At 49.9% G+C, this 57,671-nt stretch carries 43 protein-coding genes, 1 tRNA gene, 1 rRNA gene and 1 riboswitch (1 of these 46 running past the window's edge); of the genes, 29 read left to right on the forward strand and 16 right to left on the reverse strand.

Going from position 1 to position 57,671, the window contains the following annotated elements; translation table 11 throughout:
* Positions 1–138 precede the first annotated feature (138 nt).
* From HQ41_RS09370 to HQ41_RS06475, 9 genes are all read right to left on the reverse strand, one after another.
* Entirely contained in the window at positions 139–1,785 is a 1,647-nt protein-coding gene (locus tag HQ41_RS09370) for a leucine-rich repeat domain-containing protein (protein ID WP_052405324.1), read from the reverse strand.
* A gap of 161 nt (positions 1,786–1,946) precedes the next feature.
* Positions 1,947–3,038 carry a GDP-L-fucose synthase gene (locus HQ41_RS06440; protein WP_044189493.1) on the reverse strand — a complete coding sequence of 364 codons (1,092 nt, stop codon included), beginning with the start codon at positions 3,036–3,038 and terminating at the stop codon, positions 1,947–1,949.
* Between the two features lie 4 nt (positions 3,039–3,042).
* On the reverse strand, positions 3,043–4,197 hold the full coding sequence (gene gmd, locus HQ41_RS06445; RefSeq protein WP_044189496.1) for a GDP-mannose 4,6-dehydratase: 1,155 nt from the start codon (positions 4,195–4,197) through the stop codon (positions 3,043–3,045).
* Positions 4,198–4,208: 11 nt separating this feature from the next.
* Positions 4,209–4,766, reverse strand: coding sequence for an FHA domain-containing protein (locus HQ41_RS06450; protein ID WP_044189499.1), 558 nt, complete (start codon positions 4,764–4,766; stop codon positions 4,209–4,211).
* A complete protein-coding gene (locus tag HQ41_RS06455) occupies positions 4,759–6,459 on the reverse strand; it encodes a S41 family peptidase (protein WP_044189502.1) in 1,701 nt (566 codons plus the stop codon). The genes HQ41_RS06450 and HQ41_RS06455 overlap by 8 nt, the downstream gene beginning before the upstream one ends.
* 42 nt (positions 6,460–6,501) lie before the next feature.
* On the reverse strand, positions 6,502–7,857 hold the full coding sequence (locus tag HQ41_RS06460) for a dihydroorotase (protein ID WP_044189504.1): 1,356 nt from the start codon (positions 7,855–7,857) through the stop codon (positions 6,502–6,504).
* Positions 7,854–8,603 (reverse strand): polyprenol monophosphomannose synthase, encoded by a 750-nt coding sequence (locus tag HQ41_RS06465; protein ID WP_044189505.1) that lies wholly within the window; start codon positions 8,601–8,603, stop codon positions 7,854–7,856. The genes HQ41_RS06460 and HQ41_RS06465 overlap by 4 nt, the downstream gene beginning before the upstream one ends.
* Before the next feature lie 189 nt (positions 8,604–8,792).
* Positions 8,793–9,773: an SPFH domain-containing protein gene (locus HQ41_RS06470; protein ID WP_044189507.1), complete on the reverse strand. Its 981-nt coding sequence runs from the start codon at positions 9,771–9,773 to the stop codon at positions 8,793–8,795.
* 37 nt (positions 9,774–9,810) lie between these two features.
* On the reverse strand, positions 9,811–10,278 hold the full coding sequence (locus HQ41_RS06475) for an NfeD family protein (protein WP_044189509.1): 468 nt from the start codon (positions 10,276–10,278) through the stop codon (positions 9,811–9,813).
* 299 nt (positions 10,279–10,577) lie between these two features.
* Here HQ41_RS06475 and HQ41_RS06480 point away from each other — a divergent pair, with 299 nt between their 5' ends.
* Positions 10,578–11,246: a YceI family protein gene (locus tag HQ41_RS06480; protein ID WP_235316923.1), complete on the forward strand. Its 669-nt coding sequence runs from the start codon at positions 10,578–10,580 to the stop codon at positions 11,244–11,246.
* A 796-nt stretch (positions 11,247–12,042) separates the two neighbouring features.
* On the opposite strand, the gene HQ41_RS09660 is transcribed toward HQ41_RS06480, so the two are convergent.
* Positions 12,043–12,243 (reverse strand): hypothetical protein, encoded by a 201-nt coding sequence (locus HQ41_RS09660; protein WP_152567359.1) that lies wholly within the window; start codon positions 12,241–12,243, stop codon positions 12,043–12,045.
* Here HQ41_RS09660 and HQ41_RS06485 point away from each other — a divergent pair.
* The 16 genes from HQ41_RS06485 to HQ41_RS06555 all read left to right on the forward strand — a co-directional run bounded on the left by HQ41_RS06485 (position 12,227) and on the right by HQ41_RS06555 (position 27,687).
* The gene (locus HQ41_RS06485) at positions 12,227–12,430 is read left to right on the forward strand and encodes a hypothetical protein (RefSeq protein ID WP_044189510.1); all 204 of its coding nucleotides are present in this window, start codon (positions 12,227–12,229) and stop codon (positions 12,428–12,430) included. The two genes, HQ41_RS09660 and HQ41_RS06485, sit on opposite strands and share 17 nt — an antisense overlap.
* 194 nt (positions 12,431–12,624) lie before the next feature.
* The gene (locus tag HQ41_RS06490; protein WP_044189594.1) at positions 12,625–13,173 is read left to right on the forward strand and encodes a DUF177 domain-containing protein; all 549 of its coding nucleotides are present in this window, start codon (positions 12,625–12,627) and stop codon (positions 13,171–13,173) included.
* 66 nt (positions 13,174–13,239) lie between these two features.
* On the forward strand, positions 13,240–13,425 hold the full coding sequence (gene rpmF / locus HQ41_RS09510; protein ID WP_081964789.1) for a 50S ribosomal protein L32: 186 nt from the start codon (positions 13,240–13,242) through the stop codon (positions 13,423–13,425).
* 97 nt (positions 13,426–13,522) lie between these two features.
* On the forward strand, positions 13,523–14,521 hold the full coding sequence (locus HQ41_RS06495) for a beta-ketoacyl-ACP synthase III (RefSeq protein WP_044189513.1): 999 nt from the start codon (positions 13,523–13,525) through the stop codon (positions 14,519–14,521).
* Between the two features lie 64 nt (positions 14,522–14,585).
* Complete coding sequence (locus tag HQ41_RS06500) at positions 14,586–16,505, forward strand: acyltransferase family protein (RefSeq protein WP_044189515.1); 1,920 nt, start codon at positions 14,586–14,588, stop codon at positions 16,503–16,505.
* A 117-nt stretch (positions 16,506–16,622) separates the two neighbouring features.
* Positions 16,623–17,198: a superoxide dismutase gene (locus HQ41_RS06505; RefSeq protein WP_044189517.1), complete on the forward strand. Its 576-nt coding sequence runs from the start codon at positions 16,623–16,625 to the stop codon at positions 17,196–17,198.
* A 118-nt stretch (positions 17,199–17,316) separates the two neighbouring features.
* On the forward strand, positions 17,317–18,297 hold the full coding sequence (locus HQ41_RS06510; protein ID WP_044189519.1) for a polyprenyl synthetase family protein: 981 nt from the start codon (positions 17,317–17,319) through the stop codon (positions 18,295–18,297).
* A 26-nt stretch (positions 18,298–18,323) separates the two neighbouring features.
* A complete protein-coding gene (locus HQ41_RS06515) occupies positions 18,324–18,509 on the forward strand; it encodes a hypothetical protein (protein ID WP_044189521.1) in 186 nt (61 codons plus the stop codon).
* Positions 18,510–19,402: 893 nt separating this feature from the next.
* Positions 19,403–20,458, forward strand: a complete 1,056-nt coding sequence (locus HQ41_RS06520; protein ID WP_044189523.1) for a DUF2589 domain-containing protein — start codon at positions 19,403–19,405, stop codon at positions 20,456–20,458.
* A gap of 104 nt (positions 20,459–20,562) precedes the next feature.
* Positions 20,563–21,444 (forward strand): DUF2589 domain-containing protein, encoded by an 882-nt coding sequence (locus HQ41_RS06525; RefSeq protein WP_044189525.1) that lies wholly within the window; start codon positions 20,563–20,565, stop codon positions 21,442–21,444.
* A gap of 28 nt (positions 21,445–21,472) precedes the next feature.
* Positions 21,473–22,624, forward strand: a complete 1,152-nt coding sequence (locus HQ41_RS06530; RefSeq protein ID WP_044189527.1) for a DUF2589 domain-containing protein — start codon at positions 21,473–21,475, stop codon at positions 22,622–22,624.
* Positions 22,625–22,655: 31 nt separating this feature from the next.
* Complete coding sequence (locus HQ41_RS06535; RefSeq protein ID WP_044189528.1) at positions 22,656–23,423, forward strand: hypothetical protein; 768 nt, start codon at positions 22,656–22,658, stop codon at positions 23,421–23,423.
* A 45-nt stretch (positions 23,424–23,468) separates the two neighbouring features.
* Positions 23,469–24,419, forward strand: coding sequence for a hypothetical protein (locus HQ41_RS06540; protein WP_152567360.1), 951 nt, complete (start codon positions 23,469–23,471; stop codon positions 24,417–24,419).
* Between the two features lie 24 nt (positions 24,420–24,443).
* Positions 24,444–24,662, forward strand: a complete 219-nt coding sequence (locus HQ41_RS06545; protein ID WP_044189532.1) for a hypothetical protein — start codon at positions 24,444–24,446, stop codon at positions 24,660–24,662.
* Between the two features lie 53 nt (positions 24,663–24,715).
* Positions 24,716–25,843 (forward strand): DUF2589 domain-containing protein, encoded by a 1,128-nt coding sequence (locus HQ41_RS06550; RefSeq protein ID WP_081964790.1) that lies wholly within the window; start codon positions 24,716–24,718, stop codon positions 25,841–25,843.
* Between the two features lie 5 nt (positions 25,844–25,848).
* The gene (locus HQ41_RS06555) at positions 25,849–27,687 is read left to right on the forward strand and encodes a DUF6734 family protein (protein ID WP_081964791.1); all 1,839 of its coding nucleotides are present in this window, start codon (positions 25,849–25,851) and stop codon (positions 27,685–27,687) included.
* Positions 27,688–27,993: 306 nt separating this feature from the next.
* On the opposite strand, the gene secDF is transcribed toward HQ41_RS06555, so the two are convergent.
* The 5 genes from secDF to HQ41_RS06580 form a co-directional block, all read right to left on the reverse strand.
* Positions 27,994–30,888, reverse strand: coding sequence for a protein translocase subunit SecDF (secDF, locus tag HQ41_RS06560; RefSeq protein WP_044189538.1), 2,895 nt, complete (start codon positions 30,886–30,888; stop codon positions 27,994–27,996).
* Positions 30,889–31,184: 296 nt separating this feature from the next.
* On the reverse strand, positions 31,185–32,822 hold the full coding sequence (locus tag HQ41_RS09375; RefSeq protein ID WP_052405325.1) for a leucine-rich repeat domain-containing protein: 1,638 nt from the start codon (positions 32,820–32,822) through the stop codon (positions 31,185–31,187).
* Between the two features lie 204 nt (positions 32,823–33,026).
* Positions 33,027–33,100: transfer RNA gene (locus tag HQ41_RS06570), tRNA-Asp, on the reverse strand.
* A gap of 462 nt (positions 33,101–33,562) precedes the next feature.
* A complete protein-coding gene (locus tag HQ41_RS06575; protein WP_044189540.1) occupies positions 33,563–35,023 on the reverse strand; it encodes an aminoacyl-histidine dipeptidase in 1,461 nt (486 codons plus the stop codon).
* 272 nt (positions 35,024–35,295) lie between these two features.
* Positions 35,296–36,297, reverse strand: coding sequence for a malate dehydrogenase (locus HQ41_RS06580; RefSeq protein ID WP_044189542.1), 1,002 nt, complete (start codon positions 36,295–36,297; stop codon positions 35,296–35,298).
* Positions 36,298–37,735: 1,438 nt separating this feature from the next.
* Here HQ41_RS06580 and HQ41_RS06590 point away from each other — a divergent pair.
* Genes HQ41_RS06590 through HQ41_RS06605 form a run of 4 tightly spaced genes read left to right on the forward strand, consistent with a single transcriptional unit; the run spans position 37,736 to position 45,124 of the window.
* Positions 37,736–41,038 carry a SusC/RagA family TonB-linked outer membrane protein gene (locus HQ41_RS06590; RefSeq protein WP_044189598.1) on the forward strand — a complete coding sequence of 1,101 codons (3,303 nt, stop codon included), beginning with the start codon at positions 37,736–37,738 and terminating at the stop codon, positions 41,036–41,038.
* A 28-nt stretch (positions 41,039–41,066) separates the two neighbouring features.
* The gene (locus tag HQ41_RS06595) at positions 41,067–42,614 is read left to right on the forward strand and encodes a RagB/SusD family nutrient uptake outer membrane protein (RefSeq protein ID WP_044189547.1); all 1,548 of its coding nucleotides are present in this window, start codon (positions 41,067–41,069) and stop codon (positions 42,612–42,614) included.
* Between the two features lie 20 nt (positions 42,615–42,634).
* Positions 42,635–43,756: a substrate import-associated zinc metallohydrolase lipoprotein gene (locus HQ41_RS06600; RefSeq protein ID WP_052405327.1), complete on the forward strand. Its 1,122-nt coding sequence runs from the start codon at positions 42,635–42,637 to the stop codon at positions 43,754–43,756.
* A gap of 15 nt (positions 43,757–43,771) precedes the next feature.
* Positions 43,772–45,124, forward strand: a complete 1,353-nt coding sequence (locus HQ41_RS06605) for a DUF4302 domain-containing protein (protein ID WP_044189549.1) — start codon at positions 43,772–43,774, stop codon at positions 45,122–45,124.
* A 287-nt stretch (positions 45,125–45,411) separates the two neighbouring features.
* A riboswitch (cobalamin riboswitch) is annotated at positions 45,412–45,615 on the forward strand.
* Between the two features lie 292 nt (positions 45,616–45,907).
* Here HQ41_RS06605 and HQ41_RS09735 read toward each other — a convergent pair.
* Positions 45,908–46,045, reverse strand: coding sequence for a hypothetical protein (locus HQ41_RS09735; protein ID WP_160225884.1), 138 nt, complete (start codon positions 46,043–46,045; stop codon positions 45,908–45,910).
* 876 nt (positions 46,046–46,921) lie between these two features.
* On the opposite strand from HQ41_RS09735, the gene gpmA reads away from it, so the two are divergent.
* From gpmA to HQ41_RS06650, 8 genes are all read left to right on the forward strand, one after another.
* Positions 46,922–47,668: a 2,3-diphosphoglycerate-dependent phosphoglycerate mutase gene (gpmA, locus tag HQ41_RS06610; protein WP_044189552.1), complete on the forward strand. Its 747-nt coding sequence runs from the start codon at positions 46,922–46,924 to the stop codon at positions 47,666–47,668.
* Between the two features lie 340 nt (positions 47,669–48,008).
* The gene (locus HQ41_RS06615; protein ID WP_044189555.1) at positions 48,009–48,722 is read left to right on the forward strand and encodes a fumarate reductase; all 714 of its coding nucleotides are present in this window, start codon (positions 48,009–48,011) and stop codon (positions 48,720–48,722) included.
* A gap of 37 nt (positions 48,723–48,759) precedes the next feature.
* Positions 48,760–50,703 carry a fumarate reductase/succinate dehydrogenase flavoprotein subunit gene (locus tag HQ41_RS06620; protein ID WP_044189558.1) on the forward strand — a complete coding sequence of 648 codons (1,944 nt, stop codon included), beginning with the start codon at positions 48,760–48,762 and terminating at the stop codon, positions 50,701–50,703.
* Between the two features lie 21 nt (positions 50,704–50,724).
* A complete protein-coding gene (locus tag HQ41_RS06625; RefSeq protein WP_044189561.1) occupies positions 50,725–51,480 on the forward strand; it encodes a succinate dehydrogenase/fumarate reductase iron-sulfur subunit in 756 nt (251 codons plus the stop codon).
* A 707-nt stretch (positions 51,481–52,187) separates the two neighbouring features.
* Positions 52,188–53,682: ribosomal RNA gene (locus HQ41_RS06630) — 16S ribosomal RNA — on the forward strand.
* Between the two features lie 421 nt (positions 53,683–54,103).
* Complete coding sequence (locus HQ41_RS06640; protein WP_161780588.1) at positions 54,104–55,888, forward strand: tetratricopeptide repeat protein; 1,785 nt, start codon at positions 54,104–54,106, stop codon at positions 55,886–55,888.
* 2 nt (positions 55,889–55,890) lie between these two features.
* On the forward strand, positions 55,891–56,781 hold the full coding sequence (locus tag HQ41_RS06645; RefSeq protein ID WP_161780589.1) for a DUF4292 domain-containing protein: 891 nt from the start codon (positions 55,891–55,893) through the stop codon (positions 56,779–56,781).
* Positions 56,782–56,800: 19 nt separating this feature from the next.
* On the forward strand, positions 56,801–57,671 hold the 5' portion of the coding sequence (locus HQ41_RS06650) for a murein hydrolase activator EnvC (protein ID WP_161780590.1). It continues 527 nt past the right edge of the window; the window shows 871 of its 1,398 coding nt (coding positions 1–871); it begins with the start codon at positions 56,801–56,803; its stop codon lies off the right edge, out of view.

The raw sequence follows: 57,671 nt of genomic DNA on the forward strand, positions 1-57,671 counted from the left end.
CTTGCAACGACCCACTACCCGTGGGTCTTCTACCTTAGAAAAATAATCTTGTACATCCATAACTCAAAGATAAGCCTATTTTGATGCGGGTGCCCTGCTCGTAGCTCAAGGTCTAGAGAGGATATCCCTCCGAGGCTACTACTCCCCTGAGATGATGACCTCCTTGGCAACCTCGCTGTAGATGTCTAGGATAGCATTCTTTTTGGGGGAGAATTCAGCCTGCTTTGGGTGTATGATTTGGCAGTCGCCTAGGATAATATCTTCGAGATCGAAGATGGCTCCTTCGTCTGCTCCTACTACTTTGAGAGTTCCCTGCTCGACGATGAGTTGCTCACGCATGGTCAGTGCCCAGCCGCATATCCCACCATAGCTGCTATCGATGTTGATCTCTGCGCCCGAGTCTATCGTGAGGGTAACGTCTTCACGGAGCTGTATACCATAGCGATCGTCGGCATAGATATCCAGAGTGCCATCGCCCGAGATCCGTGTGTTGCAGTAGAGCTCAATGCACGCCTCTAGGGGTAATACATCTTGGATCACATTGTGCCCACGTAGCTCGATAGTCATACCGATATTGCCCAAGTTCATGATTGGCGTGATCTCATCAATCTCGTTTTTGTTTCTGATGGTTACGTTCTCCAGAGTCAGGGTTCTGGTGTCGGGATCGTAGCTGATTTCCCCCGAGATACCGGGGATCGAACTGATACTATCGAAGTTCTCTGCCGTGATCGCTACTCCCGAGATACTGAAGCCATAGTCTGGGCCATCTGCAAATCCTCTAGAGGTTAGGACGCTGGCTCCGCCACGGCGATAGATGACTCGCCAGCCTCTCTCTTTAGCTATACGACTACTCGAGGCCCTTATCTCTGCAATGTTGTCGTCTTGGTAGCTGTAGGCGACTGTCATTGTCCCTTGTTCATTGCCACTGAGTTTTGGTAGCTGGGTATAGATCCGGTTGAGGCTGTAGGTCGAGAGTGGGTTGCGATAGCAGGTCAGCCACCGCAGATTGTCTAGTCCTTGGACGTCTAGATCATGTAGTTCATTGCCATGGCAGGCTAGTGTCCTAAGCTCTAGACAGTGGCGAATATCTAGATTTTTGAGATTATTCTTGCCGCATACTAGAGTATCGAGCATGCGGTTGGCCGAAACATCAAGCTCCGCTAGACCACACTGGAAGCAGTTGAGCTCGGTCAGTAGAGCATTGCAAGAAATATCAAGGTGCCCTAGATTGTTCCGGTCGCAATAGAGACTCTTGAGCCGACGTGTCTGCGTTATATCTAGGTGGGTAAGCTGATTAAATCCGCACGAGAGCCAACCGAAGGTATTGCTCTGGGGTAGATTGAGAGATCGAAGTTGATTGCGGTTGCAGTATAGCAGTCGGAGGTCGCCATTGGTCGAGGCATCGAGGCTCGTGAGCTTGTTGTCGCCACAGTATAGGGCCTCTAGCTCGTGGCTTGACGTCAGGTCAAGCTTTTCGAGCTCGTTTTCTCCGCAGAAGAGTACTCGTAGCTCTGGGTTTTGGCTTAGATCTAGGTGTGTTAGTTCGTTGCCACTGCAGTCCAGCTCTGTGATATTGCCGACCAAGACAACTTCTTGGCTCGTCAAGGTGTGGGAGCGTGACTCACTTCTAGCAGCTGATAGCGTAGGCTGCTCTACTCCCTCTAGACGAACGTCGCCCTTTGCGACTATACTTAGCTGGATTGTTTGGCCACTGGCTCGCCGAGTCTTGAGTGTGATTCTGGGCTGGGCCTGAGAATGTGGGTAATTGAGAGCTTCGGATTTCATAACGACTATTTTTTATTGATTGATCTGCTACACAGTTTTATCCTTTGTAGGGGCGATGCCGTAGCTTCACCATTACTAGATGTAGGGATACGGAGCTACTAGCCTCGTCTGTACAAAGATAAGACTATTAGCTCATGTTCAAGGCAATGCTTGAGAAGTCGTTACGATTCCGCTAGGTCGCCGCAGTACCACTCGTAGAGCAGAGGTATACCCTCTTGGAGCTCCACAGTATGGTGCCAGCCTAGGTTGTTTAGTTTGCTGGGGTCGGTTAGTTTACGCATCGTGCCATCGGGCTTAGTCGAGTCGAAGGCTATATGTCCCGTGTAGCCTACCGTCTGGGCAACTAGATGTGCTAGTTCGGCAATGCTGATCTCTCGACCTGTACCGATGTTGAGGTGGGTATTGCGTACTTGTGTCTGTCCGTACGTCAGATCGGAGAAGTCGATGTGTTCCATCACATGTACGCAAGCCTGTGCCATATCCTCACTCCATAGGAACTCGCGCATGGGGCGCCCGCTTCCCCATAGCTCTACTCTGTCGGCATAGATGCCATAGCGCTGCCCCAGAACGTCGCTGATCTCTCGCTCCGATGCGCTCTGTGCATCTGCAATCTGGGAGATGGGGCGGCGTGTGAGGTCACAGCGTATCATAGCCCAGTCACCATGCTCTAGGGCGTGGGCAAGGTGAAACTTGCGGACCATGGCAGGCAGTACGTGGCTGTGCTCTAGATGGAAGTTATCTCCCGGCCCGTAGAGGTTGGTGGGCATCACGGAGATGAAGTTGGTACCGTACTGTAGGTTGAAGCTCTCGCACATCTTTAGGCCTGCGATTTTGGCTATCGCGTACGGCTCGTTGGTGTACTCAAGCTCGGAGGTAAGTAGAGAGCTCTCAACCAATGGTTGAGGAGCATTGGCTGGATAGATGCAGGTGCTCCCGAGGAATAGGAGCTTTTTGACGCCGATGCGTTTACTCTCGCCGATGACGTGCTGCTGTATGGCAAGATTCTTGAAGATGAAGTCGCCTCGTAGCGTATTATTCGCCATGATCCCCCCCACGAAAGCCGCAGCTAGGAAGACATACTCGGGGCGTTCCGCCTCGAAGAAAGCACGTACAGCCGAGTAGTCCATCAGGTCTAGTTCTGCATGTGTTCGGCCTATCAGATTGGTGTAGCCCTTAGCCTCGAGCGCACGCCAAATAGCAGACCCTACAAGGCCACGATGCCCTGCTACGTATATTCTAGAGTTTTTGTTCATGAATTTATTCAAAGTAGTTGGGAGCAACGAATCCGCCTTCTTTGAGGTAGGTATCTCGCTTCGCCTCGAGGATATCACTGCCTATCATATCCGAGATAATGCCCGCAAGATCATACTCTGGCTTCCAACCAAGTTTTGTCTGTGCTTTGGTAGGGTCGCCAAGTAGAAGGTCTACTTCTGTGGGGCGGAAATAGGCAGGATCTACTGCTAGGAGCTCCTGACCAATGCGCACCTTGATCGCTGTGAGGTATTCGGTTCCCACAATCAGAGCAAAGCGCTCTTCGTTGATTTGTGTCAGCACACCCACTTCGTCTATCCCTGTGCCTCGGAACTCAATACGTAGCCCTAGCTCCTCGAAGGCCAAGCGAGCGAACTCTCGCACCTCGGTGGTGCGGCCAGTAGCCACGACATAGTCGTCGGGGGTATCTTGCTGTAGGATTAGGTGCATCGAGCGTACATAGTCCTTGGCGTGTCCCCAGTCGCGCTGGGCCGATAGATTGCCTAGATAGAGCTTGTCTTGTAGGCCTAGGGCTATGCGTGTAGCACTGCGGGTGATCTTGCGGGTCACGAAGGTTTCTCCTCTTAGAGGTGACTCGTGATTGAAAAGGATACCATTGCTGGCGTGCATTCCGTAGGCTTCTCGGTAGTTTACCGTGATCCAGTAGGCATAGAGCTTGGCGCAAGCGTATGGACTGCGGGGATAGAATGGCGTAGTCTCTCGTTGTGGCGTTTCCTGCACGAGGCCGTAGAGTTCACTCGTCGAGGCCTGATACATACGCGTCTTTTTCTCTAGCCCGAGTAGTCTGATCGCCTCGAGTATGCGTAGCGTCCCGATGGCATCGACATCGGCGGTATATTCGGGGCTCTCGAAGCTGACTTTGACGTGGCTCATAGCTCCGAGGTTGTATACTTCGTCGGGCTGTACTTCCTGTATGATGCGAGTAACATTCATGGAGTCCGAGAGGTCGCCGTAGTGTAGGTAGAAGTTGCGATTCGCTTCGTGCGGATCTTGATAAATATGCTCGATACGCTGCGTGTTGAATAGCGAGCTGCGTCTTTTGAGGCCGTGTACTTCGTAGCCTAGAGATAGGAGGTACTCCGAGAGGTATGCCCCGTCCTGCCCTGTTACACCTGTGATTAACGCTACTTTTTTCGTCATGACTTCGATATTTAGTTTTCTCCTTCAATGCTACCAAGTACCTCGTCTGACAGAGGCTCTTTGGAGAAGATAATGGTCGTTGCCCCTAGGGTAATGATATCGCCCTCGCTTAGGTTGTACCATTCTTTGGCTCCAAGTAGCTGCCCCGAAACGAATGTGCCGACACGGCTGTCGTCGTCGGCGATGGCGTGGAGCAGACGTCCCGATTTGGTTTGGGTAATCTTAATAATGGCATGGTGCCGATCCATGCTAGGGTCGCCCGTGATGATGGGGATATCCGTTTTGGTATCCTTGTTACGACGCCCGATGTGGTTGAGCCCTCGGTACAGCGGGAATAGCTGTCTGTAGCCGAAGACATTCTCAATGATCGTGATGTGGCCGCATTGCTGGTCTACCGTCTGCTCCGAGTCGCTAGAGCGCTTGGGCGGCTTGATGCGGATGCGTAGCTGATGCGTACAGCTAGGGCAGATGATCGACATACGTTCGTCTGCACGCTCTCTGAGCTCCTTGAGTTTGGCAGAGGAGAGAGCAATCTCTTCGTCACATTTGGGGCAAAAGATCTTACGCATCGGCTAGCTCCTTTTTCTTTTCGTCCTTTTTCTTTGGTCTTAGGATCGCCTGATAGCGTGCTTGATCTGCAAGTAAGCGATCGGCTTCGGCTACTATTTGGTCGCTTAGGAGCTCACGCTCAATCACGCCACGGCGATAATAGTAGCGGTTGATGATACTCGTATTGAGGAAGCGCATGATATGAGGACGAAGGCTCTCTAGGTCGTGCTTGAGGTCTGGTTTGAGAGCCTGTTCTAGGCTGTCGATCAGTGGAGCCACACGCTCTAGATAGCCTTCTAGCTTGGCAATCTCCTTGAGTGTTACGAGGCGCTTGGCGCTCTGACGGTCGTAATCGAATTTCTTCTCGATGAGCATACGGCCAAAGTCGTTATAGTCTGCATCGCTAACGGTGAACGACGCAGGCGGAGCGATCGTTTTGTGGCGCTGTGCGTAGGTTGTGATCCAGTCGAAAGCAGACTCGTTGTAGGTCAGGTAGTACAACATCGTAGGCAGAGAGTCTACTTCGGCCTTGACATCAGGTAGGATACCTCCAGCATCATGCACCTCTCGACCAGCAGCCGTGTGGAAGATCTTCGTCAGGCTGTCTGGTAGCTCTGCCTCACGGCCTGCACGAGCTTCCTTGTAGTTGATGCGCTGTATGCAGCGACCGCTCGGAATGTAATACTTGGCGGTCGTCAGTTTGAGGACACCTTGGTGTGGCAGCTGCATCGTTGTCTGGATTAACCCCTTGCCGAAAGACTGCTGCCCTACCACGACAGCCCGATCGACATCTTGCAGAGCGCCAGCCACGATCTCGGCCGACGACGCACTCTGTCCGTCAATCAGCACGACAAGTGGCAGATCTGGATAGATGGGTTTGGAGCGTGTACGGTACACGGCCTCTTGCTTGAGCTCTGCTCGAGCTTTGGTGCGCAGCACTTCCGTTCCTTCGGGGACGAAGAAGCTAACGATCTTCACGGCTTCTTCCATCAGCCCACCACCATTATCTCTTAGATCTAGGACGAGTCCGTTGATCTTCTGTGTCTTTTGCAGCTCCGTCATCGCACGGCGAACCTCGGTGGCGGCAGTATTGGGGAAGTTCGTCAGCTTGATGTAGCCATAGCCTGCTGGGGTCACTCCGTAGTAGGGGACTGGATTAACCATAATCTTGCGACGAGTGAACTCGACCTTGCGGGGCTTGCTCTCGCCGAGCCGCTGGATCAGTAGACTGATCTTGCTCCCGGGCTTGCCCTTGAGCGCTTTGCTCACGACATCGCTTGTCGCCTTGCGGAAGTTTTGTCCATCGACCTCGAGGATGCGGTCGCCAGCTTTGAGCCCTGCTTGTGCTGCGGGCATTCCCTCCATAGGGTCGTTGATAATAACCGTGCTGTCGGGGCGCTGTGAGATGATTGAGCCTATCCCTCCGTATTCGCCAGTGGTGATGAGCTTGAGCTGTTCATTATCCTCTTTGGAATAATACTCTGTATAGGGATCTAGGCTAGAGAGCATAGCGTCGATGCCACGACGGCTGATGCGCTCTAGGTCTACCGAATCGACAAAGTAGCGATCGAGTAGGGACATCGAGGCTCCTACGATATCTAGAGCCTTGGTGTAGCTCTCCTGATTACGTGTCTTGGCTGGTTTCTGAGCCAAAACAGAGCCGCCCAGACATAGGGTTAGGGCAACCCAAATGATATTTACGAATCGTTGCATACGATATAAGTTGTCAAGATAAAATGAATGAATAGCACCTCGCTAGCCGAAAGCCAAGCCGTAGACAGGGGGACGCTCGTCTGTGAGCTGGCCGTTCGAATATACAACGTGTCCATTGACGAAAGTCGTGTGTACACTATGGGCAAACGTTCGTCCCTCTAGGGGTGACCAGCCACAGTAGGTTAGGTTGTTCTCCGCCGTCACGATGTAGGGGCTCTTGGGGTCTACTAGTACGAGGTCTGCGAAGTACCCCGTGCGTATGAAGCCTCGCTTCTGAATGCCGAAAAGTATAGCCGGTAGATGTGCCATGCGCTCAACTACCAGCTCTTTGGTGAATATGCCTTGGTTGGCTAGATCGAGCATGATGGGGAGAGAGTGCTGTACCAGAGGCCCTCCGCTAGCAGCCGAGAGGCAGTCGCCCAGCTTCTCGCTCCAGAGGTGTGGGGCATGGTCTGTGGCTACGATATCAACTAGGCCGTTGCGTACGGCTGCACGCAGTGCTTCTCTGTCAGCAAGCGTCTTGACCGCAGGGTTCCATTTGATCTTGTTGCCCAGTGTGGCGTAGTCTGCGTCTGTAAATAGCAGATGATGCACACAGACCTCCGAGGTGATGCGCTTCTGCTCTATGGGTAGGTCGCTACGGAAGAGCGATAGCTCCCTCTCGGTAGATACGTGTAGGATATGCAGGCGGCTATTGAGTCGGGTCGCAAGCTCCACAGCTTCGGCAGAGCTTCGATAGCAAGCCTCGGCAGAGCGAATGAGGGGGTGGTAGCTGACGTCTAGATGATCTTTGCCCACGAGTGCTTTGTAGTGCTCTTTGTTGGCACGGATAATTCCCTCGCTCTCGCAGTGCGTGGCGATGATCATATCCGTCTCTGAGAAGATACGCTCGAGGGTCTGTTTGTCGTCCACGAGCATATTGCCCGTGGAGCTCCCGAGAAATAGCTTGATGCCCGGTAGGCGATGCTTATCTAGATGCTTGAGTTCGTCGGCGTTGTCGTTGGTACCACCGAAGAAGAACGCATAGTTGGCCCAGCTGGTTTCGGCCCCACGGCGCATCTTATCCTCCCATGCCTCCAGAGTTGTCGTGGGTGGATTGGTATTGGGCATATCCATAAAGCTCGTGACGCCACCAGCTACGGCTGCTTGGCTCTCCGTGGCGATACACGCCTTATGGGTGAGTCCCGGCTCACGAAAGTGGACTTGGTCGTCGATTACCCCGGGCATGAGCCACAGCCCCTCGCAGGCTACGACTTCATCTACCTCGCACTCTAGAGCCTCGGGGTAGGTATGCTCTCCCTCGTAGATGGCTTCTATCAGTTCGCCCTCGATGACTACCGAGGCCGTATAGCTTCGCCCCTCGTTGATGAGTAGGGCGTTTCTAAGCAGTTTCTTCATACTTTTCTTTTGCCTTTGGGGAATGTCCCTTTCATTTTATCTCGGCGCAGGTCTAGGACACCTAGGAACGCCTCTCCGAAGATAGAACTACTCATCTTGGACGAACCGAGTACACGATCCTCAAACGTGATGGGTACCTCCACGACCTTGAAGCCTAGGCAGTGAGCCGTGTACTTCATCTCGATCTGGAAGCCATAGCCTCTAAATCGTATTTGGTCAAGTTCCATGCTCTCTAGCACCTCCCGGCGGTAGCAGACAAAGCCCGCTGTCGTGTCCTTGACAGGTAGCCCTGTGATGACCCTAACGTATAGAGATGCCCCATAGCTCATGGCGATGCGTCCTAGAGGCCAGTTCTTCACTCGCCCTCCGCTGATGTATCTAGAGCCTACCGCTACATCAGCGCCACCCTTGTGGCAGGCCTCGTAGAGCTCCATGAGCTTGGTCGGAGGGTGGCTAAAGTCGCAGTCCATCTCATATATATATAGGTATGGACGCTCTAGGGCCCAGCGAAACCCAGCGATGTATGCCGTACCTAGACCTTGTTTGCCTGCACGTTCGAGTAGATGCAGGCGCTTTGGGTACTGGGCTATCTTCTCACGGACGATACTTGCCGTGCCGTCAGGCGAATTGTCATCGATAATCAGTAGGTCAAAAGCGTGAGGGAGTGCCATAACCGTGTCGATCATTTTGGCGATATTCTCCCGCTCATTGTATGTGGGGATAAGGACGATGCTGTCGCTATACATTTAGTCTGATTGATTGTACAAGTCTACGGACTTGCCTACCTTAAATTATTAATGTACAAAGATAATACAATCCCCTCATACGGCTTGCCTTGCTCTGTCCAGCTCTCCGTATGGCAAGGGGCGACGGGTCAAAACCTGCATTCTGACTCGCCGCCCCTTGTTGGGATTGCCTCCCGGCACCTCTGTGGGTTACTTGCTCAGTAGTTCCTTGATTCCTCCTAGGGAGCTGAGCACCCCAGTGGCTTCGTAGGGGAGGTAGACTGTCTTATTGTTCTGCCCGCTGGTCATCTCACGCAGTGTTTCCAGATAGCGTACGGCTATGAGGTACTGAGTGGGGTTGGCACCCGAGCCTGCTGCGGCATCGGCTATGAGGCGAATAGCCTCGGCTTCTGCCTGTGCCGTCAGGAGTTTAGCCTCGGCCTCGGCCTTGGCGTGTAGTACCTGAGCTTGTCGCTCACCCTCGGCATGGTTGATAGACTCCTGCATACGTCCTTCCGATCCACGGATAAGGGCTTCTTTTTGTCCCTCGGCGTTGAGGATCTGCGCACGCTTGTCACGCTCGGCTCGCATCTGCTTCTCCATGGCGTCACGAATGTCACGTGGCGGGTTGATGTCTTGCAGCTCTACACGATTGACCTTGACGCCCCACTTGTTGGTCGCATCGTCTAGGATCGTGCGTAGCTTGCTATTGATCGTGTCGCGGCTGGTAAGCGTTTCATCTAGATCCATTTCGCCGATTACGTTACGCAGGCTCGTCTGTGTGAGCTTCTCGATAGCATCTGGCAAGTTCTGGATCTCGTACATTGCACGTATGGGCTCGACGATCTGGAAGTAGAGGATCGCATTGATCTCTGTTACTACGTTGTCTTTGGTGATGACACTCTGGCGAGGGAAGTCGTAGACCGTCTCACGCAGGTCAATAGTCGTCACATCGGTAAAGCGTACGATGGTGTCGCCATTCCCCGCAGGGATTGTGTAGCGCCAGCGCATAGGTCTGGGGCGGTCAATAAAGGGAATAATGATATTCACCCCAGAGTTTAGGGTCGTGTAGTACTTACCTAGTCGCTCGATGATCATGGTTTGCGACTGCTGTACGATTTTGAGCCCCTTGGAGATGATGAAAATGACCAAGAGCGCAATGGCTCCGAAGATAATAAGTCCTGATGGCATAAGCTGGAAGATAAATTGGGTTTGAAACTTAATGAGTCTATGATGATATGTTTGTAGCTGAGATGCCACGCACGATGAGGACAAGGCCATCAATGCCAACGACCTCCACCAAGGTGCCCTCTGCGAGTGAAGTTCCGGACTCTGTGCGGGCTCGCCAGACATCACCGTCTATGGAGATCTCTCCGTAGTCAGCTGTGGCGGAGATGGGAGATTTGAGCCTAATCTGTCTGCCTATGAGTGCATCGATACCGGTTGGTACGCTACGTTGCTCCAAGCGTCGCATCATCACTGGCCGAAGCAAAAACAGTGAGAGTAGGCTGATGGTAGAGAACGCTCCTAGCTGCCAAGCCAAACCAAGCCCTAGTATTGCGACAATGGTAGCGCCTAGAGCACCTATACCGAAGCAGGCCAGTAGAAAGCCCACAGTCACAATTTCCAAGATAAGCAACCCTACGCCTATGATGAGCCAAAGCTGCCATGAGGAGAGGAGGGCAAATTCATTCATAATATTCCTGAGTGTTAATTCTTGAACTGCATAAGTCTGTCACACCCAAAGATAGGCAATTATTAAATATACCCTATTGGTTTCGACTAAATATTTGTGTGCTTGTTTAGTATTTTGTGTTTACAAAATTAAACTTTTTTCATCTTCCCTTGTTTTAACTCTGTTGTGTAGATAATTCCAAAATGTGCTACGTCCTAGACGAGTGGTGCTAGCGGAGTGCTGGGCTGGAGCCTTGGGGTTGCCTGTGCAGGTTGATAAATAAGATGATAATAGTTTTAATCTCATAAAAATAAAGTTGTATGATGAAAAAGATGATTCCCTCTTTGGGATTATTCACTATGCTTGCTGCCATAGCTTCCTGCTCAGGCAATAAATCGAATAACACTGTCAAGGCTGCAGACTCTGTAGCTGCTACACAGATCAATGTAGCGATGGCCTATGAGGTAGACTCGGCTGAGTCAGTGATGACATGGAAGGGATTTAAGCCCGGAGGCGAACGCTTTGGTAAACTGCCAATATCCTCGGGTAAGGTGTCGATCACAGATGGGCTACTGCTGGGAGGTCACGTTGAGATCAAGATGGATGGGATCGTAGTAGATGACCTAGAAGGTGAGATGGCTAATAAGCTCAAGGAGCACTTGCAGAACGAAGACTTTTTCGATGTGGAGCGCTATCCTGTGGCTCGCTTCGAGCTAACCGATATTCCCGAGGCTGGGTTACCTCTTGGTACGCTCGCCGAGCTCAAGGGTAATCTTACCCTCAAAGATGTGACTAAGAATGTGACTATCCCTATCGATCTTGTGAACTTCAACGCTAGTGATTCCTCATGGAGTATCCGGAGTAAGGTTTTCCGTATCAATCGTGCGGACTGGAATGTTAAGTACGCTTCCAAGAGCTTCTTCTCTAATCTGGGAGATAAGTTTATTGATGACGAGATGGAGCTGAGCTTCTGGCTCAAAACCCGATAGATTAGCAGTGCGATATTTGAGGGCGGTGTGTCGAAATTAGGTTTTGGCACACCGCGTTTGTATGTATATGTCCCTGTATCCCCAAAAGTATTAGGTGCTCGATCTTCTGCTTTTTGGTTAAGGAGTGTTAAGGAGTTGCTTAGAGATTTAGAGAAATAGGCCGCTGGTTTGTAAAGGGAGGTGAGTCTGATCTGCAAAATTGATGGGAAGACTTTTTTGGGTTGATCGACTAACTCGCTCAGATATGTCCATTAATCCGAGAAGATTAATGGGAAGAAATGAGTCAAAATGTGACACATGGAGCCGTGAGTGTGCTTGTGTTTAATGTATATAGCTAGTTGTTAGACGCTTGTGCTTAGCTTGTTTTAGAGGGTTATTTCCTCGTGGGTGAGGTAGGGTGCGCAAGCGAGGGAGAGTGCACTACAGAGCCTGCTAAGCGGCAAATACGAGGTTGCTCCGATGGTAATAGGCATAGAGCGTGGCGTTGATCATGCGCTCAAATATACTCTATAAGTGTAAATTTATGTAAGAACTTCGATGTGATGAGCGATACTCCCTTGATACTCTGAGGAAGAGAGAGGAAAGTGTTTTGACCTAGGTCGTTTGCTTTTTTTCTTGTAGGTATTTTCTTTTACCTTTGCCATGTCTGAGTGAGCTGCTCTTGCTTGGATTGTGAGCATTTATATAGTGCCTTGATGGGGCCTCTATTCTGCTCATTAGGCTTTTGGAGCGACTGCTCTCGTATCATACTTGTGATTATCATTAGGAACATCCATACACGAAGCATCATGATGAACTACCCTGCCTCACGGCGTAAGCCCATTAGCTGTCGCCATCTGCCGCCCTCTGCGACCTTTGCTATGTGGTAGGCTGGTATGTGTTTATTGGGCTTGTCAGTTTGGTTCTGGAGTGGTTGATGCGTTTGCTCCCAAGTAGACCCAAATGGCTTCTGCCTCTGCTCTTGATCCTTACTCTTCTCTATGCGCTGGGTTGTCACTATCCCAAGGTTGCAGGCTATTAAGGATCGTCGTATTATGACGGACGTCTTGCCCCATGCGATCATCGGGCTGCTGGGGGTAGATACTCCACTCTACAAGCCAGAGCTGGACTTCTGGGGTACGGCCTACGATGAGCAACGCCGACGTATCATCTATGTGGACGATGCTTCTCTAGCCATTGACTAGAGGCTTCTTGCAGGGCCAAGGCTTGGATCGTTGGTATAGAGTGTTATTCTAATGATTTATGGTTTAGAATGTTGGTATAGGGCTTGTCTTGTGCCTAGGCCAAAGTTCGCAAAAATAAAGACTAGAGAGCTAGTAAAGTATTGGGAGAATAGGCATTTTTGATTACCTTTGCGCAGATTTTACGGTAATTGGCAGTGACGAATACTGATCTATATAAGCTCAATCTCAAGTCGCTCTCTCAGGGGAAGCACAGCTTTTCGTATGAGCTAGACGATGCGTATTTCGCAGGCGTTGAGGCCGATGATATACATGGCGGAGACGTGAGCGTGGCTGTGAATCTTGAGAAAAATGGCGAGGTTCACAAGCTAGAGCTGTCCTACGATGGCTATGTTTTGGTCAGTTGCGATCGTTGCCTAGAACCCGTAGAGCTAGACGTCTGCGACACCTACGAGATGGTCGTGAAGTTTGGCCTAGAGTATAGTGAGGAGGATGACGTGCTTATCCTGCCAGAGCGTGAGGGTGTCCTCGACTTGCACTGGCATCTATACGAGGATATAGCTCTATCTCTCCCGATGCAGCGTATGCACGAGGAGGGCGAGTGCGATAGTTCTATGATGAATCTCTATGGCCAGTTGGCTACCGATGAGGTTAGAGAGGCGGGCGATGAGCCTAGCCAAGACGTAGATCGTGACGAAGATGGTATTGACCAGCGTTGGGCAGCACTCAAGAAGCTGAAGAAGTAGGATAATCGCCCAGTTGGGCGTCCTGCTCCAAGAGAAGAAGATTAATAAATTAAAATAAATAAGACAATGGCACATCCAAAAAGAAGACAGTCCAAGACAAGAACAGCCAAGCGTCGTACACACGACAAGGCCGTAGCGCCTACATTGGCTAAGTGCGCGAACTGCGGAGAGTGGCACATCTTCCACACTGTGTGTGGTGCGTGCGGTTACTACCGTGGTAAGCTAGCTATCGAAACAGATCTAGCTCTATAGCAGCAAGGTTAGTTTTATTCAAAAGTCCCGTAGCTCTGTCTGTGGGACTTTTTTTGTACCTTAGCGGGGCATTATCTCATCAAACTAAGACTTTATAATGAACGCAATTAATGCAGTTATTACGGCAGTCGGCGGTTACCTACCAGAGGATAAGCTGACTAATGCTGATATTGAGAAACTAGTAGATACCAACGACGAATGGATTATGACACGTGTTGGGATCAAGGAGCGTCGCATCCTCAAAGATCCCACTAAGGGAGCATCCTATCTGGCTATCCAAGCCGTGCTCGATATGTTTGAGCGCAATGGGATAGATCCTCTCACTGTCGATGGCGTGATTCTCGCAACTAATACTGCCGACTACCATTTTCCTACCACATCGTCTATTGTAGCGCACGAAACAGGCTGCTTTAACGCCTTTACTTTCGACCTGTCGTCCGCCTGTCCCGGCTTCATGTATGCCTTGGAGACAGGTGCCAACTATATCCGTTCGGGCCGATATAAGCGACTCGTAATCGTCGCAACAGAGAAGATGTCGGCTGCGGTGGACTATACCGACCGTGCTACTTGTCCCCTTTTCGGCGATGGAGCTGGTTGTGTGCTGCTCGAGCCTACGACCGAGGAGCTGGGCGTGCTAGATGCGCACTTCCGTACAGATGGTACGGGGCGTACGCATCTAATTATGAAGGCTGGAGGCTCTGCCAACCCTGCCTCTCACGAAACGGTAGAGCGTAGAGAGCACTATGTCTATCAGGAGGGCTCAGTGGTCTTTAAGCAAGCAGTCAAGGGTATGTCCTCTAGCTGCAAGCTCATTATGGATCGCAACAACCTCAAGTACGAAGACATCAACTGGGTAGTGCCTCACCAAGCAAATATGCGTATCATCGACGCCGTAGCTCGTATGATGGAGGCACCTATGGAGCGTGTGATGGTCAATATAGAGAAGTGTGCCAACACCAGCTCTGCGACTATCCCTATCTGCCTATGGGAGCGTGAGAAGGATTTGCGCAAGGGCGACATCCTAATCCTAACGAGCTTCGGTGCAGGCTTCACTTGGGGAGCGATCTACCTCAAATGGGGCTACGACCCAAAGTAAAGATACAGGTCTGACCACAGCGATACCTAGACGGTACTAAGAGTCGGCTCGAAGACGACAGCCAATGAGAAAGCTAGAGTACAGGGCTGATATCGATGGGCTCAGAGCGCTGGCCGTCTTAGCCGTCATTATATTTCACATCAATCCCGAGTGGATGCCCAATGGCTTCCTCGGGGTTGATGTCTTTTTTGTTATCTCGGGCTTCCTCATTACTCGTATTCTCTATGAGGCAGGGAGCCGTGGGATATGGTCTTTGTCCGATTTCTATGCCAAGAGAATACGCCGCATTTTGCCCGTGTTTTTTGTGGTCGTACTCCTCTCACTCGCCTTAGCCTACTGGTTGTTTTTGCCCAACGATGCCCTCGCCGTAGGTAAGTCTGCCATTGCGGCGATTTTTTTTGCTGCCAATTTCTATCACGCACGCCACAGCGATTATTTTGATGCAGGTGCAGAGGAGCAGCCTCTTCTACACTTATGGTCGCTCTCGATTGAGGAGCAGTTCTACTTTATCTTCCCTGCCTTGCTCCTCGGGTTGCTGGCTTTTGGGCGTAGATTTAGGCCTCGAGCTCAGCGAGGGTCACGCCCCTTCGTTCTAGGTGTACTCATCTCCCTTGCTGTCTTGTCCCTCGCATTGGCTTGGTTCCCTCTCGAGGCTCTAGGCATTAACTTAGATGCTTATTACCTTTCTCATACACGTTTTGGGGAGCTTTTGGTCGGGGCTGTCTTAGCCGTTTGGTCGTCGAGGGAGCGTAAGCCGCTAGGACCGCGGCAAGCGAGCCTCTTGGGAGGGATAGCTGTAGCCTTACTTCTGATCTCATTCTACTCTCAAGGGATATTTACTTCTCCTTGGTTCCCGGGGCTTCTTGCCTTGATACCTACTCTGGCCACGGCATTGCTGATCTATGCCAATGCCTCGGGCTCACCCTTTCGGCGCCTATTTGCTTTATCCCCAGTGGTCTGGCTTGGTAGACTCTCGTATTCGCTTTATCTGTGGCACTGGATGGTTTTGGCCTTCGTGCGTTACTTCTGGGGCGTGGGGGAGCTCCCGCTTTGGTTGATTGTCCTAGCTATGGGCGTAACGCTTGGGGCATCTGTCGGGACGTACTACCTCGTTGAGCAACCTATTCGCAGACGCCCTTATACACTGAAGCAGAGCCTCGGGCGGCTCTATCTACTGCCGGCCTGTGCCGTGGCCTTGCTTTTCTTTGCGATCAAACGGCTGGAGCCTGCGCAGGGCCCGTACTTTGCTTACATAGACGGGACGAACTGCTGCTTCGACACTCTAGAGGGCGACTGCTTGATGGGTGATCAGACACAGAGGCCCCAAGTACTCATCGCAGGTGACTCACACACGGGGCACCTAAGTCGCTTCTGGGACTATGTGGGGCGGAGAGAAGGCTGGAATGCGTTCGTATCTGCCTCTAGGTCTTGCCCATTCTTTTTCGGCTACGACTACTACGACACTTGGCAGATAGAGGGCTTCTGTGCATTGCGCAACGCATGGCTCAGACAGGAGTATCGCCATTATCCTACCATTGTCTTAGCCAGTTACTGGGGGTCGCCTCAATATGCGGCCGACCCGAAGTTCATGCCCGCCCTAAAGCATACGTTGAGCGAATTGCTCAAGCACGGCAAATCTGTCTACGTCGTCAATTCTTGCTACCAAGTCGGTGCCCCTCCTTCTAGGGCTTACTATGCCAATGGGCGTGGACTCTCGCTCCCCTTGCAGGAGTATGGCTGGCACCCGAGAGGTCGCTTGTATGCACAGACTCGTAGCTATGCCGAGCGCATAAAAAATATCGTACAGAGTGAGTTCCCGTCAGTGCGATGGGTTGATCTAGAGCCCTATCTGCCTCAGGACTTCGTTCATGATGGTCTGCCCATACTTGGCGATAATAGGCATCTGAATGCCTATGGAGCTGAGGTTCTGGCCAAGATCTTCTCTCAGAATGGACGACTAATTGAGCCCAAAGACCTCCAATAGCGAACTTTTTGTCCGATAGAGAGGTTTGAACCTAAGGAGGGGAATGAGTCAAGTAGCTCACCCCGACGGTTAAAAATTACAGAAATAAAACTCAAAAATTAAGATCACATCATTATTATGAAGCATGAACTAGTTAAGCTACCCTATGGTCCCAACGACCTAGAGCCAGCAATCAGCGCCGAGACCCTAGCATTCCACCACGGTAAGCATCTACAAGGCTATGTAGACAATCTAAACAAGCTCATCGAAGGAACTGAGTTTGCCGAAGCTAGCCTAGAAGATATCGTACGCAAGAGCGAGGGCGCTCTATTCAACAACGCTGGTCAGACGCTCAACCACAACCTATACTTCACTCAGTTTGCACCCAACGCTGGTGGCGCACCTACGGGTAAGCTACTTGCTGCTATTGAGAAGAAGTGGGGTAGCTTCGAGGCTTTTCAGGCTGAGTTCCTCACGGCTTGTACCACGCTATTTGGTTCGGGCTGGGCTTGGCTAGCTTCTGATGACAAGGGCGAGCTCTGCATCACCAAGGAGCCTAACGGTAGCAACCCGGTGGTGAGTGGTCTGAAGCCTCTCATGGGTATCGACGTTTGGGAGCATGCTTACTACCTAAGCTATCAGAACCGCCGTGCCGACCACATCAAAGATGTTTGGAATATCATCGACTGGAACGTAGTAGCCGAGCGCTACTAGTAGTCGACTTCGTTCGACGTATGGACTAACTGAGTGGGAGTGCTGTATCTATGCGATATAGCGCTCCCATTTTGCGTTTTATAGCTATATTTGTTTCTATTACTTCAATACTCTCTCAATGACAACGCTAGATGAGATTAAGGCGCCAGTGGCGAGCTATGTGGATCAGTTCCACCAGCAGTTTGAGCAAATCCTCTTATGCAAGAGCCAATGGCTGACCACGGCCGTGGAGCATTTGTCCCGATCGACGGGTAAGATGGTTCGCCCCATCATGACGAGCTTGATGGCTGGCCTGATTACTCCAGAGCTACCAAGCAAGACGATTGACTCCGCCATACTGCTCGAGCTAATCCATACTGCCACCCTCATTCACGACGATGTCATCGACGAGGCTAGCACACGCCGAGGCCGTCCAACGCTCAATGCTATATTCGACAATCGTGTGGCTGTCTTGATGGGCGACTTTGTCCTCTCCTCTGCGCTTATCGGTGCTATTGCGACCAAGGATCTACGCATCATCGGTGTCGTGTCGGCAATTGGCAGAGAGCTGACCGAGGGCGAGATACGTCAGTTCGAGACAGCCGACAACGTAGTGCTGAGCGAGGCCGTCTATATGGACGTTATCCGTCAAAAGACCGCTGTCCTCTTCCGCTCGTGTGCTGAGGTCGCCGCCATTACGACTGATGCCTCTGAGGAGGCTATACGTAGTCTTGGCGACTGTGGCGAATATCTAGGCATGGCTTTCCAGATAAGGGACGATATCTTCGACTATTACAGCGCCGACGTGGGTAAGCCTACTGGCAACGACATAAGAGAGGGCAAGGTAACACTCCCTCTATTGCACTGCCTCATTGAGGATCATGGCAAGAGCCCCGAGGGTGCTCGTGCTTTGCATATACTACGCAGCAAGGACTTTTCAGAGACCAATATCGACTACTTGCTCACTTTTGCCAAAGAGCGTGGGGGCATCGAGTATGCTCAGAGCCGTATGCTCCAATTCATCGAGCAAGCTAAGTCTATTCTCTATACTTATCCCGAGGGTAGCTACCGTACGGCTCTGCTTGCCCTTGCGGACTTTATCGCAGGGCGTAGCATCTAGCCTAACTTACGCTCCCCTAACTTCCTATGGCATACAAAAGACCGCTAACTCGTACGCAGAGCATCATCATCGCTGTGCTGTGGTTTGTTTTCGTCGGGCTCTACCTCTCCTACGGCAAACTTACGGCTGGTGGTCTGGTGATGCTCCTGATGTCTGCTTTCATAGTCTTCTATCCTATTGTCAAGAGCCTCAAACAGCGGCGAGGCTTGTAGGCTACGGACTGGGCGATGTGTTGTGGTGTATATCCCTGCATATCGCCTTTATTTTTGCGGGGTGGGGATAGTCACTGATGTATGTGCATATATCAGTGGCTTAGAAGTACGTCAAATTTATATTTTAGACCAAGTTGCACAAAATCTATGGGAAGACTGTGGATAAGCGGTGGATAATCTGTGTACACTTCGTATTTGGCCTCTAGCAGGCTCTCTGTGCGCTCCTCCCTCGTTTGCGCCCTTACCCTTGCTCCTATGAAAATATCTGCCTAGAATCGCATTTCTACAACTGTTTATTAGCTAGATGTATATGCCAGCTTATTGGGCGATTTTACCACTTATCGAGTCCATTTCTGATATTTCTTCCCATCAATCTAAGCGAATTGACGGATACATTTTGGCTAGCTAGTCCACTAATCTGAAAAGATCAGTCCTTCAATTTTTGCCAAAGGAGGGCTAAGCTACGGCCAAAGTGCTATCCAATCTTAGGTAATTCTTGGGGTTTTGATAATATTTTTTAACGGAAATGTATGATGATTGATGCGTTTTATTTTGTGGATAGTTACTTATGGTGTATCCTTGAATTTGTATGTTATCATCTTGTTTTTGAGTAATATATTTTTAGTTTAGAGGAATTTTCAGGGATATTGAGAAAAATTATTTTTACGAAAAGTTGCGCTTTATATGGTTAATTCGATAACTTTGTCGTATACGATAAGTAGTGCTATCAAAAAGAGAAAAATCGAAGCCTGTGAGTTTGCTGTGGCCTCCTTTTTCATTGACCAAGTTAATCCCTTAGTAGGTACGCTGGAGCACCGCTATAGGAGTGTAATTTTAGAGAGATTGGATGTTGCATCTTTTTCAAGGTTTAATCATAAACAATTAGAGTTACTATGGAAAAAGTTATTAGTACAGCACCATCTTCGGTAGCTACAAGTGCTCTCAGAGCAATCCCATTCGAGAACATCATCGGAGGCCCTCTACAGGCGTGTGTCAAGGCTCAGCGCTTGGCCGCTCAAACCACAGTAGACTTCATTCGTGAGGTTGGGCTAGAGGATGTGCCAGTAAGAGATCCCAAGGGAGAAATTGTCAAAGCGCCTCGCTTGGATAAATATGGCAATGTAATTAAAGACTCCAAAGATCAACCTATTATGGATCCTGTATTGGAGAAGAAAGCAGTCTATGTGTGCTTTCAGTTCATTCAGGCGGGTCGTTTGGTGCGCCTCAACGTCCCTATGCTGAGCATTGTCCCCATTCCCTACATTGCAATTAATACGATCGACATCAGCTTCAAAGCCAATATCAAGGCACAAGCCAGTGCCATGGATCAAGACGCCATCACAGAGGCAGATGATAGAACTAGCTCTAACTACAATAGTAGCTGGGACACCCAGAGTAGTCGTAGCTTTGGACGCTCTGGTCGTTGGTGGAATAAAAACAGAAGTGGTCACAACGAGTCTAGCTACTCGAGCGATTACTCTCGCAACTCGATGCAGGCCTCTATCTCGAGCAAGAAGGACTCGGTCGGTACACGTGAGTCTAAGTATAGCGTGGAGTACACGATGGATGTGGCAGTACACGCCTCACAGGACAGCATGCCAGCAGGTATGGCTAAGGTCTTAGAGCTTATCGGTAACGCTATGGACGTCTGCAACCCAGAAGGCGAGTTCCTCATCAATAACAACATCCTGCTGATTGCTCAAGGGAAGAAAGGTACCCTTGAGGTGGTCTACAAGACTCCAGAGGGGCTACTCTCCACACGCAAGGAGGACTTCTGGCTCAAGAAGAAGGTGGGAGATAGTACATCTGAAAAGGATAGCGATTTGCTCACTGTCCGTAATAAAGATAGAGCTTCTGCTGAATTAGAAGAAGGAGAATATCTACTATCCAATGCAGAAGGAACGCTAACGGAAACTATCAAGGTTGTTGTTGCCAAAACACAGAGCTAGGACATCATCAAGAGAGGGATTTCGGATATTGGGATCCCTCCAACGAAGTCTATAGGTCGAATACAGAGAGATTCATGATGGTTTAACTATTAGACGCAAACGCTATGGCTAATATAGATACTACGCCCTCTCAGGTTGCGACTTCTGCCCTGCAAGCCATACCCTTTGGCTCGATCATAGGGGGGCCACTTACGGCTTGTATTGACGCTCAAGCCCAGGCCGCCCAAACGACATGGGAGTTCATTAAGCAGGTGGGATTGCAGACCGACAAAGAGGGTAATACCAAGGCTATAACTGTCATCTTCGAGTATGTGCAGGGAGGTCGTAAGATGATGCTTATCGTCCCATTGCTGACCATTGTCCCGATACCTTATATCGCAATCAATGAGATTGAGATCAACTTCAAGGCTCAGATCTCCGCATCAGCATCCAGCTCAAGCGAAGTGAAGAAGTCTACGGCAGTTGATGCAGGAGCTAAAATCAAGGCTGGCTACAAAGGGATATTTTCTAGGGCCTCGGTAGAGATGCATGCCAATTTCTCGAGCAAAAAAGATTCTAAGGCAACGCAAGAGTCGAAGTACAGCGTCGAGTATACTATGGATGTGCATGTCCATGCAGGTCAAGATAGTATGCCTGCTGGTATGGCCAAGGTATTGGAAATCCTCAATAGCGCAGTGGATACTGTCAATGCCAAAGGTGAACTGACAGTAAGCGATCACATGGTACCAGTCAACCAATCGGTCATCATCTCCTATCGCAACAACACTGGAGTTTGGTCTCCTGCTGATGTAATGTGGCGCAAGGCCACAGATGGAGAGGACAAATGGCAAGGACAAGATGGAGAGAAAGGTGCCTTCGGAGCATTAGCCAAGAAACCTCTGAAGGTATCGAGCAATGGAGAGAATGTGATTGCGACTTTCGACGAAGAGGGGGAATACTATATCAAAGGTGGCGAATGCCAAGCCTTGATTGTAGTAACTCCATAACCCTAACTAAAGAATAGGAGATACGACTATGGCTGAAGAAACAAATCAATCGCAGAACTCTAATAGCTCGATCGACTATGCAGCCCTGCGTAAGGCTACATTAGGTGGAGTAACAGACATCCCTTTCACACACTTAATTAGCGAACCGCTAAGGGCGTGTGTGGCTGCGCAAAACGAGAGCCACCAGACGACGATCGCTGCTCTGAGAGAGATGGGGGTCTTCTCGGGCAAGGAGAATAATCAGGTTGCCTCTTCGGTAGGATTTGAGTTTGTCAAAGATGGGAGGCGGCAGAAGATTATGGTGCCACTCATCACACTTGTGCCAATCAATTTCCTGCAAATCAATGCCGTCAATATCAGCTTTAAGGCAACGATCAAGGCCTCGTCCTCATGGGGAACCGGACCCGGTATTGCTCTTGAGCTGAACAAGGACAAAAAGGAAGACAAGAAAGACGAGAAAAAAGCGGAAGCCTCTGACAAGGACGAGAATAAAAAAACGGGAGAGTCTGCTACGCAGGAGAAGTCGGGCGACAAATCCGATGAAGGAGGCGGAGGATCAGACAAACCGACTGGCTCTGGAGATGATGGCAAGAAGGGCGACAAGCTCGACGGTAAATCTGAGCAAGCAGAGAAAGATAAGGATACATCTAGCAAGTCTGACGAGGGCAAGAAGGCAGACAAGGACGATGACTCCGCTTGGTGGCGTGAAGTAATCAAGTATGGGGGCAAGGCTATCGACTTCTACAAGGACTACAAAAAGTCCAAAGATGCCAAGGAGTCCGAAAGCAAGGCCGAATACTCCAACAAGAAGGACTCCAAGGTAACCCAAGAGTCTAAGTACTGCATCGAAACGACGGTAGACTTTGATATCCACGCAGGCCCTGCAGATATGCCCGGTGGTCTAGCCAAAATTATCGAAACGCTCAACAATGCCATTGTTACCTTCGATCCTGCAGGCGAGCTACAAGTTACTTCCGAGCCTAGCTCTGGTGGTCGTAAACTATTCGTTCGTTACCTCAACGAGGACGGCATCTTGGCTCCCGGAGAGATCAAATGCAGCCCCAACGAGGGCGTACAGCTCGAGAAGACCGACACGGGGGTGACCCTAACCTTCTCCAAGGCTGGGGTCTACAAAATAGAGGCGGGCAAGAAGGAGCAAAGCATCACAGTCGCCGAGTAGCTCACCACTCGGGTCATCACGTATATATCTTATGACAAACCTCAAGCAAGTAATATCATCGGTGCTGCGAGATGTGATACAGGCGCAGCACGAAGCCGCTAGCTACGCTCGTCAGCTAGCCCAATCTAGCCAGCAGACCACTGGGGGGACATTGATCTCCCCAGCGGCTACGGTTGGCGAGCTGACCTTAAACCTGCGCTATGCTATCCAAGACGGAGAGGACATCACGGAGGTTAAGGTCCTCAATGCAGACGTTAGCGACCGGCTCCTCGGCAATATCTCCGAGCAGCTTGCCAAGCTTGTGATCCGCAAGCTGGTTCAGCAGACCCAAACCTCGGGAGTGCCCTACGCACGCAATGGGTTCTCCTACATAGACGATTTAGGGGACAATCGTCGTCTTATCGACTATATCGCCCATCAGATGCTTACTCGGCTCAGAGCCAATGTAGACAAGCTCTATAATCAGCAGCACGAGATAGAGGTTGAGCCTATTGCCGATCAGGTACTAGCCGTGGGCGAGCAGGATCTCTTCTTGCATAGTGATATTGAGGGGCTCTTCGCCCTCTCGGGGGGAGCTGAGCTATTGGCCAAAACTCGTCAGGTACTCGATGATGAGGTCAGCGAGGAGATCCGCAAAATCATACACGAGGAGCAGGGCGCTCAGCTCTTCTCTTGTCGTACCGAGCGTTCGTTGCGCATCGAGATCGACGCCGAGCGACTCAAGGATTACCCAGCCGAGGCCATACAGTCTATCACTCTAAAAGTAGTGCCACCACAGCTGTCTGGCCCCAACGTCTAATCTTGTGGTTGCCCTCTAGGGCTGCACAGACACATCAGTACAACAATGAGTAACATATTACCCAAGATGGATATAGGGCTAGCCGATCTGATCAAAGAGGCTCATGTAGCTACGCTCAAAGCTGAGCAGATGGGACTACAAGAGTACCTGCGCATATTGGGCGAGCTTCGTGATATGCCTCCCATTTCTTTCGCTTATAGCGATGAACAGGGGCGTAGGCTACGCCTACAGATCCCCGTCATCACGCTAGTGCCATTGTCACTATTGCGTGTCGAGGAGGCTGAGTTTTCCTGCTCGTGCCGCTTGGATCTAAACACCCAAACTCAGAAAACGAACACTCAGAACGAGGTGCCCAGCCTAATTGGCGAGATAGACAAGTCCCGTGCCTTGACCGAGTACTACGACAAACAACAAGATCAGCGAGTTTATGCTCGTCAGATCCGAGTCTATCAGTCTTTGGTGAATACGAATAAGCTTACCTTCGAGATTATAGATGAGCATGGCAAAAGCTCCTATTACAAGAGTGACCCGACCAAGGAGCTTAAACACAAGCGATGTGTCCTACTCTCTCTAGGTCGGCCCTACATCACACTGTGGGAAGAGAAGCTCACGGAGACCAAACTTAAAGAGTTTGAGTGGAGCAACCGCCTACTCGTTAGCCTCCATGGCGATGGCACTTTTTGGTATCAAGGCAAAACCTATCGCCGCAATAGCAAATCGACCAGAGAGATACGTATTGAGTTTCCCCTAGATGGCCTACGCTACGACTATGCACACAAGCATATCGCTTGGCGATTTTTGCTCCATGAGAAGGTTGATGAGCCGACAAAGCAAGATGACTCTAGCACCAAGGTGACGATAACTAGCAATGATCAGCAGGCTGAGCAGAGCAACTTCTCATTTAGAGTGAAACTAAAGCAATCCCCCCTCCCTACAGGGTTTGCCGATATATTCAGAGTAATGGGGAATAGTACAAGACTATCGGAAGAGTATTAACCTATTTAGATCCTAAAAAATAGTATGAACGAACAAAGAAGACCTGGGCTCAACTGCCCCAAGTGCAACCGCTTCATCGAGACTACCATTACCGAGCTTATCTCGGCTTCATATATAGAGTGCAAGCACTGTCGCCTCAGACTAGAGATTAATAAACAGGAGTCTAAGCGTGCTCTAGAGATCCTTGGTGATGTAGAGCGTGCCAAGCAGCGTGTACAGGAGGCGAGCACCTTCCGCCGGTAGTCTATTCGTCATAAACATCGTAGTCGGCCGTACTACGAATAATAATAAAAGGCATGAGTAGTGTAAACGAACAGATGAAAGGTATCCCCTTTCATCATCTGATCGGTGGACCCCTCAAGGCGTGTATCGTAGCCCAAGAGCAGGCCTCGATGAGCACTTGGCACTATATCAGAGATGTAGGGCTAGAGAGTGGGAAGGAGGCCGTTATGGTATCCTTCTCATTTATCAGCAATGGTTCCAAGGCACACTTGCGCATTCCGTTGCTTACATTGGTTCCCGTGCCTTACTTCTCTATTGATACGCTTGAGATATCGTTCAAGGCCAAGGTAACAGGCATCAACGCTAATGCCTCCAATAGCGAGAGCAAGATCTCTGCTACCTATGCGACGACCTCTAGCGACACGATGACGACCAAGCTCGAGAATACGATTGATGTAGCCGTGCGTGCTACGCAGGATCACGTACCTTCAGGGCTAAGTAAGGTGCTCGGCTTCATGGAACAGTCTGTAGCACCAGACAGCATCTATATGCAGCTCAGAGATCCAGAGATCGCTAGAGCTATCTCTCAGGGCTGCGTGAGATCTTTGCCCGAGAAGATTACCCCAAGCTATTCGTTTGGGAGTAATGCCGAGGTCGAGGTTAAGATTCCGTTGGACGAGAAGAATATCCTAGAGCGTGCTATAATTTCCAAGATCAAAGCACTAGATATACCGCATGACAAGTTCCCATTCTTCAGTATAGATGATTTTGGAGCTTTTTATAGCTTGCATGCCTTCAGATGTACCGGGCTCAACTTGTCCGAGGTGCAGTCTTTTGCCATGAGTCGTCTAGCGGACCTGCACTATCTTGAGCTATGTGGTACGGGGATGAAGCTGGGGCAGGGTCAGCATCGAGCCAATGTAGACTTTGGTTGGCTTGAGCAAGTCCATACCTTGGTACTCTCCAAGTGGGGGGCTGGGTTTATCCCCAAGGTATCACTGACCTCTGCTACAAGTCTGGCTAGGCTAGTTATCAAAGACTGCGTACACGATGTGGTAGATATATCGTACTGCGAGGGGCTCACGCATCTAGATATCGAGAACAGCCGCATTGGGCGGATTGTAGTGTCTAGGACTTTTGAGGAGAAACGCAAGAAATATAAGTACGTTATCCCCGAGGGTATCGAGATTATTAGGAGGTAGTAGCTATGAAAGATCAACAAACACCCCAGTCCGCATTGGCCACACTCCCCTTTAGCCAGATGCTTGGAGATCCTGTGAGGGCTTGTGTGCAGGCACAGGCAGAGGCCGCTCGAGTGACCAAACGATATCTCAACTCTGTTACCCTACGCACCAATGAGGCGGGGAAGCAGGAGGCCGTGATGATTGCTTTTAGGTATCAGAATGGCACTCAAATGCTGGAGCTGTCAATTCCCTTGATGACCCTTGTCCCTCTCCCTCACTTCTCGGTCGATAGGCTCGATATAGAGTTTAATGCTTTGGTAGATAGCTTCGATGATAAGCATATGACATGCTCATTTGCATCGAGTGGTGCACAGAGCAATAGCGAAGAGCAGCAGACCATCACCACCAATCACCACCTCAAGGTTAGGCTCCAAGCCTCCCAGAATCATATGCCCATCGGGTTGTCTAGATTATTTACTCTTCTAGATGACACCATTGCTCTAGAGCAGCCCGTGCGACCAAGCTCTCAAGCAGATCTCCAGCTCAACACAGATCGGGTCGAGCTCTTTGAGGGGAGTCGTTACCTTCTATATCCCGTGGAGCCCGTTGCTCCAGAGTCATTGTCGTGGAGCTCGAGCGACCCCTCGGTGGTTACTGTCAGTGATCTAGGGGTTGTGCGGACGTATCAAAAGGGAGAGGCTTACATCTTCGTTGAGAGCCGTGAAGCACGTGCTCGCTGTCGTGTGGTTGTTGAGTCTGATCGTACTAAACTGTGCCAGATTTTGTCCGCAATTAAGCTAAACAGCAAGAGGCGAGAGGTAGAAACCCCTCCAAAATCGGCATACACGAGCGCACCACAGAGCGATACTTCTTCAGGAGGGATTAGCTCTATGGGTAGTGGATCGACGACTCTAGAGGGCGGATATGGGCTAGAGCTCATCAAGCGGACGGATGTTGATCAGAGCGCTACATGGTTTGGCCCTAATCAAGGAGGATTGCCCGCTTTTCACGTTACGCATACAGCCCCAGCAATGGCTAGAGGGCAAGAGCCATATATCCATGACTTCGAGCTTCTCTCTACGATCATGTCTGCCTTGCAGTGGCGCAAGCACAACGGGCCGATTCGGCTCTATACCGATAGCTATGGTAGGAGGATCTATAATGAACAGAACATGTCTTTCATCTGGGACGATGGAGTCAATACCGATGTCCTAGATGGCATGCGGGATCAGGTAGATTTCTCTATCTTCTGGGCAGGGGCTAAGCTCTATGCTCTACGGGATATGCAGACGCCCTGCATGATGCTCGATACCGATATGATCGTCTGGAGGAGTCTAAATGGTTCGATTAATCCTAGCTTGGATCAAGTGGTTTGCGTACATAAGGAGTATCTATCCGAGGTTTATCCAAGTGTAGAGAAGCTCAAGATAGCCAAGGGTTATCGCTTCTCAGACCATTGGAAGTGGTCGGCCGAGCCTTTCAATACCGCTCTACTCTACATCTCAGAGCCCAAATTTAAGGACATCTATACCTCCAAAGCGATCGAGTTTATGGTAGGCAACCTCGAGCGAGCCAACGACGACATTAGCCAAATGGTCTTCGCCGAACAGCGCCTGCTTGGCATCTGCGCCGAAAATACCGGGATCTCCGTCAAGACGCTCGTAGAGCTTGATCAGCTACATCAGCAAGACTTGCTCACGCATATCTGGGGAGCTAAGCGAGCTCTGCGCCAATCTTCCGAGCTGGCGGAGGAATTCTGCTACGACCTTGTGGCTAGACTATTTAGGGATTTCAGCAATTTGTCTGCAGAGTTGTTGGAAATCCCTGTGGTGAGGAAGTATTTTATTCGAGGAGTGAAATAATTTCTCAAAACGCTAGGTTATATCATTTTAAATGCCTATATTTGTGATATAGAATTAATCTAGAGTATCAAAGTAATTCTATAACGAAGAGGTGTTGAAGCGCACGACCGACTGTGGTGACTGTATCGTTTTAGTATTAACTTTTCTGATACTCTCCTATATAGGGGTTATGTATGGTTAGCTTTTGCTTGTCTACATAGCCCCTTTCTTTATGCCTCTTCCTTCAGTATCTCTGGATACTAGAATGCATATAGGGCATGTAGCTAACGGCTACATGCCCTATATGCATTCTGGGGGAGTGCTAGATTACTTCTTCTCTTGGCGACGCTTGGCCACTTCGTAGGCAATAGGTGTCGCAATGAAGAGCGTACAGTATGTACCGAAGATGACACCAAGTAGGATTGCAAACGTGAAGCTACGCATAGAAGCACCACCGAAGGCGAATACAATAGCCATTACCAAGAAGGTAGTGAACGAAGTATTGAGCGTACGAGAGAGCGTTGCATTGAGAGCCTGATTGATGATGCTAGCTCTATCGGCCTTAGGATGCAAGCCGATCTCCTCACGAATACGGTCGAAGACAATCACTACGTCGTTGATCGCATAACCAATGATCGCAAGTAGGGCTGCGATGAAATTCTGATCTACCTCCATTGTGAATGGCATGAACTTCCAAGTAAGTGCGTAGATAGAGATGATCAGCAGTGTCGTCACTGTCACAGATGCAAAAGCACCGATTGAGAAGGCCACATCACGGAAGCGGATCAAGATGTAGAGCGCCATGAAGAGTAGAGCCAAGCCTACGGCAATTAGGGCGCCTCGTTTGATATCATCACTCATACTTGGGCTTACCTTCTGTGAGCTTACAATGCTCTCGTGAATGAAGGTGTCACGATCAGGTGCAGACGCGAAGTAAGGCTTGACTCCTTCGTATAGCTTGTTGGTGATCTCGTCCTCTACGGCTTCGCTATCGTCTTCGATCTTGTAGTTAGTAGAGATACGTACTTGGTCGCCCTCTGTACCGATAGATGTAAGCACGAGCTTGTTGTCGAGCGATGGTGCTAGCGCAGTGCGGATAGCATCGTTGTCTACCTTTTGGTCGAACTTAACAATGTAGTTACGTCCACCAGAGAACTCAATGCCGTTGTTCAGACCTATTGTGAAGAGGCCTAGTAGACCTGCTGCAAGTAGAGCTACTGGAAGAATGTATCCTTTCTTGCGGGAGCCGAGGATGTCGTAGTTTGGATTAACAAGCACGTTGCGAGTGAGAGGCGTGTCATAAGTCACACTCTTGAGTTTCCCCTTCTTGTCGAGTGCTTCGAAGATCATACGAGTGAGGAACACTGCCGTGATGAACGAAGCGATCAGACCGATGATGAGGGTGGTAGCAAAACCACGGATAGGACCAGTACCGAAGAAGAATAGCACAATACCAGTGATGATGGTCGTGAGGTTGGAGTCGAAAATCGCACTGAAGGCATTACCATAACCATCTGCGATGGCACGTGTCATATCCTTACCCTTACGGAGCTCTTCCTTGATGCGCTCGTTGATCAATACGTTGGCATCGACAGCCATACCGAGCGTCAGTACAAGACCTGCGATACCAGAGAGCGTGAGTACTGCGTGGAATGAGGCGAGGATCCCTAGCGTGAAGAAGCTATTAATGATAAGAGCGGAGTTGGCAACCATGCCGGGAATGAATCCGTAGGCGAGGCACATATAGATCATCAGCAGCACAAGTGCGATAGCGAATGAAATGATACCAGCCTTGATAGAAGCCTGACCAAGCGTTGGGCCTACTACATTTTCCTGCTCGATTACTACTGACGTTTCCATACGGCCAGAGTTGAGCACGTTGGCAAGGTCGCCAGCTTCCTCCATTGTGAAGCTACCAGAGATTTGTGAATTACCACCCGTGATCTCTTGATTAACATTGGGAGCAGAGTAAACAACTCCGTCTAGTACCACAGCGATAGCACGACCGACGTTGTCCTTTGTTAGGCGCGCCCACTTCTGTGCACCCTCTGTGTCCATAGACATCGAAACCATAGGCTCGCTATGACCGAATTGATTGCGGATATCGCTAGAGGCTGAAGTCACAGCATCGCCGCCAAGGTCTGGAGTCATGCTGCGGTTTGTGCGGATTGCATATAGCTCGTATAGCTCTGTAGCTTTGCGTGTTTCTGGGTTTTCGATAGGCTTAGCACCCCACATTAGAGTAAGGTCTTCGCGGATAGCACGGTGCTCTTTAGCCACACGGAGCATTGAGTCGATCTTGTCCATATCGGCTTTGCGTGCATACCCTACTACTGCACCACCACGACCTCCGGGGACGAGAAGAGAGAAGAGGGCATTACTCTGTGCCATTGCCTGTTCGGCAACCTTAGCTTGGGCCTGAGCGATGGCCGCACTATCTAGACCCGTAGTGTCCACTGGAGTAGCTGCTGGTGTGCTTAGCTCGCTCAAGCGTGCATTGGCTGCTATTAGGTCGTCAGCCACCTCCTGATAGGTGTAAGTACGCCAGAACTGCAGGTTTGCGCTGCGTTGTAATAGTTCACGTACACGCTCAGGATCCTTCACTCCGGGGAGCTCTACGAGAATACGTCCTTGTCCCTCAAGGCGCTGAAGGTTGGGAGCTACCACCCCAAATCGGTCGATACGTGTGCGTAGTACGTTGAATGAAGCGTCAATAGCGCTATTGTACTTCTCTCTGAGCAGACTGATGATCTCAGATTCGCTAGTCTTAGGATTGATTTGGTCACGGAGATCGCCCGAGCCGAATACAACGGCCAAGTTAGCGTTTGGCTCTAGAGCCTTGTACTGCTTGACGAACTCGTCGATGTAGTCGCCCTGAGAGTTGTTTTTGCCAGCCTGTTCAATAGCCTTCTGGAATGTTGCATCCTCAGGGTTCCCCGCTAGAGAGCGAAGCAGATCCCCGGCATTGAGTCTAAGCACTACGTTCATACCACCCTTAAGGTCTAGACCAAGCCCGATTTGTTGGGCACGTGCCTGCTTGAGAGTGTACCCCGGCATCACCGTTTCGTTAGCCATAGAGTCTAGATAAGCTCTACCTGCTACCTCGCCCATAGCCTCAGCTTTCTTGTCGTAATGGTTGGTTACGAATGAGAAAGAGAGATAGAACGCACAGATCAGAGCCAAACTCACCGTGACGAAAGTCACAAATCCTTTGTTTTGCATCGTGTACTATTTATCTTTTAGTTTAATTATAATTCTAAGTGTTATCCTCTCTCCTAGAGAGGGCAGTGACTATGGTCTGTGACGAGTATTCTTTGCTCTAAATCACACAAATAGGACTGCTAGTCTGCCGAAGCTCTAGGTGCTACAAGAGCTGGGCGCAAAGTTAGCTTATTTTTTTGAAACATAAGAGCAAAGACCTCGCTCAAAAGCAGATTGTATCTACAAGTTGAGCGAAGTCTTGGGGAAGCTTGTGTGCGGACTGCACATGCTTGTCTAGTCCTAGGTTTTTAGGGCTTCTAACGAATCATTAGTTTGCTGCTATGCCCAACCGAGCGCACTATGTAGTGCCCATGAGGGAGATGGGCTACTGGGATACGAGCAAATCCATTGTCGTCTGCTCGATGCTGAGCTACTCGTCGTCCCTCCACAGAGAGTATCTGTACGAGCTCTCCTGCGATAGCCCCCCTTACCTCTATATAATCTTTGGTAGGATTGGGGCGAATGGCGAAGCTAGCCTTGCCGTTGATACTTTGCACTGGTGCTGGTGTGCCAGCATATTCGCGACCTACATAGCCCTCCTCATCTTCTTTACCTCCATAATAGTCGTAGATGCCCCACTGCTTGTCTTGGGCGGCTTTGACCGCTTGATCGGAACAGATATTGGCCTCGGTGTTGGATAGAGTGTTGATGATGTATAGTAATCCCCAGTTCTCTGGCCCTTGTGGCGTGTAGTTCACGAGCTGAGTAATGAGCTTATTTATAGTAGACTCTGAGAGCTTGTTCTCGAATAAGAATGCCGTTTGTAACTTCTTTAGTTGGGACATATTGACCTCTGTGATCTGATTCATGGCACAAGAGAGTATGCTCAGCTCAGGCAGATGCGATACATCTAGCTTTGTGAACTTGTTGTCGGCAATGAATAGCTCCGAGAGGTCTGCCAGCTCGGAGGTGTCGAGCTCGATGAATTTGTTGCCACTGATATTGAGCGACTGTAGTAGCTTGCTTTGGCTTAGGTCGAGAGAGGAGAGTTCGTTGTTGTCTACGAATAGTCTTTCTAGTGCAGGGTTGAAGATCACTATGATAGACGATAATTGATTGTTCCCTGCATCTAGGTCCGTAAGTTGGGCGTTTTGCCTTAAATCTAGAGAGGTTAGCTTGTTGTGGGAGCAGTCTAGTGTGATGAGCTCTGTAAGCATCGACACATCGAGGGTGCTCAAGTCGCAGCCGTTGCATTGCAGCATGATTAGCTTTGTATTGCCCGATACATCAAGGCTACCGAGAGGGTTGTTGCCGCAGCCAAGCTCTGTGAGGTTGGCTAGAGGGCTTAGGTTGAGTTTAGTGAGCTTGTTATCGCCCACGAGTAGGCCTGCTAGATTGGTTTGTGCCGATAGGTCGATTTCTGTCAGTTCGCACTCGTAGCAGGAGAGCTCTGTGAGCTTAGTATTGCGGCTGAGGTCAAGCTCCGATAGCGGGTTCTTGTGGCAGGCTAGAGATTCGAGATTTGTGTTTGCTTTCGTATCTAGACGGCTTAGCTTATTGTTGTAGCACCATAATTTTTTGAGCTTTGTGCATTCACCTACGTCAAGTGTCGTTAGGCTATTGCTTGTGCACTGCAGTTCTTCTAGCTTGCTTAGGCGGCTTAGCTCTAGGCTTGTTAAACCAGCTTGATCGCAGTAGAGTACAGTTAGGTCGCCTTTGATCGTGATAGTCTGGGAGGTAATGGTGTAGTTCTTGCGCTGGTTCAGAGCGACAGGCTCCGCCAATCCCTCTATTTCTACAGGGCCGAGGGCAGAGATGCGTAGGTTGATTTGCTTTCCAGTGGGATGAGTAGTGACGAGTTGAGCCTGCTGGGCATACGCCTTGCTGAGGCCGACTGTGCAGATTAGGGCCAGCATGAGTAGGCCAATTTTGTTCCAGAAGTAGTGATGGTTCATACGCAACTAGAGTTTGTGTAGTTTAATATCAAATGTTCTTTTGCCTGCTTGGGCGCCTTGATCAGGCTCGTAGGACAAAACATAAACAAATATATAAATTTTCTCTGTGTATTTTCATCTTATTTGCCGTATTTGCTGGGAGGGGACTAGGTATAAGTAGAGAGGGTTCCGTCAAGACTTGTCTGACGGAACCCTCTCTACTTGCGGTATGGACGGGACTCGAACCCGCGACCCCCTGCGTGACAGGCAGGTATTCTAACCAACTGAACTACCACACCGTTCGCTCTCTTGAGGAAGCATTTCCTCTCGTTTGCTCTGCAAAGATAGAGCAAGTTTTTCGTTCCTGCAAAATCTTTCGGTAGATTTTTTTGACCCTCTCTATAAGCTAGTAGGGTACATGCTTAAAAATCAAAATAATAATAAGCCTATTCTTGGTGAAAAAAACTTATTGTTGGACTGTGATTGCCCTTTGTTTGACCCTAGGGAGTGTATCATTCAGGCCTCTCCCGAGGGAGCGTATATGGCTAGAGCTTGCGAATCTCTTCAGAGGTGGCCTTACCCCTACTATATATTGATCGTAGGAAGTTCCTATTCCCTGCTCCCTGTCTGTCCCTAACCTTCGGTTCAATAATTAACTTCCTCCACTTGGCGCCATAGAGCAAGCCAAAGTGGAGGAAGTATGTATTCGTCCCTATCAGATCTGCGCTAGAGTTTAGGTGCAGCCTTGGGGACGATAGTCTTTACTTGGCTACGGGAATAGCCTTGAGGACCTCTAGCAGGTGACGCCACCATAGATCTACAGTCTTGATCTCGATGCGCTCGGCAGGAGAGTGTACGTCACGTAGCGTTGGACCAAACGAAACCATATCCAAGCCGGGGAATACATCGAGGATAAGACCACACTCTAGGCCAGCGTGGATAGCCTTAACTGCTGGTTCTTTGCCGAAGAGCTTGCGATAGGTCTCGGCGGCCACTTTGAGGATAGCAGAGTCTGCGTTGGGCTTCCAACCGGGATATGGGTCACGGATATCGGCCTTGGCACCAGCTAGCTCAAATACTGAGCGTACCATCTCTGCTGTGCTATTGCGTAGTGATTCGGTAGAGCTGCGCTGGCTTGTTTCTACTCGGATCTTGCCACCGTCTACAGTTTTGATGGAGGCTAGGTTGTTGGACGTTTCCACGAGGTTCTCTAGTTCGTGGCTCATGCCTAGCACGCCGTGTGGGCAAGCGTATAGTGCACGTACGAGGCGACCCTTAGTTTCGCAGTCCATGATGAACTGTGGAGCCTGTACCTGCTCTAGGATTAGGTCTACATTTGGATCTACACGCTTTAGTTCGTCCTTGACGTTGGCACGGAGCTCGGCCAGTAGTTGCTCAGCTTTGGCCTTGTCGGCAGCCTTGATGCCGAAGGTGGCATGTGCCTCACGTGGGATAGCATTGTGCAGATTACCCCCGCCGATCTCTGCTAGAGCCCAGTCTAGGTTGCTCTCTAGGGCATATAGGTAGCGAGTAAGCACCTTATTGGCATTGCCTAGCCCCACGTGGATATCGCCACCAGAGTGACCTCCCTTGAGGCCAAATACCTTCACTTGGAAGAAGGAGTAGTCCGTCGTGGCGGCTGTGTACTTAGGCTCAAACATGGCGATTACACCCATACCACCAGCGCAGCCGATGAAGAGCTCTCCTTCGTCCTCACTGTCTAGGTTGAGTAGGATCTTGCCGTCGAAGAAGCCGGGCTTGAGGTTCATAGCACCAGTCATGCCAGTTTCTTCGTCCACGGTGAAAAGACACTCAATTGGTCCGTGCTCGATGTCGTTTGAGGCTAGGATAGCAAGTTCGGCAGCACAGCCGATGCCGTTGTCCGCTCCTAGCGTGGTGCCGTCTGCGTGCATCCACTCACCGTCGATGATCGTACGAATGGGGTCGGTGTCGAAGTTGTGCTGTGTGCCTGCGTTCTTCTCGCATACCATATCTACGTGGCTCTGTAGGACTACGGTTTCTCTGTTTTCGTAGCCGGGTGTAGCAGGCTTGCGGATTACGAGGTTGCCTGCTTCGTCTTGCTTATATTCTAGGTTGTGTTTCTTGGCAAAGTCTAGCAGGTAAGCTAGGATTTTTCCCTCCTTCTTTGAGGGGCGAGGAACTTGTGTAATCTCGTGGAAATACTTCCACACAATCTGAGGGTTCAATGCTGTAATGTCCATTACTAATTTGAGTTTTAGAGGTTGTTATCTCACTAAATAAACAAAGGTCTAGCCTTCATTCCTCGCAAATATAAGTAAAAATGACGAGGTTTTGGCTTTGATGTCCACCGATTTGTTTCTAACCCTCCGTCTTTGGTGTGTGTGATTTAGGAATTATCCACTGATATTGGTGCTGTTTTTATGAATTAGAGTGAGCAATCTCCCCAACTCAAAACCTTATAGCCGAGGTTTTGAGTTGGGGAGATTGCTATGATAGATCCAGATCTAGAGGACTATAGGTTAGGATTAACCGTCTTCCAGTCGGCTACGGCTGGGATCACGCCCATGCCGATTACCTCGTCACGCATCTTCACTAGATGCTCGTAGCTAGCCTTGAGGGCCGCCTTCTCAGCCTCTGTACCCTTGATGTCGGAGCTATAGCGAACGCCATCTTTGTCGATGACTGTTTCCATGCCCATTACCACGTTGTCGAGCCCGGGTAGGCTCACGAAGCAACCTGCTGGCCATGTGAATGGCTTGCCGCCCATAGCTGCAGCGATCATCTCTATAGATACGTATGCTGGGCTCTGGAACGAAGAGCGACCACGTAGCTTGATGATGTTGGCTCCACCCTGAGTAACACGCTTCTTGAGGGCTTCCCACTCCTCGGTGGAGAGCTTGTCTGTACCGATGAGGTTGGTGAGAGGCTCGCCGGCTACCTTAGCTGTGCTAGCGAATACTGCCATAGCCTCGCCATGGCCACCGTATGTACGTGCTCCCTCTACTTGGCTCTGCTGTATGCCGAAGTGCTTGGCTAGTTCGCTTTGTAGGCGAGTAGAGTCGAGGGCGGCAAGGGTCGTCACTTGGCTAGGCTTGAGGCCAGAGTGTACGAGGGCTACAAGACCAGTGATGTCTGCGGGGTTGAAGATGATCACAAGGTGCTTGAGCGCAGGGGCATAGGCCTTGATGTCCTTGCCGAGCTGAGCGGCGATCTCGCAGTTGCCCTTGAGTAGGTCCTCACGTGTCATACCTTCTTTGCGAGGAGCGCCGCCCGAGGATACCACGTACTTGGCGTCTGTGAGTGCCTCCTTGATGCAGTCTGTGAATGTTAAGTTAAGCCCTTCAAATCCGCAGTGACGGATTTCTTCAGCTACCCCTTCTAGTCCTTGTAGGAATGGGTCGTAGAGGCAGATGTTGGGTGTTAGGCGCATCATGGCGGCTGTCTGAGCCATGTTTGAGCCGATCATACCACCGGCACCGATGATAGTCAGCTTGTCTTGAGATAGGAAACTCATAACCTTAATTTATTATGTGTAAAACGTTTGTTCGCTTCGTTTTGAGCTACATATTAGGGCGTTTGGCTGCTTGTTTCTCGGGATTGTATTCCCCGACGAGGCTTCCTTAGTCGTCCTGTTCATTAACCTAATGACAAATGTAGCGTTTTTTCTTCAATGGTTTGACCAAGTGTAAGGGCTTGGTCGGTGCTAGATGCTATTGGGGTCACGAATCGTAGGTTTTGTACTGGACTTTGCCATAAGGAGGGGGGGAGTCAATCTGTCCGATCTGCATGTGCTTGAATCTGCTTTTGGGTTAAAGAGTGTAAATGAATTGCCTTCATTTTGGATAGGGCAGGGGAGTGGCTTATGTGGTTTGGTAGGCTGGGTAAAGAAAATTGATGGGAAGGTTTGTTTAGATTGGTGGGCTAATTGGTCGAGATGTGTCCTACAATCCTCCGAGATTGATGGGAAGAAAATCTCGGAAAAGTGCCGTGAGCGGATTGAATCTCTCAAAGAGTTGTTTTATAAGTCTGATTTTCAGTGTTCTGTGAAAGGTTATTTTAGGAGGGGATTTTCGTCTTTCTAGGTTATTTGTGCCCCAAAGAGCTCGGACGCAATACAGAGCCTGCTAGAGGGCAAATATGAGGTCGGGCCATTTGTACCCTAGCCATGAGAGATTTTCCCATCAACATTCTGAAAATCGAATGAAAATATAAATTTTGGGGTTTCAAGTATATGGATTGGCTCTCGCAAAGAGTTTTTGTAGTCTGAGGCTCTCGGAAAGAGTTTATTCTGTCGGATATTCAAGCTGTATTTAGCTATTTTAGACGCTTTTCTGGTGCTGCGAAAACTTTTTACCCACAAACTCAAATGACTTGGGGGGATTAAACAAATAAAGTTATATTTGCAGGTAGGTTAAAAGATTCGAGAAGATTTATCGATGCTGGTTTCAAAATAGAAAGGCTTGTGTGTGTCGAGTTTTATTTTGTCCTGCTGGGTGTTTAACTCGCTGATGATAGGGGTAATATCTCAGTCTTGGGGTTGGTCCTGATGTGGGAGAATACTTGAGGCGGCATACGGGTTAGATGAGATTTGCAGAGAGAAACTCCTTGGGTCCATTGGTAATGAGAGTTGTGAGCTTTGGAGCTCTAGAAATTGAATCAGGTAAGTAAAAGAAGTAGATTATCGAGATAGTCATTACATATCTATATGTAAGGTTCGCCAAACTCAGTGAGGTATTCGGCAGAGTTGCCTAACACTTGCTTTGGGGCTAGCAGCTGCTATGGATTGCATTCGCTCCAGAGTGTTAGGAACGTACGAGTTTGAGCTCTCTTTCATTGTAGCCATAATTAATGTACACATATTCACCATTTAATAATTAATCAATTAGCTTATGAACATTACTAAGTACTTAGGCAAAGGTTGGTTATCAAGTTTTGGTATTTTGAGCCTCGTGATGGCTCTAGTGCTGGGGCTGGGTAATCAGTCTTATGCTCAGACCACCTCTGGGCGAACAGTCAAAGGGAAGGTAGTTGATGAGAGAGGAGAACCCCTAACGGGTGCTTCTATCCGCATCGTGGGGACGACATCTGGTGTGTCAGCCGACCTAGATGGTGCGTTCACCCTAACTCTACCTGCCGGAAAAAACGAGCTTCTGGTTTCCTTCGTGGGATACAAGGATCAGAAAGTCGTGGCCAAGAATGGCATGACGATTAAGATGCAGCCAGATAGCCAAGCGCTCTCGGAGGTCGTGGTAACGGGTATGGTCGCCACAGACAAACGCCTCTTTACTGGTGCGAGTGATAAGCTGACGGCCGATAAGGTCAAGATGGATGGTATGCCAGACGTGAGTCGTGGTCTAGAGGGTCGCTCGGCTGGGGTTTCTGTACAGAACGTGTCTGGTACATTCGGTACCGCCCCCAAGATCCGTGTCCGTGGTGCAACCTCTATCCTTGGTAGCTCTAAGCCCCTATGGGTTGTCGATGGTGTGATCCAAGAAGACATCGTGCAGGTAGGCGCAGACGATCTAAGCTCTGGTGATGCTACGACGCTTATCAGCTCGGCTATCGCAGGGCTCAATGCAGACGACATCGAGAGCTTCCAGATCCTCAAGGACGGTTCTGCAACCTCTATTTATGGTGCCAAGGCTATGGCTGGGGTAATCGTGATCACGACGAAGAAGGGTCGCAAGGGTACTAGTTCGTTCTCCTATACAGGCGAGTTCACCTCTCGCCTAGTGCCTAGCTACCGTGACTTCAATATCATGAATTCACAGGATCAGGTGGATATTTACAGGGAGCTAGAGCGCAAGGGACACCTTCGCTTCGCCGAGACCTATCGTGCTGGACGTGGCGGTCTGTATGCCAAGATGTATCAGCTCACGCACCAGTACGACCCTGCTACGGGTAAGTTCGGTCTAGCCAATACACCCGAGGCACGTGAAGCCTACCTCAGAGAGGCAGAGCTACGCAATACCGACTGGTTCGACGAGCTATTTAGCCCAGCAGTGATGCAGAACCACTCTGTAAGCATGACCTCTGGTACAGAGAATAGCCAGACCTATGCTTCTCTCTCGGTAATGACTGACCCGGGGTGGATGTATAAGAGTAAGGTAAGCCGCTATACGTTCAACGTCAATACGACATACAACCTTTCCAAGAACCTATCTCTGACTGCTATCGGAGGTGCGGCTTATCGCAATCAGACTGCTCCCGGTACTCTCGGAGCTGCTAGCGACCCAGTAAGTGGGGAGGTAACTCGTGACTTCGATATCAACCCCTTCTCGTATGCGCTCAATACCTCTCGTGCTATTGCGCCCGACGATTACTATACCAACAACTACGCCCCCTTCAATATCAAGAATGAGCTCAACAATAACTATATGGAACTCAATGTGATTGACTTGAAGTATCAGGCTGAGCTTAAATGGAAGCCCTTCAGAGAAATGACGGTCACAGCACTCGGGTCGCTCAAGTACTCGACTACGGGCCAGAGGCATATGGTTACGGAGCACTCCAACCAAGCACTTGCATTCCGTGCTATGGGTGACCCCGAAACGCAGCGCAACAACCCATTCTTGTACAAAAACCCAGACAAGCTCAATGAGCTGCCCAATACGATCCTGCCACGAGGTGGTTTCTACAATATGACCAACTACAAGCTCTTCAGCCAAGACTTCCGTCTATCGGCAGCCTACAACACAGAGCTTGCAGGGACTCACATCATCAACAGCTATGCTGGTATGGAGGTCAATGCTCAGGACCGTACACGTGACGCCGCTGAGGGTTGGGGCTTGCAGTATGACAATGGCGAAAGACCTTTCTGGGATTACCTAGCCTTCAAGAAGATGAAGGAGGACAATCAGGACTATTACCTACTGTCCAATACCTTCGGTCGTACCGTTGCCTTCTTCGCCACAGCTACCTATTCTTATAAGGGTCGCTACACGCTGACAGGTACAGGTCGCTACGAAGGGTCCAACCGTCTAGGTCGTGCCCGCACAGCTCGTTGGTTGCCTACTTGGAATATCGCTACTGCATGGAATGCTCATGAGGAAGATTTCTTCAAGAATTATCTCAGCAAGCACCTCTCGCATCTGACCTTCAAGGCTTCTTACTCTCTGACTGGTGATGCTGGTCCTACATGGATTACTAACTCGCTTGCCGTGATCGGTAGCTCATCTCCATGGCGCCCTTCTGCTCCCGAGACAGAGAACGCCAACCAGATAATCTGGCCAGAGAATAACCAGCTGACCTACGAAAAGAAGCACGAGCTCAACGTTGGCGTGGATATGGGCTTGCTCAACAACCGCATCAGCATCACAGCAGACTGGTATCAGCGTAATAACTTCGACCTAATAGGTGTGACCAACACGGTAGCTGGTATTCGCTATGGCAACGTGGCCTCCATGAAGAGCCATGGCTTCGAGCTCTCTGTCTCTACCAAGAATATCCAGTCCAAGCGTTTCAACTGGACGACCGATTTCATTTTCGGTTACAACCAGACCGAAATCACAGACCTAGATACTCGCTCGAATCTCTTCAACTTCATCAATGGTGTCGGTTATGCACGCAAGGGCTATCCTGTGCGCGCCCTCTTCTCTATCCCATTCGAGGGATTGAATGATCAGGGTCTGCCAACCTTCAAGTTCATTGATCACCATATCAATCAGGATAACTATCGTCTGATCAACTTCCAAGAAAGACAGCATCTGGGCTTCTTGAAGTACGAAGGGCCTACGGACCCAACGTTCAATGGTAGCTTCGGGAACATCTTTACATTCGACAACTTCAAGCTCAACGTCTTCGTTACCTATTCAGGTGGCAATAAGATCCGTCTAGACCCTGTCTTCCGAGCAGTGTATAGCGACTTTGGCGCTACGCCCAAGGACTTCAAGGATCGCTGGACTATGGCAGGCGAAGAAGCTCGTACCGATATCCCCGTGATCCCATCACTAAGCGACAATAGAAACTTCCAATCCCTCAATGTCGGTTACAACGCCTACAACTACTCTACGGCACGTGTCGCAGATGGTACGTTTGTACGCCTCAAGGAAGTTAGCCTCTCTTACGATCTGCCCAAGTCTTGGCTGAAGAATATGATCATCAAGTCAGCTTCTCTCAAGGTGCAGGCTACCAACCTAGCCCTACTCTACGCCGATCCTAAGCTCAAGGGACAAGACCCAGAGTTCTTCCGCTCGGGTGGTGTAGCCGCTCCTGTGCCCAAGCAGATCACAGCTACGCTGCGCATTGGATTCTAAGTCACATTCAACTAAAGCATTTAATCAGATGAATAAGTATAAAAGTCTATTGGCGGCACTCGTGCTAGGAGCTGGATTTACGAGTTGTAATGACTTCCTAGATACGCTACCCGACCGCCGAACTGATGTCAACTCTCCAGAACAAATCCGCACGCTACTAGTGTCTGCCTATCCAGAGTACTTGCGTGCAGGATTTACGGAGCAGCGCACGGACAACGTTACGGACCGTGGGGCCGAGTTTGCCCCCGGGGCGGCTCTCGTGCAAGAGAACTATTTCTGGCAGCCCGTCACTACGGTCAGTCAAGATACGCCCAACGCATTCTGGAGCGGACAGTACACGGCGCTAAGCCACGCCAACTTCGCAATGGAGGCTATTGAGAAACTTGGTGGAGTGAAGAAGAATCCTAAGTTTGGTCCTCTCATGGGTGAGGCTCTCTTGTGTCGTGCACATGCCAACTATAGCTTGGTAACGACTTTCGGGCAGGCCTACAATTCGCAGACAAGCAATACTGATCTAGGGATACCTGTCTTCACCGAGCTAGAGCGTAACTTGTACAACGTATCTACGAAGCGTGTGCCCGTTGCTCAGAACTTCGCTCAGATTGCCGAGGATATCGAGGTTGGTTTTCCCCTAATCGACGACTCAAGCTATGGAGGTAGCGTCATCAAGTACCATTTCAATAGGCGTGCTGCAGCGGCTTTCGCTGCCGAGTTTTATCTCGCTTACGAGAAGCCAGAGAAGGCACTTGAATATGCTAACATCGCTCTTGGGGATAGCCCACAGTCTGAGCTCCGTAACTGGACGGTTTTTGGCAAGCTGCCCAACATCGACGACCGTCTACGTCGCTACATCTCTTCCGAAGAGCCTGCAAACCTATTCATGCTCCCAGCTACGACTAATCTGATCTTCAACCTCTTCAACGAGAGATATGCTCACTCAAGTGCGCTAGCTAAGGCTCAGACCGTGGACTCTCCCGGGCCTTGGGGGGATCAGCTACCTCACTTCAGAGGACAGATGTTTGGTCGAGGCATGAACTTCCTACCTAAGATCTGGCGCATATTTGTTTATGAAAACGTACAAGCTGGTACTGGACTTAACCACGGCGTCTACGTGATCTATACGGTAGATAAGGCACTTCTGGCACGTGCTGAGGCTTACACTCTTATGGAGCAGTACGACAAGGCCGCAGCCGACCTCGCCATGTGGTACAAGTCCAAGGGATCGACCAAGCAACCTTCTGCACAAGAGATCGCAGACTTCTACGATCCAGAGAAATACGTAGGGGAGGCTAAGGTAAATATGCTCAAGACCCTTGCCAAGCCTCTGAATCCTAGGTTTGCCAAGCCACTACAAGGGGGCTTGCAGACTGGACTTATCCAAGCTGTCCTACACGCTCGTCGTATCGAGACTCTACACGAGGGTACTCGCTGGGACGACATCAAGCGCTATGGCATCAGGATCGAACATGAAGTTTCGGGTGGTACATCTGTAGTACTAGAGGAGCACGACCTGCGTAAGGCTATCCAAATCCCTGACGCAATCGCATCTCGTGGCGTAGCTCCAAACCCTAGATAATCACTAAACATACTGCGACAATGAATAAATTCATTTTTTCTGCTCTAGCTGGAGCATTGAGCCTCTTGGCTATAAGTAGCTGCGGTAAGGAGAAACTCGAGCCACGTGCACCTCGTGTTACCTCGCAATATGAGTCTTCTTTTGACCGATGGCTTAAGGATAACTTGCTTATCCCATACAACATCGACTATAAGTATCGATTCGAGAGCAATGAGTCTACCAGTACTGGTAACAATGTTGTACCCGCATCTCTGAGAAATGGGATCAACATCGCTCGTACACTCAAGCACACTTGGTTGGGTTCCTTCGATGAGCTCGCAGGTGAGCACTTCATGCGCTTGTACAGCCCTCGCATCATTACTCTTACGGGGACGCCCACGGTCAATGACGATGGTACGGTTACACTTGGTCAGGCCGAGGGTGGTCTAAAGATCTCTCTGACCAATGCTGAGGCTTTTGATGCAAGTAGCGTGGACAAGCTCAACGAGCTCTTCCTGCATACGATGTATCATGAGTTTATGCATATCCTGCACCAAAATCGCATCTGGGACCAGAACTATAGTCTGCTCAGTGCCTCTGGTTACACAGAAACGGGCTGGCAGAATAGGCACAAAACCGAGGAGTATGCAAGCCTAGGCTTCGTGACCGCTTACTCGGCCCGTAACCCAGAGGAGGATATCACAGAGGTAACAGCGTGCTACATCACATTCAACGACGCTCAGTGGAAGGAAGTGAGAGATGCTGCGGGTACCGAGGGTAATGTGATCATCGACCGTAAGATTCAGATCATGAAGGATTATATGCTCAAAGAGTGGAAGATCGACATGGACGCCCTGAAGGCTACGGCTACCAAGCGTGCTAGCGAGATCGCCAAGATGAAGCTCATTGAGCCCGAGTGGGAGGAGCTAATCAATGATCAGCTACGTGCCTTCACCCCTCTAAGCCCCAAGAAGGCGCAGCAGAGAGAGCTGATCATCAATGCCCTGCTGAGAAACCCCAAGCAGCTGCACGGCTCGGACCACAAGACTGGAGGTCATCTGTGTCAGTTTGCCACTCAGTTTAGATCGGAGATTGCAGAGGCCGCTGGCCGCTCAGGCTCCTTGCAGATCGAGGGCGGAGAGCATCATGTGTTGAATAACTAATAAGTCAGAGAAGACATGAATCTTAAAATAAATTTCGCTAAGAAGCTAGTACTTGCAGGGCTGCTTACCTTAGGTGTTGGCTTGACGAGTTGCCGCTCGGATAAAGATCTTTTTGATAAGTCCCCCGAGGTTCGTCTAGACGAAGCTCAGAACGAGGTGCTTAAGTTGCTACATGGTAGTGAACATGGTTGGGTGCTACAGTTCCAAGCAGGTGAGAATGCTCGCTTCGGTGGTTTCCTCCTAACTCTTAAATTCAATGACAAGGGAGAAGTGCTCGTGGGTAATGATCTGCTGCGCGAACAAGGAACCAACGATATCTTATTTGCCAAGAGTTTGTACAAGATTGGTGGCGATCGTGCTGCTACCTTGCGTTTCGATACCTTCAATGAGGTGCTCCACTATTTCTCTCGTCCTGACATCAGAGGAGGTGGAGGCCCGGGTAAGGGCTATGAGTCCGACTTCAACTTCTTAATCCAAAAGATCCATGACGATAAGAAAACTATTGATCTGATCGGAGAGAAGCGTCGCACTATGGCTCGACTCGTGAAGTTAGATATGCCCATGGCTGAGTATATCGCCAAGGTTCTTGAAATGAGAGTTGTAATGCCTAACTACGAAGCTCAGTCAGACAAACAGAAGCTAGGCTTTACCGTGGAGCTAGAAGGCAAAACTTACACGTTTATGCCCAAAGCTAGAGGAATTGACACCTATGTGGTGTCTGCCGAGGGTGTCAAGGAATTTGAGATGTCGTTTTGGCATACTGCTCAAGGGATCAGCTTTGCTCAGCCTGTAGCTGGAGTCACAGGGCTCGTCTATAACGCCGATACAAAGGAAGTGACGACTAATACTGGAGTTAAGATCGTAGAACTCGAAGACAAAGCTCTCGCTCTTTATAAGACTTTTGTAGGTACATATAAACTTGAGTATACTTACACGGTGAACCAGCAGGGTCAGAAGCGCCAAGGTTCTGTGGATATTACCCTCGAGCTTAACCCAGACGTCACCTATGGATACAAGGTTGGGGGGCTTGGCTTCCGAGCTGTGGCTCGCTTCAACAGAGATACCCAGACCCCAGAATTCCATTGGCAGGAGATTAAGGGTCTAGATTTGAATCAAGATGTAGAGGCGGTCTACTGGGGACCTCTACAAGGCGATAGCAATTTGATCCCTCATGAGGCCGCAGGTATGTATTTTGCCCCAATTGAGGGAAGCAATCCTGCTGAGTATGTCCTCAAGGGGAATAGAGCAACTCCCGAATCTGATAGGTTTGCGTTTCTCGTGAAATATAAGGATGGGAAATGGGGATTAACTAGGCTCTCGCAGTCCCTACCTGCTATCATGGAGAAGATGAAAGTTACTAGAAAGTAATCTTATTCTAAGATAAAATCCTATTTCAGTAAGGGGTTGGGTCAATTATTGGCTCAACCCCTTTTGCATGTTTAGTAGAATGCCTCAAGTGCGAGCCTCTAAGTTAATGCTATGAGTCTCTATGAGTCGAAAGCATTGCTGGGGTGGTACTGGCTCATTATGGTATACTACCTATTTGCTTAGAGGAGAGATCGCCCTTGGGTAGTGCTGAGGCAAAGTTTTTGAGGGTGGTACACTGCATAAAAAGTGATGAACAATTGTTATGTTGAATTATTTATCTAATTTTGTCACCGTTGAGCAGTAAAAGTCTGCATTTGCAGGCTTTGCAAGGGAATCCAGTGAAAGTCTGGAACAGTACCCGCTACTGTAAATTCGTCTACTCCTATAGGGGTGGTAAACTTGGTGCACCAAAAGTCACTGGCCATAGGCTGGGAAGACGCATCAGGCTATGCGGATAAGTCAGGAGACCTGCTGTTTGACTATGATGCCACAATCTCGGGAATAAGATTGGACGCGGAAATCATCACAGTATCTACGGAGTGCCTCCTGCACCTGTACTACTCGATGTGCATATAAGCCTAGGCTGGATATGCAGATGCGACTATGCTCTTCCCCTGTTGCGGACTGATTGACTTGCGAGCATAGAGCCGGGTAGTGTTTATGACAGCAGACTATTTTTTGCCACTGACGTATCTCCTCATAGCCATTGGGGTACGGATGGATGTATGCATGGTAGTAGCGTCGTGTCCTGATTGATGATTATCCAACCTATAACCTACCTTACTACTCTGTTTGAGGACGCACTCCCTCGCTCATAGCTCCAAGATGTATCGTGCGTGACAGCCCTAGATGCCCCCAAGCCTCAAGCCATAGAGCTAGAGCTTGGGGTCGGAGATGGTGTGTGGCTTTGACATCGTGCATTATCCAGTCTGTCCGACAAACTCCACTCCTATACCCTTCTCGTATAGGCTTTCATTAACCAAAGCAAAAAAGACAGATACTGGCTACCTAGGCTAGGTGCATCTCTTTGGGCCGAGAGGCTCGGAGTAGCTGTGCCTAGCCTTAAATATATACGCCTCCCTTGCTGCGTTAGCCTCCTAGAGGTGTGTATGCGACTCTTGGCTACAGCCAGATGCATCAATCAGCCCTGCTTGTTTTTCATCACTTTGGTTAAAGAGTGTAAATGGATTACGAATAAATTTGAGTGAATAGGGGAGTAGTTTCTAAAGACTGTCAGCGTGTTTGCTGCAAATTAATGGGGAGATTTTTGGGGATCTATGGGCTAACTTGCTTGAGTGTGTCCACCAATTCCAAAGGATTGATGGGGAGAAATGCCAAAAGTAGAGTAAGGAAGTTCTGGAAGTGTTTGATGTGATGTTTTATGTGTTTGTTTATTAGACAGTTGTGTGGCGTCCGTTTTACATGGGTGTTTTCATGGGGGTAAGGGTTAGCTGCCTAAGCGAGGTTGGACGCAGCCTAGGGCTTCCTAGGGGCAAATACGAGGTGTGGGGTGTTTGTCCTCTCTCTGTCGGTGACCGATGTGTAGGTGTATCAAAGTTCGCCTGAGATGTATTTATTTGTTAAAGCTCGGTCTTGTGCTGTCTTACTCAATGCTTAGATGTGGCATGCTCTTTTTGCTCGGGTTTGCTCTGAGTGGCTGGTCTAGAGTATAGAGATGATAGCTTGGCCGTAGTGGTATTGATCTGCCCTGTGTCCTATGCTGATTCGGCAAAATAATAGTACCTTTGTGTCTGTATAAGCGAGTTATATCAATATCACCACATAACGTAATTAGAAATGAAGAGAATTGTATTGATCCGTCACGGCGAAAGCGTGTGGAACAAGGAGAACCGCTTCACCGGTTGGACCAACGTAGATCTATCAGAGAAGGGTGTTGAGGAAGCCAAGAAGGCTGGTGAGCTGCTCAAGAAAGAGGGCTTCCGCTTCAGTAAGGCCTATACATCTTATCTCAAGCGTGCCATCAAGACGCTCAACCAGATCCTCGATGTCATGGACCTCGACTGGATCCCAGTAGAGAAGAGCTGGCGTCTGAATGAGAAACACTATGGTATGCTCCAAGGACTCAACAAGGCAGAGACTGCAGAGAAGTATGGCGACGAACAGGTGCTCATCTGGCGTCGTAGCTACGATGTACCTCCTACTCCACTAGAGAAGGCCGACGAGCGTAGCCCATTTGCAGACCCACGCTATGCGGGCGTTGTGCCTGCCTATCTGCCCCTAACGGAGGCTCTCTGCCACTGCGTAGATCGTACGCTCCCTTACTGGCAGAATAACATCTTCCCCTCGCTCGTAGAGCATGACGATGTGCTGGTAGCTGCTCACGGCAATAGCCTTCGTGGTATCATTAAGGTACTCAAGGGTATCAGCGACGAGGACATCATCGCCCTCAATCTACCAACGGCTGTTCCTTATGTGTTTGAGTTCGACGATGAGCTAAACCTCGTTAAGGACTACTTCCTAGGCGACCCAGAGGAGATCAAGAAGTTGATGGAGGCTGTAGCCAACCAAGGCAAGAAGAAATAATTACCCCTTAGATTGATGCCATAGCTCGTTTTTGGCTCGAATCTAGAGGTCGCTAAGATACTCAAGCTAGGTCATGCACAATCTACGTGTATGGCCTAGCTTGTTTCGTATAGGGAGGGCCTAGTTTGTTCAGTCAATCAGAAATATACCTAATCAAGGGGAGCGATAGAATATAATTGGGGCTTTTTTTCGCTATTTATGGCTGTAATATACCTAAATGGTTTATCTTTGTCCTCGGAAAGCGGTTAGGTCAGATTGTGCTTTGGTTAATGTGCTCTACTAATGCGCTAAAAGAGGAGTTCTGTGTTGGAATAAACTTTAATTTAATAAATAGTTGTTTATGTCGTGGTTAATTAAATCTTCGATTGGCCGTAAGCTGGTGATGAGTATCTCTGGTCTTGCGTTGATCTTGTTTCTGACCTTCCACATGTCCATGAACCTCGTGGCTCTGTTCTCGGAGGAAGGCTACAACATGATCTGTGAATTTCTAGGAGCAAACTGGTATGCACTCGTAGCAACCAAAGCGCTCGCACTACTCTTCCTTGTGCACATCATCTATGCGCTGATCCTGACTATGCAGAACCGCAAGGCTCGTGGCAATAGTGCATACGGTGTCGTAGACAAGCCCAAGGGAGTGGAGTGGGCGTCGCAGAATATGATGGTGCTTGGCGTGATCGTGTTACTAGGTCTAGGTCTACACATGTTCAATTTCTGGGCTAAGATGCAGCTAGCAGAGCTACAGCATATTCATGATCTTGGTATTCCCGGAGTGAATGGCCCTACGGACGGAGCTGGCCTCATTCGCTACACGTTCTCCAATCCAGTTTATGTGCTACTCTATCTCGTATGGCTCGCCGCTCTGTGGTTCCATCTAGCACATGGCTTCTGGAGCTCTCTACATACCATCGGCTGGAACAACAATACTTGGCTCAAGCGTCTGGAGACAATCTCCAACATCTACGCTACTGTACTTGTCCTAGGCTTTGCCCTCGTGGTGGTTTACTTCTTCCTGCAATCTCTCTGTGCTGGTAGTATGTCTTGCCCATTTGCATAAGCTCACTTAGTGTTTTACCCAAAGATACATGACTATTATGTCTAAGATAAACTCCAAAATACCACAGGGCCCATTGGCCGAGAAGTGGACGAACTACAAGAATCATCAGAAACTTGTAAACCCTGCCAATAAGCGTCGCCTAGATGTGATCGTGGTAGGTACGGGTCTAGCAGGGGCTTCGGCTGCTGCATCACTTGGTGAGATGGGCTTCAATGTCCTTAACTTCTGTATCCAAGACTCTCCTCGTCGTGCACACTCAATCGCCGCTCAGGGAGGTATCAACGCAGCTAAGAACTATCAAAACGACGGCGACTCTGTCTATCGCCTCTTCTACGATACGATCAAGGGTGGCGACTACCGTGCTCGTGAGGCCAACGTTTATCGCCTTGCCGAGGTGGCTAACTCTATTATTGACCAATGTGTGGCTCAGGGTGTGCCTTTCGCTCGTGAGTACGGAGGCTTGCTAGACAACCGCTCATTCGGTGGTGCTCAGGTATCCCGTACATTCTACGCTCGTGGCCAGACGGGTCAGCAGCTTCTCCTCGGTGCTTATTCTGCGCTTAGCCGCCAAGTAGGTAAGGGCGCCGTGAAGCTCTACACGCGCTACGAGATGCTCGATCTCGTGATGATCGATGGTCGTGCTCGTGGTATCATCGCCCGCAACCTCGTGACGGGTAAGATCGAGCGCTTCGCTGCTCATGCTGTAGTAATCGGTACTGGTGGCTATGGTAACGCCTTCTTCCTTTCAACCAATGCTATGGCCTCCAACGGTTCGGCTGCTTGGCAGTGCTACAAGAAGGGGGCTTATTTCGCCAATCCATGTATGGCGCAGATCCACCCAACTTGTATCCCCGTACACGGCGAGTTCCAATCTAAGCTCACGCTGATGTCCGAGTCGCTACGTAATGACGGGCGTATCTGGGTGCCCAAGAAGCTAGAGGACGCCAAGAAGCTACAGGAAGGCAAGATTCGCCCAACTGAGATCAAGGAAGAGGATCGCGACTACTATCTAGAGCGTCGCTACCCTGCTTTTGGTAACCTCGTGCCACGTGACGTGGCTAGCCGTGCAGCCAAGGAGCGCTGCGATGCAGGCTATGGGGTAAACAATACAGGTCTTGCCGTATTCCTAGACTTCTCGTCTGCTATCCAGCGACTCGGCAAGGACGTGGTGGAGGCTCGCTACGGCAACCTCTTCCAGATGTACGAGAAGATTACCAACGACAATCCTTACGAAACGCCTATGATGATCTACCCTGCTATCCACTACACGATGGGTGGTATCTGGGTAGACTACGAGCTGATGACCTCTATCCCCGGTCTATTCGCCATCGGTGAGGCCAACTTCTCCGACCACGGTGCCAACCGCCTAGGAGCTTCGGCGCTGATGCAGGGCTTGGCAGACGGCTACTTCGTACTGCCCTACACGATCCAGAACTATCTGGCGGACCAGATTCAAGTGCCACGCTTCAGCACAGACCGCAAGGAGTTTGACGAGGCTGAGCAGGGCATCAAGGATCGCATTGCTCGCCTAATGGGTATCAAGGGCCAGCAGAGCGTAGACAGCCTACACAAGAAGCTCGGCCACATCATGTGGGATTTCGTAGGTATGGGACGTGAGAAGGCAGGTCTAGAGAAGGCTATCCAAGACCTCAAGAGGCTCAAGAAAGAGTTCTGGAACGATGTGCGTATCCCCGGCGAAGCCAACGACCTTAATGTAGAGCTCGAGAAGGCACTTCGTCTAGCGGACTTCATCGAGATCGGTGAGCTGATGGCACACGATGCCCTCGACCGTGAGGAGAGCTGCGGTGGTCACTTCCGCCTAGAGCATCAGACCGAGGAGGGAGAAGCACTTCGCCACGACGAGCTATTCTCATACGTATCATGTTGGGAATATCAAGGCGAGGACAAGGATCCTATCATGAACAAGGAGCCACTCGACTACGAATTCGTTGTGCGTCAGCAGCGTAACTATAAGAACTAATTCCCCTAACTGAATAAACTCATGGACAAGAATATAAACATCAAAGTAAAGGTTTGGCGTCAGAGAGGTCCTCAGGCTAAGGGGGCATTCGAGACTTACGAACTGCAAAATATCTCGCAGGGTAGCTCATTCCTTGAGATGATGGACGTACTCAATGAGCAGCTCATTCGTCAGGGCAAGGAGCCCGTAGTTTTCGACCACGACTGTCGTGAGGGTATCTGCGGTATGTGCTCGCTTTATATTAATGGTCACCCACACGGGCCTGATGATAGTATCACGACTTGTCAGCTACACATGCGCCGTTTCAACGATGGCGATACTATCACCGTAGAGCCATGGCGTTCGGCTGGTTTCCCTGTGATCCGCGACCTTATGGTAGACCGTACTGCCTATGACAAGATTATCCAAGCTGGTGGCTTCGTATCTGTAAATACAGGCGGGATACCCGATGCCAACGCTATCCCTATCCCCAAGAAGGACGCCGATATGGCTATGGACGCCGCCGCTTGTATCGGTTGTGGTGCTTGTGCCGCTGCTTGTAAGAATGGCTCTGCGATGCTCTTCGTATCGGCTAAGGTTAGCCAGCTAGCCCTCCTGCCACAGGGTAAGGTAGAAGCTGCTCGCCGTGCTAAGGCTATGGTCGCCAAGATGGACGAGCTGGGTTTCGGTAACTGTACGAATACACGTGCCTGCGAAGTGGAGTGCCCCAAGAACATCTCCATTAGCAATATTGCTCGCCTGAACCGCGAGTTCATCAGCGCAAAATTCAAAGACTAGGTTTAGTTAGGTTGGATAAGAGAGGGCGGTGTGTCGAGGTGTGAGCTTCGGCGTACCGCCCTCTTGCTTCTAGTACTATATAATTTTGCTCGGGCGTCCCTACTTCTTTATCAAACGCGGGGACTCTGTTCGCTGTCTATAGTGACAGTTTTGGGCCTTTAAGATATGTCTATGCCCTGTCGTCGTACTTTGCCTTCGCTTTTTTATTGTTTTTGGGGGATTTTCTGCAAATTTTTCTTGGGTTCTAATTGTTTGATATTTATTGTTTTGTTTGTATTTTAGTGGAGTGTAGTAAAAATATTTTGCTGTAATATTTGGTTTGTAATAAAGTTTTGCTCTATCTTTGCAACCGCAAACGAGACGGATAGTGCCTCTCTAGCGAGTGGGGCAGTTTCAGGAGAAAAAACTTAAGATAGCTTGAGCGGGGAGACCTGCGAAAAGCGCCATAAGAGATCTTTGAGATATTTGATATTGACAATTACAGAAGTGTAGTANGGAGAAAAAACTTAAGATAGCTTGAGCGGGGAGACCTGCGAAAAGCGCCATAAGAGATCTTTGAGATATTTGATATTGACAATTACAGAAGTGTAGTACAAGAACGTTTAGAAACAGATCTAACCGTCAATTTATTACAGGGAATTCAGTAAATTATTAATTAGGCAACATCCTAAGGGCGTTAAAACAGAAACAAACAAATCAAAAATATGACAGTGAAGAGTTTGATCCTGGCTCAGGATGAACGCTAGCGATAGGCTTAACACATGCAAGTCGAGGGGCAGCATGAACTTAGCTTGCTAAGTTTGATGGCGACCGGCGCACGGGTGCGTAACGCGTATGCAACTTGCCTCGTAGAGGGGGATAACCCGTTGAAAGACGGACTAATACCGCGTATGCTCACAAGGTCGCATGATCATGTGAGGAAAGAATTTTGCTACGAGATAGGCATGCGTCCCATTAGCTAGTTGGTGAGGTAACGGCTCACCAAGGCAACGATGGGTAGGGGAACTGAGAGGTTGAACCCCCACACTGGTACTGAGACACGGACCAGACTCCTACGGGAGGCAGCAGTGAGGAATATTGGTCAATGGGCGGGAGCCTGAACCAGCCAAGTCGCGTGAAGGATGAAGGTCTTATGGATTGTAAACTTCTTTTATAGGGGAATAACGGCTAGCACGTGTGCTGGATTGAATGTACCCTATGAATAAGCATCGGCTAACTCCGTGCCAGCAGCCGCGGTAATACGGAGGATGCGAGCGTTATCCGGATTTATTGGGTTTAAAGGGTGCGTAGGTGGCTTGTTAAGTCAGCGGTGAAAGGTTCGAGCTCAACTTGGACATTGCCGTTGAAACTGGCGAGCTTGAGTGTAGATGAGGTAGGCGGAATGCATGGTGTAGCGGTGAAATGCTTAGATATCATGCAGAACTCCGATTGCGAAGGCAGCTTACTAAGGTACAACTGACACTGAAGCACGAAAGCGTGGGTATCAAACAGGATTAGATACCCTGGTAGTCCACGCAGTAAACGATGATTACTGGGCGTATGCGATATACAGTATGCTCCTGAGCGAAAGCGTTAAGTAATCCACCTGGGGAGTACGCCGGCAACGGTGAAACTCAAAGGAATTGACGGGGGCCCGCACAAGCGGAGGAACATGTGGTTTAATTCGATGATACGCGAGGAACCTTACCCGGGATTGAAATGTAGATGACATATGGTGAAAGCCGTTTTCCCTTCGGGGCATCTATGTAGGTGCTGCATGGTTGTCGTCAGCTCGTGCCGTGAGGTGTCGGCTTAAGTGCCATAACGAGCGCAACCCCTGTCCTTGGTTGCCATCAGGTTATGCTGGGAACTCCGAGGAGACTGCCGTCGTAAGGCGTGAGGAAGGTGGGGATGACGTCAAATCAGCACGGCCCTTACATCCGGGGCGACACACGTGTTACAATGGGGAGGACAAAGGGCAGCTACTGGGCGACCAGATGCGAATCTCTAAACCTCTTCACAGTTCGGATTGGAGTCTGCAACTCGACTCCATGAAGCTGGATTCGCTAGTAATCGCGCATCAGCCATGGCGCGGTGAATACGTTCCCGGGCCTTGTACACACCGCCCGTCAAGCCATGGGAGTCTGGAGTACCTAAAGTCCGTAACCGCGAGAGTCGTAACAAGGTAGCCGTACCGGAAGGTGCGGCTGGAACACCTCCTTTCTGGAGACCTTTAGGTTAGACTGGTTAAGGGATTCTTTGTAGATGGTTAGTGAAGGTCTAGACCACTACACTTCTTGTCAATATCTTATCTCACCTCATCGAAGCTCGGTCTAGTAATAGATCGAGCTTTTTTTGTGTCAATACCTCTATAGTAAATGCGTCCTATACTTACTCTATGATTAGCTTATAGCGGTGAAGTGTAAGAGAGTTTAGTTGATGTATTTACCTCGGTCTAGGGTATGTGAATGGATCTTGTTTAAATTTGCCCGAGGGAAGTTAAAAAAGGGCTATGCTTTATGGATTGGCGACTCGACTAGTGTGTCAAATTGTGTATCTTTGACACTTGTATATTCGTGTGCTGTATAGGCTCATAGCCGATGCTAGTGCAAGTAGGATAAGACTAAAGATGCAAGTCAAGATAATGAACTATAAACCAACTCGCCCCCTATTATCACTCCTGCTCTTTGCGCTCTCTTGGGTGCAGATGCAGGGGCAGAGTACTGCTACTGCAGAGCATCAGCTCAAGGCAGAGGCTTATTTCTACCAAGGTATTATGGAGCAGAATAGGGGGGAGAATGCTGCCGCCGAGGCCTTGCTAGCATATAGCTATAGGCTATGGCCGGAGAATGCCGAGATCGCCTATGCCCTAGGACAGTGCTATGCACGCAAACGAGATTATCAGAGGACTTTGGAGCTATTCCGCCAAGCCTATCAAGCCGATACCACGAGGCGAGAGTATTTCGAGTCCTTGGTATCGACCTATTCATGGGGCGACAACAAGGAGGCTGCACGTAGTCTGCTGGAGCAGTGGGTCAAGAATAACCCAGACGACGAAGATGTCTTGCAGTATCTGGCCCGTACCTACTTCTCTACGGGGGAGTATGACAAAGCTATTCGCCTATACGATCACTTACAGAGGGGCGAGAGTGGCTATGCTCGCTACGCTCGTCTAGGCGAGATCAAGGCCACACTCTACGAGGCTTCTCAGCGTCTAGATCAGGCAGAGGCTCAGTATAGGGCGACGATTAAGGCCTTCCCCGAGGAGGCCGAGGCTAAGGTGGCGCTCATTGGCTGGTTATACAAGCAAGAGCGCTTTGCCCAAGCTCAACCAATCCTTGCTCAGCTCAAGGCGGAGGCCTACTCCGAGCAGCAACTTCGACCACTATTTATACAGTATCATCTAGGGCTCAAGCAGCAGGATCTTGCCCTAGAGCTGCTCAAGGAGCATCTAGAAGATATGCAGACCTCGGCCGAGGATAAAGCCATTCGGTGGTATCAGTTTCTTCTAAGCCAGAGAAAGGGCGATCAGCTCCCTGAGAAGTACAATAGCTACTTTGCCCGTATCGTCGAGCTACACCCCGACGAGCCTAGTGCCAAGTTTACCTATGCGCAGGTACTTCGTTTGCAGAATAAGTTTGCCGAGTCCATTGCTGTGGTTCGCCCGCTTTGTCGCATTACACCAGAGGATCCTGAGGTTTGGAACTCGCTCATCGGCGATGCCATCAGCCTAGAGGATAACCAGCTTGTTTTCGAGCTGTGCCGAGAGGCATTGGAGTTCATTCGTACGGACTGGCGCTACTACTTCTATGCGAGCATTGGTCTATACACCAGCGGACAAGTCAGCGAGGCTATTCATCTGCTCAAGGAGGGACTGGCGCATATCCCCGAAGCCGATGGTCAGGGGCGTTCGCAGCTCTACGCACAGATTGGCGATATATATAGCGAGCAAAATCAGATCAAGGAAACATTTGAGTACTACGAGTTGGCCCTAGAGGCTAATCCTGATAATGTAGGTGTCCTAAACAACTACGCCTATTCTCTGGCTGAGCGTGATCAGGAGTTGGATAAGGCTGAGCGTATGGCCGCACGGGGCTTCAAGCTCGATGGGGATAACCTCAACATGGTTGATACCTATGCTTGGGTATTCTACAAGCGAGGCAACTACACCTTGGCTAAGCTCTATCAGACTAAGGCTATTGATTTGGCTGGCGACGAGGCTACGGGTGTGCTGTATGAGCACCTCGGAGATATTGAGTTTGCTCAAGGAGAGTACGATGCTGCTAGGGAGGCTTGGCAGAGAGCTCTGGCGCTGTACGATCGAGAGCTACAAGCCACCGAGTCAGATGAGTCCAAAGCTAAGACAAAGAAACGAGTGGAGGAGCTGCGCAGACGCCTCACCAAAGCTAATAAGCAAGAGAAGAAATGAAGATGGGGATATTAAGCAGCCGTTTGCACATACTCGCTAGAGTTTGCCTGCTGCTCGGTGTGGTCGGTTTCTTGGCCTCCTGCGGAGCGAAGCGGTATGTCGGGCCATCTGCTCGAGGCTTAGCTCAGACCGAGAGAGAGCGTTACTATGCAGCTCTAGAGCATCTAGAGGGGGAGCGCAGAGGTTGGTCGGCTATCCGAGCCAGCATCAAGGGAGAGATAGATGTTAAGGGTAAGAACCTCTCTTCACGAATGAACTTGGTGGCGACACGAGGGGAGGGTATCCGTCTCTCGGTAGTGCCTTTCCCTTTGGTCGAAGCTCTGCGTGTTTGGTTCACACGAGAGGGTGTTACGATGATAGATCTGATTAACGGGCGCTATGCTCAGGAGAGCTATCTCGTTTTTTCGGAGTACCTCGGCTTCGAGCTCGGCTACGAACAGCTAGAGGCGCTCCTACTGGGCCAGATCTTCGTCCCTAGTAGTTCCCGTCAAGATGCCGACGCTCTACGCAGTTTAGCATACACGGCTCTCCCCGATGGTATGGCTAGTTTGTCGGGGCGAGTGCGCAAGTTCCGCTACGAGTTTGGTCTGTCTTCAGCCTACGAGCTGGAGAGCTTCGCTGTCTATGGCGAGGGCACGGCACGGCTTTTTACTGCTAGCTATCAGGGGCGTGAGTCACTTTCTTCACAGACGACTATGCCACGCAGTACAGAGCTAGCTCTCTATCGAGGGCAGGGCCTGAGCGAGGCGACGCCTTTTGGCCGCTTGCGGCTCCAGTGGAGTCGTATCAATGCGCAGGACGAGCCGGATCTTGAGGCACTCCAGCCACGTATTCGCCCTAGCTACGAGCGGATATCGCTACAAGACATTCTCAAACTTGTCAATGCTCTATAGAGGTAATGAATTGAATGAGATGAAACGATGGATTTATATACTTCTCTGCCTGATCTGTTTGTCTTGGACAGCCGATGCTCAGCAGGCTAAGAAAAGTAAACAGCTCCGCAGACTCGAAACGCAACGCCAGAGCGTTCTCAACAAGATCAAGCACACTGACCGAGAGCTCAAGCGGATCAAGAAAGACACCGAGCAGGAGCAAAAGCGCCTCAAACTCGTACGCCAACAGGTGAGCCAGCGCAAAGAAGTTATCGGAATCCTCGGTAACGAAATCTCAGCTTTGCAGACGCAGATAGATTCGCTTGGGATACGCATTCGACATCTGAGCTCACGTGAGGCTATGCTCCTCAAACAATACGCTGGGAGTCTTCGGGCTCTCCAGCACGATGCGCCACAGACCGATCGGCTCCTCTTCTTACTCTCGGCACGCAGCTTCGACGAAGCCTATCAGCGACAGCGATTTATCGGGCAGTATGCAAGGGCTAGCCAGAAGATTGTTCGGGAGCTTAAACAAACTAGGCTAGGGATTGAGCAGACGCAGCGCACTATCAACGACAACCAAAAAGAGAAGAAAGAGCTCCTAGCCCTTAGGGACAATGAGAAGAAAGAGCTCGAGCGTGAAGAAGGTAAGCGGGAGGCTAATGTGCAGAATCTCAAAGGTAAGGAGAAGAAGCTAGCACAGCAGCTAGAGCAGCAGCGCAAGCAAGCCCAGAGGCTAGAGAATCAAATCCAAGCACAGATCGCAGCCGAGATAGCTCGTGCCGAGGAAGAGGCACGCAGACAGCAGGCACGTCGAGAAGCTAGAGCCAAAGCACGCCGAGAGGCGCAGGAAAAGGCCCGCAAAGCAGCCGAAGCCAAAGAAGTTGGAGATGCCAAATCTCGCACCAAAC

It is taken from the genome of Porphyromonas sp. COT-290 OH860 (assembly GCF_000768935.1).
In the GTDB taxonomy this organism is placed as follows: domain Bacteria; phylum Bacteroidota; class Bacteroidia; order Bacteroidales; family Porphyromonadaceae; genus Porphyromonas.

What these genes read in the sequence shown, in the direction of transcription:
- HQ41_RS06620 (WP_044189558.1), top strand. Translation starts at nt 48,760, where the DNA reads ATGTCTAAGATAAACTCCAAAATACCACAGGGCCCATTGGCCGAGAAG.
- HQ41_RS06455 (WP_044189502.1), bottom strand. Translation starts at nt 6,459, where the DNA reads ATGCAACGATTCGTAAATATCATTTGGGTTGCCCTAACCCTATGTCTG.
- HQ41_RS06500 (WP_044189515.1), top strand. Translation starts at nt 14,586, where the DNA reads ATGAGAAAGCTAGAGTACAGGGCTGATATCGATGGGCTCAGAGCGCTG.
- HQ41_RS06505 (WP_044189517.1), top strand. Translation starts at nt 16,623, where the DNA reads ATGAAGCATGAACTAGTTAAGCTACCCTATGGTCCCAACGACCTAGAG.
- HQ41_RS06525 (WP_044189525.1), top strand. Translation starts at nt 20,563, where the DNA reads ATGGCTAATATAGATACTACGCCCTCTCAGGTTGCGACTTCTGCCCTG.
- rpmF (WP_081964789.1), top strand. Translation starts at nt 13,240, where the DNA reads ATGGCACATCCAAAAAGAAGACAGTCCAAGACAAGAACAGCCAAGCGT.
- HQ41_RS06495 (WP_044189513.1), top strand. Translation starts at nt 13,523, where the DNA reads ATGAACGCAATTAATGCAGTTATTACGGCAGTCGGCGGTTACCTACCA.
- HQ41_RS06510 (WP_044189519.1), top strand. Translation starts at nt 17,317, where the DNA reads ATGACAACGCTAGATGAGATTAAGGCGCCAGTGGCGAGCTATGTGGAT.
- HQ41_RS06540 (WP_152567360.1), top strand. Translation starts at nt 23,469, where the DNA reads ATGAGTAACATATTACCCAAGATGGATATAGGGCTAGCCGATCTGATC.
- HQ41_RS06465 (WP_044189505.1), bottom strand. Translation starts at nt 8,603, where the DNA reads ATGTATAGCGACAGCATCGTCCTTATCCCCACATACAATGAGCGGGAG.
- HQ41_RS06545 (WP_044189532.1), top strand. Translation starts at nt 24,444, where the DNA reads ATGAACGAACAAAGAAGACCTGGGCTCAACTGCCCCAAGTGCAACCGC.
- gmd (WP_044189496.1), bottom strand. Translation starts at nt 4,197, where the DNA reads ATGACGAAAAAAGTAGCGTTAATCACAGGTGTAACAGGGCAGGACGGG.
- HQ41_RS06470 (WP_044189507.1), bottom strand. Translation starts at nt 9,773, where the DNA reads ATGCCATCAGGACTTATTATCTTCGGAGCCATTGCGCTCTTGGTCATT.
- HQ41_RS06480 (WP_235316923.1), top strand. Translation starts at nt 10,578, where the DNA reads ATGATGAAAAAGATGATTCCCTCTTTGGGATTATTCACTATGCTTGCT.
- HQ41_RS06580 (WP_044189542.1), bottom strand. Translation starts at nt 36,297, where the DNA reads ATGAGTTTCCTATCTCAAGACAAGCTGACTATCATCGGTGCCGGTGGT.
- HQ41_RS06600 (WP_052405327.1), top strand. Translation starts at nt 42,635, where the DNA reads ATGAATAAATTCATTTTTTCTGCTCTAGCTGGAGCATTGAGCCTCTTG.
- HQ41_RS06475 (WP_044189509.1), bottom strand. Translation starts at nt 10,278, where the DNA reads ATGAATGAATTTGCCCTCCTCTCCTCATGGCAGCTTTGGCTCATCATA.
- HQ41_RS06450 (WP_044189499.1), bottom strand. Translation starts at nt 4,766, where the DNA reads ATGCGTAAGATCTTTTGCCCCAAATGTGACGAAGAGATTGCTCTCTCC.
- HQ41_RS06595 (WP_044189547.1), top strand. Translation starts at nt 41,067, where the DNA reads ATGAATAAGTATAAAAGTCTATTGGCGGCACTCGTGCTAGGAGCTGGA.
- HQ41_RS06530 (WP_044189527.1), top strand. Translation starts at nt 21,473, where the DNA reads ATGGCTGAAGAAACAAATCAATCGCAGAACTCTAATAGCTCGATCGAC.
- HQ41_RS09370 (WP_052405324.1), bottom strand. Translation starts at nt 1,785, where the DNA reads ATGAAATCCGAAGCTCTCAATTACCCACATTCTCAGGCCCAGCCCAGA.
- HQ41_RS06520 (WP_044189523.1), top strand. Translation starts at nt 19,403, where the DNA reads ATGGAAAAAGTTATTAGTACAGCACCATCTTCGGTAGCTACAAGTGCT.
- HQ41_RS06535 (WP_044189528.1), top strand. Translation starts at nt 22,656, where the DNA reads ATGACAAACCTCAAGCAAGTAATATCATCGGTGCTGCGAGATGTGATA.
- gpmA (WP_044189552.1), top strand. Translation starts at nt 46,922, where the DNA reads ATGAAGAGAATTGTATTGATCCGTCACGGCGAAAGCGTGTGGAACAAG.
- HQ41_RS06605 (WP_044189549.1), top strand. Translation starts at nt 43,772, where the DNA reads ATGAATCTTAAAATAAATTTCGCTAAGAAGCTAGTACTTGCAGGGCTG.
- HQ41_RS09375 (WP_052405325.1), bottom strand. Translation starts at nt 32,822, where the DNA reads ATGAACCATCACTACTTCTGGAACAAAATTGGCCTACTCATGCTGGCC.
- HQ41_RS06615 (WP_044189555.1), top strand. Translation starts at nt 48,009, where the DNA reads ATGTCGTGGTTAATTAAATCTTCGATTGGCCGTAAGCTGGTGATGAGT.
- HQ41_RS06550 (WP_081964790.1), top strand. Translation starts at nt 24,716, where the DNA reads ATGAGTAGTGTAAACGAACAGATGAAAGGTATCCCCTTTCATCATCTG.
- HQ41_RS06515 (WP_044189521.1), top strand. Translation starts at nt 18,324, where the DNA reads ATGGCATACAAAAGACCGCTAACTCGTACGCAGAGCATCATCATCGCT.
- HQ41_RS06645 (WP_161780589.1), top strand. Translation starts at nt 55,891, where the DNA reads ATGGGGATATTAAGCAGCCGTTTGCACATACTCGCTAGAGTTTGCCTG.
- HQ41_RS06460 (WP_044189504.1), bottom strand. Translation starts at nt 7,857, where the DNA reads ATGAAGAAACTGCTTAGAAACGCCCTACTCATCAACGAGGGGCGAAGC.
- HQ41_RS06485 (WP_044189510.1), top strand. Translation starts at nt 12,227, where the DNA reads ATGCGCTGGGTTGTCACTATCCCAAGGTTGCAGGCTATTAAGGATCGT.
- HQ41_RS09735 (WP_160225884.1), bottom strand. Translation starts at nt 46,045, where the DNA reads ATGCACGATGTCAAAGCCACACACCATCTCCGACCCCAAGCTCTAGCT.
- HQ41_RS06440 (WP_044189493.1), bottom strand. Translation starts at nt 3,038, where the DNA reads ATGAACAAAAACTCTAGAATATACGTAGCAGGGCATCGTGGCCTTGTA.
- HQ41_RS06625 (WP_044189561.1), top strand. Translation starts at nt 50,725, where the DNA reads ATGGACAAGAATATAAACATCAAAGTAAAGGTTTGGCGTCAGAGAGGT.
- HQ41_RS06575 (WP_044189540.1), bottom strand. Translation starts at nt 35,023, where the DNA reads ATGGACATTACAGCATTGAACCCTCAGATTGTGTGGAAGTATTTCCAC.
- HQ41_RS06590 (WP_044189598.1), top strand. Translation starts at nt 37,736, where the DNA reads ATGGCTCTAGTGCTGGGGCTGGGTAATCAGTCTTATGCTCAGACCACC.
- HQ41_RS06640 (WP_161780588.1), top strand. Translation starts at nt 54,104, where the DNA reads ATGAACTATAAACCAACTCGCCCCCTATTATCACTCCTGCTCTTTGCG.
- secDF (WP_044189538.1), bottom strand. Translation starts at nt 30,888, where the DNA reads ATGCAAAACAAAGGATTTGTGACTTTCGTCACGGTGAGTTTGGCTCTG.
- HQ41_RS06555 (WP_081964791.1), top strand. Translation starts at nt 25,849, where the DNA reads ATGAAAGATCAACAAACACCCCAGTCCGCATTGGCCACACTCCCCTTT.